Source organism: Streptomyces sp. NPDC029466, assembly GCF_055574515.1.
Genome location: NZ_JBVHZH010000036.1, coordinates 1 through 56018 on the forward strand (window position 1 = coordinate 1; position 56018 = coordinate 56018).

At 69.2% G+C, this 56018-nt stretch carries 54 protein-coding genes and 4 pseudogenes (1 of these 58 running past the window's edge); 36 read left to right on the plus strand and 22 right to left on the minus strand.

Annotated features, from left to right (window positions below):
• Window positions 1-90 precede the first annotated feature (90 nt).
• A pseudogene (locus ACZ4XD_RS25255) lies at window positions 91-249 on the plus strand (cytochrome P450); the annotation flags it as partial.
• 100 nt (window positions 250-349) lie between these two features.
• Here the strand turns inward: ACZ4XD_RS25255 and ACZ4XD_RS25260 are convergent.
• Window positions 350-1111: a chitinase gene (locus tag ACZ4XD_RS25260; RefSeq protein WP_468045614.1), complete on the minus strand. Its 762-nt coding sequence runs from the start codon at window positions 1109-1111 to the stop codon at window positions 350-352.
• Window positions 1112-1525: 414 nt separating this feature from the next.
• Here ACZ4XD_RS25260 and ACZ4XD_RS25265 point away from each other — a divergent pair, with 414 nt between their 5' ends.
• The gene (locus ACZ4XD_RS25265; protein ID WP_468045616.1) at window positions 1526-2224 is read left to right on the plus strand and encodes an aspartate/glutamate racemase family protein; all 699 of its coding nucleotides are present in this window, start codon (window positions 1526-1528) and stop codon (window positions 2222-2224) included.
• A gap of 129 nt (window positions 2225-2353) precedes the next feature.
• Window positions 2354-2701, plus strand: a complete 348-nt coding sequence (locus ACZ4XD_RS25270) for a hypothetical protein (RefSeq protein ID WP_468045618.1) — start codon at window positions 2354-2356, stop codon at window positions 2699-2701.
• A gap of 258 nt (window positions 2702-2959) precedes the next feature.
• On the opposite strand, the gene ACZ4XD_RS25275 is transcribed toward ACZ4XD_RS25270, so the two are convergent.
• The gene (locus ACZ4XD_RS25275) at window positions 2960-3190 is read right to left on the minus strand and encodes a DUF6296 family protein (RefSeq protein ID WP_168476555.1); all 231 of its coding nucleotides are present in this window, start codon (window positions 3188-3190) and stop codon (window positions 2960-2962) included.
• A gap of 365 nt (window positions 3191-3555) precedes the next feature.
• On the opposite strand from ACZ4XD_RS25275, the gene ACZ4XD_RS25280 reads away from it, so the two are divergent.
• The 8 genes from ACZ4XD_RS25280 to ACZ4XD_RS25315 all read left to right on the plus strand — a co-directional run bounded on the left by ACZ4XD_RS25280 (window position 3556) and on the right by ACZ4XD_RS25315 (window position 9991).
• The gene (locus ACZ4XD_RS25280) at window positions 3556-4869 is read left to right on the plus strand and encodes a serine hydrolase domain-containing protein (protein ID WP_468045620.1); all 1314 of its coding nucleotides are present in this window, start codon (window positions 3556-3558) and stop codon (window positions 4867-4869) included.
• Between the two features lie 415 nt (window positions 4870-5284).
• On the plus strand, window positions 5285-5662 hold the full coding sequence (locus ACZ4XD_RS25285; protein WP_468045622.1) for a VOC family protein: 378 nt from the start codon (window positions 5285-5287) through the stop codon (window positions 5660-5662).
• 611 nt (window positions 5663-6273) lie between these two features.
• Window positions 6274-6438, plus strand: coding sequence for a hypothetical protein (locus ACZ4XD_RS25290; protein ID WP_468045624.1), 165 nt, complete (start codon window positions 6274-6276; stop codon window positions 6436-6438).
• 219 nt (window positions 6439-6657) lie between these two features.
• Window positions 6658-7485, plus strand: a complete 828-nt coding sequence (locus tag ACZ4XD_RS25295) for an IS5 family transposase (protein WP_468045791.1) — start codon at window positions 6658-6660, stop codon at window positions 7483-7485.
• A 256-nt stretch (window positions 7486-7741) separates the two neighbouring features.
• The gene (locus ACZ4XD_RS25300; protein WP_468045626.1) at window positions 7742-8278 is read left to right on the plus strand and encodes a methylated-DNA--[protein]-cysteine S-methyltransferase; all 537 of its coding nucleotides are present in this window, start codon (window positions 7742-7744) and stop codon (window positions 8276-8278) included.
• Window positions 8279-8313: 35 nt separating this feature from the next.
• Entirely contained in the window at window positions 8314-8874 is a 561-nt protein-coding gene (locus tag ACZ4XD_RS25305) for a hypothetical protein (protein ID WP_468045628.1), read from the plus strand.
• Window positions 8875-8899: 25 nt separating this feature from the next.
• Window positions 8900-9730 (plus strand): alpha-ketoglutarate-dependent dioxygenase AlkB family protein, encoded by an 831-nt coding sequence (locus ACZ4XD_RS25310; protein ID WP_468045630.1) that lies wholly within the window; start codon window positions 8900-8902, stop codon window positions 9728-9730.
• A 27-nt stretch (window positions 9731-9757) separates the two neighbouring features.
• Window positions 9758-9991, plus strand: a complete 234-nt coding sequence (locus ACZ4XD_RS25315; protein ID WP_468045632.1) for a DUF2277 domain-containing protein — start codon at window positions 9758-9760, stop codon at window positions 9989-9991.
• 55 nt (window positions 9992-10046) lie between these two features.
• On the opposite strand, the gene ACZ4XD_RS25320 is transcribed toward ACZ4XD_RS25315, so the two are convergent.
• The 3 genes from ACZ4XD_RS25320 to ACZ4XD_RS25330 form a co-directional block, all read right to left on the minus strand.
• Window positions 10047-10934 carry an endonuclease/exonuclease/phosphatase family protein gene (locus ACZ4XD_RS25320; protein ID WP_468045634.1) on the minus strand — a complete coding sequence of 296 codons (888 nt, stop codon included), beginning with the start codon at window positions 10932-10934 and terminating at the stop codon, window positions 10047-10049.
• Window positions 10935-11375: 441 nt separating this feature from the next.
• Window positions 11376-11993, minus strand: coding sequence for a flavin reductase family protein (locus tag ACZ4XD_RS25325; protein WP_468045636.1), 618 nt, complete (start codon window positions 11991-11993; stop codon window positions 11376-11378).
• Between the two features lie 354 nt (window positions 11994-12347).
• A complete protein-coding gene (locus ACZ4XD_RS25330) occupies window positions 12348-13973 on the minus strand; it encodes a class I adenylate-forming enzyme family protein (protein WP_468045638.1) in 1626 nt (541 codons plus the stop codon).
• A gap of 310 nt (window positions 13974-14283) precedes the next feature.
• On the opposite strand from ACZ4XD_RS25330, the gene ACZ4XD_RS25335 reads away from it, so the two are divergent.
• Window positions 14284-14589, plus strand: a complete 306-nt coding sequence (locus ACZ4XD_RS25335) for a hypothetical protein (RefSeq protein WP_468045640.1) — start codon at window positions 14284-14286, stop codon at window positions 14587-14589.
• 81 nt (window positions 14590-14670) lie between these two features.
• Here the strand turns inward: ACZ4XD_RS25335 and ACZ4XD_RS25340 are convergent, their stop codons facing one another.
• From ACZ4XD_RS25340 to ACZ4XD_RS25350, 3 genes and pseudogenes are all read right to left on the minus strand, one after another.
• Complete coding sequence (locus tag ACZ4XD_RS25340) at window positions 14671-15378, minus strand: peptidylprolyl isomerase (protein ID WP_468045642.1); 708 nt, start codon at window positions 15376-15378, stop codon at window positions 14671-14673.
• Window positions 15379-15439: 61 nt separating this feature from the next.
• Complete coding sequence (locus tag ACZ4XD_RS25345; protein WP_468045644.1) at window positions 15440-15745, minus strand: hypothetical protein; 306 nt, start codon at window positions 15743-15745, stop codon at window positions 15440-15442.
• A 263-nt stretch (window positions 15746-16008) separates the two neighbouring features.
• Window positions 16009-16149, minus strand: a pseudogene (locus ACZ4XD_RS25350) (flavin reductase family protein); the annotation flags it as partial.
• A gap of 173 nt (window positions 16150-16322) precedes the next feature.
• Here ACZ4XD_RS25350 and ACZ4XD_RS25355 point away from each other — a divergent pair.
• Together ACZ4XD_RS25355 and ACZ4XD_RS25360 are read left to right on the plus strand one after the other, a co-directional pair.
• Window positions 16323-17111, plus strand: a complete 789-nt coding sequence (locus tag ACZ4XD_RS25355; RefSeq protein ID WP_468045646.1) for an SDR family oxidoreductase — start codon at window positions 16323-16325, stop codon at window positions 17109-17111.
• A gap of 262 nt (window positions 17112-17373) precedes the next feature.
• Window positions 17374-18039, plus strand: a complete 666-nt coding sequence (locus ACZ4XD_RS25360; RefSeq protein WP_468045648.1) for a restriction endonuclease — start codon at window positions 17374-17376, stop codon at window positions 18037-18039.
• Between the two features lie 93 nt (window positions 18040-18132).
• On the opposite strand, the gene ACZ4XD_RS25365 is transcribed toward ACZ4XD_RS25360, so the two are convergent.
• A complete protein-coding gene (locus ACZ4XD_RS25365) occupies window positions 18133-18825 on the minus strand; it encodes a haloacid dehalogenase type II (protein WP_468045650.1) in 693 nt (230 codons plus the stop codon).
• Window positions 18826-18905: 80 nt separating this feature from the next.
• Between ACZ4XD_RS25365 and ACZ4XD_RS25370 the strand changes: the two genes are divergently transcribed.
• Window positions 18906-19478 carry a CGNR zinc finger domain-containing protein gene (locus ACZ4XD_RS25370; RefSeq protein ID WP_468045652.1) on the plus strand — a complete coding sequence of 191 codons (573 nt, stop codon included), beginning with the start codon at window positions 18906-18908 and terminating at the stop codon, window positions 19476-19478.
• A gap of 199 nt (window positions 19479-19677) precedes the next feature.
• On the opposite strand, the pseudogene ACZ4XD_RS25375 reads toward ACZ4XD_RS25370, so the two are convergent.
• From ACZ4XD_RS25375 to ACZ4XD_RS25385, 3 genes and pseudogenes are all read right to left on the minus strand, one after another.
• A pseudogene (locus ACZ4XD_RS25375) lies at window positions 19678-21017 on the minus strand (catalase); the annotation flags it as partial.
• Between the two features lies 1 nt (window position 21018).
• Entirely contained in the window at window positions 21019-21567 is a 549-nt protein-coding gene (locus tag ACZ4XD_RS25380; RefSeq protein ID WP_468045654.1) for a type 1 glutamine amidotransferase domain-containing protein, read from the minus strand.
• Window positions 21568-21816: 249 nt separating this feature from the next.
• A complete protein-coding gene (locus ACZ4XD_RS25385; RefSeq protein WP_468045656.1) occupies window positions 21817-22167 on the minus strand; it encodes a PRC-barrel domain-containing protein in 351 nt (116 codons plus the stop codon).
• Between the two features lie 254 nt (window positions 22168-22421).
• Here ACZ4XD_RS25385 and ACZ4XD_RS25390 point away from each other — a divergent pair, with 254 nt between their 5' ends.
• The 4 genes from ACZ4XD_RS25390 to ACZ4XD_RS25405 all read left to right on the plus strand — a co-directional run bounded on the left by ACZ4XD_RS25390 (window position 22422) and on the right by ACZ4XD_RS25405 (window position 26818).
• Complete coding sequence (locus ACZ4XD_RS25390) at window positions 22422-22874, plus strand: hypothetical protein (protein WP_468045658.1); 453 nt, start codon at window positions 22422-22424, stop codon at window positions 22872-22874.
• A gap of 584 nt (window positions 22875-23458) precedes the next feature.
• Window positions 23459-24016 carry a hemerythrin domain-containing protein gene (locus ACZ4XD_RS25395; RefSeq protein WP_468045660.1) on the plus strand — a complete coding sequence of 186 codons (558 nt, stop codon included), beginning with the start codon at window positions 23459-23461 and terminating at the stop codon, window positions 24014-24016.
• A gap of 386 nt (window positions 24017-24402) precedes the next feature.
• Window positions 24403-25836: a DEAD/DEAH box helicase gene (locus tag ACZ4XD_RS25400; protein WP_468045662.1), complete on the plus strand. Its 1434-nt coding sequence runs from the start codon at window positions 24403-24405 to the stop codon at window positions 25834-25836.
• Between the two features lie 199 nt (window positions 25837-26035).
• Window positions 26036-26818 carry a hypothetical protein gene (locus tag ACZ4XD_RS25405; RefSeq protein ID WP_468045664.1) on the plus strand — a complete coding sequence of 261 codons (783 nt, stop codon included), beginning with the start codon at window positions 26036-26038 and terminating at the stop codon, window positions 26816-26818.
• Between the two features lie 63 nt (window positions 26819-26881).
• On the opposite strand, the gene ACZ4XD_RS25410 is transcribed toward ACZ4XD_RS25405, so the two are convergent.
• A complete protein-coding gene (locus tag ACZ4XD_RS25410) occupies window positions 26882-28585 on the minus strand; it encodes a M4 family metallopeptidase (RefSeq protein ID WP_468045666.1) in 1704 nt (567 codons plus the stop codon).
• A 335-nt stretch (window positions 28586-28920) separates the two neighbouring features.
• On the opposite strand from ACZ4XD_RS25410, the gene ACZ4XD_RS25415 reads away from it, so the two are divergent.
• From ACZ4XD_RS25415 to ACZ4XD_RS25455, 9 genes are all read left to right on the plus strand, one after another.
• Window positions 28921-29667, plus strand: a complete 747-nt coding sequence (locus ACZ4XD_RS25415; RefSeq protein ID WP_468045668.1) for a right-handed parallel beta-helix repeat-containing protein — start codon at window positions 28921-28923, stop codon at window positions 29665-29667.
• Between the two features lie 50 nt (window positions 29668-29717).
• Window positions 29718-30497, plus strand: a complete 780-nt coding sequence (locus ACZ4XD_RS25420) for an SDR family NAD(P)-dependent oxidoreductase (protein ID WP_468045670.1) — start codon at window positions 29718-29720, stop codon at window positions 30495-30497.
• 645 nt (window positions 30498-31142) lie between these two features.
• Window positions 31143-32429: an ATP-grasp domain-containing protein gene (locus tag ACZ4XD_RS25425; RefSeq protein WP_468045672.1), complete on the plus strand. Its 1287-nt coding sequence runs from the start codon at window positions 31143-31145 to the stop codon at window positions 32427-32429.
• Between the two features lie 145 nt (window positions 32430-32574).
• Window positions 32575-33843, plus strand: coding sequence for a radical SAM protein (locus ACZ4XD_RS25430; protein ID WP_468045674.1), 1269 nt, complete (start codon window positions 32575-32577; stop codon window positions 33841-33843).
• A 14-nt stretch (window positions 33844-33857) separates the two neighbouring features.
• Window positions 33858-35069, plus strand: coding sequence for an ATP-grasp domain-containing protein (locus ACZ4XD_RS25435; protein ID WP_468045677.1), 1212 nt, complete (start codon window positions 33858-33860; stop codon window positions 35067-35069).
• Window positions 35066-35935 carry a sulfurtransferase gene (locus tag ACZ4XD_RS25440; protein WP_468045680.1) on the plus strand — a complete coding sequence of 290 codons (870 nt, stop codon included), beginning with the start codon at window positions 35066-35068 and terminating at the stop codon, window positions 35933-35935. Before ACZ4XD_RS25435 ends, ACZ4XD_RS25440 begins: the two co-directional genes overlap by 4 nt.
• Window positions 35935-37188 (plus strand): MFS transporter, encoded by a 1254-nt coding sequence (locus ACZ4XD_RS25445; RefSeq protein ID WP_468045793.1) that lies wholly within the window; start codon window positions 35935-35937, stop codon window positions 37186-37188. The genes ACZ4XD_RS25440 and ACZ4XD_RS25445 overlap by 1 nt, the downstream gene beginning before the upstream one ends.
• Window positions 37185-38375 carry a cystathionine beta-lyase gene (metC, locus tag ACZ4XD_RS25450; protein WP_468045682.1) on the plus strand — a complete coding sequence of 397 codons (1191 nt, stop codon included), beginning with the start codon at window positions 37185-37187 and terminating at the stop codon, window positions 38373-38375. The genes ACZ4XD_RS25445 and metC overlap by 4 nt, the downstream gene beginning before the upstream one ends.
• A 455-nt stretch (window positions 38376-38830) precedes the next feature.
• Window positions 38831-39955 carry a PP2C family protein-serine/threonine phosphatase gene (locus ACZ4XD_RS25455; RefSeq protein WP_468045684.1) on the plus strand — a complete coding sequence of 375 codons (1125 nt, stop codon included), beginning with the start codon at window positions 38831-38833 and terminating at the stop codon, window positions 39953-39955.
• On the opposite strand, the gene ACZ4XD_RS25460 is transcribed toward ACZ4XD_RS25455, so the two are convergent.
• The 4 genes and pseudogenes from ACZ4XD_RS25460 to ACZ4XD_RS25475 all read right to left on the minus strand — a co-directional run.
• Window positions 39925-40182, minus strand: a complete 258-nt coding sequence (locus ACZ4XD_RS25460) for a hypothetical protein (protein WP_327228292.1) — start codon at window positions 40180-40182, stop codon at window positions 39925-39927. The genes ACZ4XD_RS25455 and ACZ4XD_RS25460 overlap by 31 nt on opposite strands.
• Before the next feature lie 208 nt (window positions 40183-40390).
• Window positions 40391-41116, minus strand: coding sequence for a hypothetical protein (locus tag ACZ4XD_RS25465; RefSeq protein ID WP_468045686.1), 726 nt, complete (start codon window positions 41114-41116; stop codon window positions 40391-40393).
• 98 nt (window positions 41117-41214) lie between these two features.
• On the minus strand, window positions 41215-41700 hold the full coding sequence (locus ACZ4XD_RS25470; RefSeq protein WP_468045688.1) for an anthrone oxygenase family protein: 486 nt from the start codon (window positions 41698-41700) through the stop codon (window positions 41215-41217).
• 182 nt (window positions 41701-41882) lie between these two features.
• Window positions 41883-42083, minus strand: a pseudogene (locus ACZ4XD_RS25475) (pyridoxamine 5'-phosphate oxidase family protein); the annotation flags it as partial.
• Window positions 42084-42100: 17 nt separating this feature from the next.
• Here ACZ4XD_RS25475 and ACZ4XD_RS25480 point away from each other — a divergent pair.
• The 7 genes from ACZ4XD_RS25480 (at window position 42101) to ACZ4XD_RS25510 (ending at window position 52466) form a co-directional block, all read left to right on the plus strand.
• A complete protein-coding gene (locus ACZ4XD_RS25480) occupies window positions 42101-42250 on the plus strand; it encodes a protein kinase domain-containing protein (RefSeq protein ID WP_468045795.1) in 150 nt (49 codons plus the stop codon).
• A gap of 150 nt (window positions 42251-42400) precedes the next feature.
• The gene (locus tag ACZ4XD_RS25485) at window positions 42401-43195 is read left to right on the plus strand and encodes a class I SAM-dependent methyltransferase (protein WP_468045690.1); all 795 of its coding nucleotides are present in this window, start codon (window positions 42401-42403) and stop codon (window positions 43193-43195) included.
• Window positions 43196-43542: 347 nt separating this feature from the next.
• On the plus strand, window positions 43543-46179 hold the full coding sequence (locus ACZ4XD_RS25490; protein WP_468045692.1) for a SpoIIE family protein phosphatase: 2637 nt from the start codon (window positions 43543-43545) through the stop codon (window positions 46177-46179).
• A 181-nt stretch (window positions 46180-46360) separates the two neighbouring features.
• Window positions 46361-47503, plus strand: a complete 1143-nt coding sequence (locus ACZ4XD_RS25495) for an ABC transporter substrate-binding protein (RefSeq protein ID WP_468045694.1) — start codon at window positions 46361-46363, stop codon at window positions 47501-47503.
• Between the two features lie 91 nt (window positions 47504-47594).
• A complete protein-coding gene (locus ACZ4XD_RS25500) occupies window positions 47595-48773 on the plus strand; it encodes a macrolide family glycosyltransferase (RefSeq protein WP_468045696.1) in 1179 nt (392 codons plus the stop codon).
• A gap of 169 nt (window positions 48774-48942) precedes the next feature.
• On the plus strand, window positions 48943-49689 hold the full coding sequence (locus ACZ4XD_RS25505; RefSeq protein WP_468045698.1) for an SOS response-associated peptidase: 747 nt from the start codon (window positions 48943-48945) through the stop codon (window positions 49687-49689).
• A gap of 95 nt (window positions 49690-49784) precedes the next feature.
• Window positions 49785-52466 carry an SCO7613 C-terminal domain-containing membrane protein gene (locus tag ACZ4XD_RS25510; RefSeq protein WP_468045700.1) on the plus strand — a complete coding sequence of 894 codons (2682 nt, stop codon included), beginning with the start codon at window positions 49785-49787 and terminating at the stop codon, window positions 52464-52466.
• A gap of 52 nt (window positions 52467-52518) precedes the next feature.
• On the opposite strand, the gene ACZ4XD_RS25515 is transcribed toward ACZ4XD_RS25510, so the two are convergent.
• The 3 genes from ACZ4XD_RS25515 to ACZ4XD_RS25525 form a co-directional block, all read right to left on the minus strand.
• Window positions 52519-52785: a DUF4190 domain-containing protein gene (locus ACZ4XD_RS25515; protein ID WP_468045702.1), complete on the minus strand. Its 267-nt coding sequence runs from the start codon at window positions 52783-52785 to the stop codon at window positions 52519-52521.
• Window positions 52782-52955, minus strand: coding sequence for a hypothetical protein (locus tag ACZ4XD_RS25520; RefSeq protein ID WP_468045704.1), 174 nt, complete (start codon window positions 52953-52955; stop codon window positions 52782-52784). The genes ACZ4XD_RS25515 and ACZ4XD_RS25520 overlap by 4 nt, the downstream gene beginning before the upstream one ends.
• A 130-nt stretch (window positions 52956-53085) precedes the next feature.
• The gene (locus ACZ4XD_RS25525) at window positions 53086-54234 is read right to left on the minus strand and encodes a PP2C family protein-serine/threonine phosphatase (protein ID WP_468045706.1); all 1149 of its coding nucleotides are present in this window, start codon (window positions 54232-54234) and stop codon (window positions 53086-53088) included.
• 685 nt (window positions 54235-54919) lie between these two features.
• Here ACZ4XD_RS25525 and ACZ4XD_RS25530 point away from each other — a divergent pair.
• Window positions 54920-55273, plus strand: coding sequence for an STAS domain-containing protein (locus tag ACZ4XD_RS25530; protein WP_468045708.1), 354 nt, complete (start codon window positions 54920-54922; stop codon window positions 55271-55273).
• Between the two features lie 117 nt (window positions 55274-55390).
• On the opposite strand, the gene ACZ4XD_RS25535 is transcribed toward ACZ4XD_RS25530, so the two are convergent.
• Together ACZ4XD_RS25535 and ACZ4XD_RS25540 are read right to left on the minus strand one after the other, a co-directional pair.
• Window positions 55391-55801: an ATP-binding protein gene (locus tag ACZ4XD_RS25535; protein WP_468045710.1), complete on the minus strand. Its 411-nt coding sequence runs from the start codon at window positions 55799-55801 to the stop codon at window positions 55391-55393.
• Between the two features lie 111 nt (window positions 55802-55912).
• A protein-coding gene (locus tag ACZ4XD_RS25540) for a PP2C family protein-serine/threonine phosphatase (protein WP_468045712.1) crosses the window boundary here: on the minus strand, window positions 55913-56018 show its final stretch. The gene runs 1214 nt beyond the window's last position; only the last 106 of its 1320 coding nucleotides appear in the window; its start codon lies off the right edge, out of view; its stop codon occupies window positions 55913-55915.

Consider the following 56018-nt stretch of genomic DNA (forward strand, 5'->3'; position numbering starts at 1 on the left):
CCACCCGCTACGACAAGACCGTCGAGTCCTACCAAGCCGCCGTCACCCTCGCATCGCTCCTGATGTGGGCGTGACATTTGAAGACAACTCCTAGGCGCCCCACTGGCCCGACTGGAGGCCCGTATAGCCCTCCGCTCCCTGTTGGAACGCTGTCCCGACCTCGCCATGGACGCCGATTTCGACGACCTCACCTGGCGCGTCGGAATGCTCCGCGGACCGGCGCAACTGCCGGTGCGCTGGAAGGACTAGAACGTCTCAAGGCCGGCGTCAGGGCGCCTGACCGAACAGCCCGACCACCCGACCAAGAGGGAGGCGGGCCGCGCCGACGGGGGCGCCGCCGCGCACCGCGTCAGCAGCTCAAATTGTCGCCGGGTGTGGTTCCCAGGATCTGCACAAAGCTCTTGTAGTTGTTGATCCGGCTCTGCACCTGTCCGGGGTTGCCGCCGTTGCACTCGAGGGAGCCGTTGATGCTGCGGATCGTCTCGCCGAAACCGGCGCCGCTGACCATCGCGTGATGCGGGGTCATGGTGCCCGGCCCGGTCTGTGTGTTCCAGTACCAGAGGGCGGTCTTCCATGCGACGGCGGCATCCTGCTCCACCAGATAGGGGTTGTTCAGCAGGTCGATGCCGAGCGCATCACCCGCCGCCTTGTAGTTGAAGTTCCAGCTGAGCTGGATCGGCCCGCGGCCGTAGTAGGCCGCCTGTCCTGCCGGGCACCCATACGGCTGGGTGGCGTCGCAGTAGTGGGGATAGTTCTCGGTGTTCTGCTCGACCACATGGACGAGGCCACCGGTCTCGTGACCGACGTTCGCGAGGAAGGCCGCTGCCTCCTGACGCTTCACGGTGTCACTTCCGGTGTTCGCGAACTCCGGGTAGGCGCTGAGGGCCGCGGTCAGCCCGCTGTAGGTATAGAAGGCATTCCGGTTCGGGAACATCTGGTTGAACTGCGCCTCGCTGACGACGAACCCCTCGGCTCGGACGTCGGCACCGGCCGGGGCCGCGGCGCAGTGGGAACAGCCCGTAGTGGCGGCCGCCGGCACCGTCGGCACGACGAGTGCTACGCCCACGGCTACTGTCGCGGCGCTCAGCAGCGCGGCAATACGTGACCTCATTGCGTGACTCCTTCTCGCGGCCGGCCTCCAGGCATGGAGGGGCCGCCATGTGGGGGGATCGCCCTATCAGGAACGCCGTTTGAAGCAGCCGCCCGGATCGAGCACAACTGGCTTACTGAGCACGGACGTTGGAGCACGGGTGAATCAGGCGGCGCCGGCCAGTAACAAGCGTGGCGGGACGGCGGCGACTATGGCTACGACCGCGGGGAACGCTGCGGTCTAGACCAACTGCAGGTTATGGGCGTCACGTTGACCATGTCCATACCAAGGCAGCTACCAATGCAGCGATTCGCCCACGGGTCGCCACCGAGACCCGCGCGCGGCTCCCTCCTCTCAGCCCCGGGCATTGTCAGACCCCCGCGAGAGGCCGGGGGCGGTGACACAACGGCCCTCCCCCTGTGCAAAAGTGGCCCGATGAAGACAATCGGGCTGCTCGGAGGCATGAGCTGGGAGTCCACAGCGGAGTACTACCGGCTGCTGAACGAGTTGACGCGCGAGCGTCTGGGCGGCCTGCACTCCGCGCGGTGCGTGCTCTACTCCGTGGATTTCGCAGAGATCGAACGGCTACAGGTCGAAGGGCGCTGGGAGGAGGCGGGCGAGGTTCTCGCGCACGCCGCCAGGGCGCTGGAGTCGGCCGGCGCGGACATGCTGCTGATCTGCACCAACACCATGCACAAGGTCGCCGACCAAGTGGCCGCCGCGGTCACCGTCCCGCTGCTGCACCTCGCCGACACCACAGCCGACGCCGTCCGTGCGCGCGGCCTGCGTCGTATCGGGCTGCTCGGCACCGCATTCACCATGGAGCAGGACTTCTACCGAGGCCGCCTGGAAAGCCACGGGCTGGATGTGCTCGTTCCGGATGCCGCCGGGCGCAGTACCGTCCACCGCGTGATCTACGAGGAGCTGTGCCTCGGCATCGTTCGAGAGGGATCCCGGCAGGCATTCGTGGCCGTCATCAGGGACCTCGTCGCCGCCGGAGCCGAGGGCATCGTGCTGGGCTGCACCGAGATCGAGCTGCTCATAGGGCCGGATCACAGCCCCGTCCCGGTCTTCCCGACCACTCGACTGCACGCCGAAGCAGCCGTCACCCGCGCCCTCACCGACGCCCCGTAGTAGCACAGCCGGTAAATCCCGTAGTTCTCCGATACCTCGGGTTGGAGAAATGGCCACACCCAACTCGCCGCTCTTCAAAGATTCTTGTGCCATACCGAGGTTTGAACTGACGGCAGGTACTCTGACGTGGTGTCGCGTACCGAGTTAGAACGACTGGCCAGGATCCGGATGCAGGTCACCGGTGAGACGCTCGAACGCGCCATGGCGGTACTCGCAGGCCATACCACCGCCACCACCTCGCAATCCGAAACCGAGGCCCAGCCTGACGCCGCCGGGCACAGCGATCTCGACGACGGCGAGGGCGAGATCGGCAAGGTCGAGAACGACGGGACCGAGAACAGCGGGATCGAGAACGCTCGGGCCGACGAATCCGGCACGGCCGGTGCGGCCAACGAAAGCGACGCGGACACCGGGGGAGCGTCCAAGCCCGAAGCCCGGCGAACGCCTCCGAAGCGCGGCCATCTACGCGGCCTCTGAAATCCGCTCTCCGCTCGGCGAAGGACATTCGCCGAGCGGAGACCGTATGGCCGCCCTGCACAGAGGCAACCCGCCACTCAGCCCGTACTCCACACGCACCGCAACAGATGAAGCGCGGAAGGTTACCGTGGGCGAGATCGGAATACCGACGCGGACGCAAGGCGCTTCGAATGCCGCGACCTCAACGCATCGCAAGCAAATCTTTACAGAGTGTGTGCGCGTGTACGCATACCCCGGTGCCAGGCGGGCTCCTGAAGCTCACGGGGTGAGGGGGCGTGCCAGCAGCGGCGTACGGAGCATCTGGTGCCCCCCGCTGGCCAGCATCCGGACCTCGCCCCGGTCGCTGATCTCCGCGCGTACGATCCCCGACTCATCCTCGTAGACCGGATACCCGCCCGCTCCCGATCGCTCGGTGCGGTGGACGATCACCACGTCGTCCTCCACTGCGGGAGCTTGAAATACCAGCTCATAGCATTCCGGGTAATCCATCAGGGCCTCCCGATAAAACTGGGCAGGTGCTCCGGCGGCGCTCCCCACCGCCGCTCTCAGCGCGCCGCTGCACCTCGGCCATTCCATCGTCACCCACTGCCGCCCCCGGCGCCTGAGGAGGACATCCGGGCACGACTCCCGGGCCGGAGGCGGGATTGCCGGCCGGGCCTCACCGAGGCGCCCGAGAGCGGCCCCCGCGCCCCCTCGACAGCAACGCGAAGCCCAGCCTCGGTAAACCTGACATTTGTCATGCGGGCTTGTGATCAAGGTCGTTCCAAGGGTTGACGCCTGGCCGCTGTCCCACCGCGAGAATCGGGACCGCGAAGGTCGAATGCCGACTCAGACGTTGAACTCCCGGAGAATCCATGCCCGTTACCACCCAGCGCCGCCGCATGCGGCTGGCCGGCACCACCACCGCCGCCTTACTCGCGCTGACGATTCCCACCACCGCCTCAGCCACCACGGCGCCGACCACGGGCTCAAGCAACGCCACCACCGCCGCCGAGAACGCCCACCGGTCCGGCATCGACCGGGCAGCCCTGAAGGCGACGCTCAACACCTTCCATCACGCAGGGATGTACGGCGCTTACTCTGCGGTGCGGGACGGCGCCGCCGAATGGCAGGGCGCTTCGGGGGTCGCCGACGTCGACACCGGGCGCGCCACCACTCCACAGATGCGGCACCGGATCGGCAGCATCACCAAGACCTTCACCGCGGTCGCCGTCCTCCAGGAAGTCAGCAAGGGACACATCGAGCTGGACGCTCCGATAGGCCGCTATCTGCCCGGCCTGGTTCCCGGTGAGCGCGGGCGGGCCATCACTGTCCGGATGCTGCTGAACCACACCAGCGGCATCGGCGACTACGCCGGGGCGATCTTCCCCTCGGCGGACAGCATCGAAGGCAACCGCTTCCGCCAGTTCGATCCCCGGGAATTGGCCCGGCTGGGGCTGAAGGCAGAGCCGTTGGGCAAGCCGGGCCAGGCCCATCACTACTCCAACACCAATTTCGTGCTCGCGGGGCTCCTGCTCCAGAAGGTCACCGGCAAGTCGCCGGAGGCGTACATCACCGAGCACGTCATCCGGAAGGCAGGACTGCGGCACACATACTTTCCGCGATCGGCCTACCTCACCGGGCCGCACGCCAAGATGTACGAGGCCGCGTACGGCGGGTTCAACCCACCACGGGACTTCAGCGTCTACAACGCGTCCTGGGCCGGTACGGCGGGGTCACTCGTCTCGACCATGGCCGATCTGAACCGCTTCTACCGTGCGCTGCTGGGTGGCGAACTGCTCGCCCCGGCCCAGCTGCGGCAGATGAAGACCACGGTGCCCATCGAGGGCAGCCCGTTCCGCTACGGCCTGGGCCTGTTCACCAGGCACCTGCCGTGCGGAGAGTTCTGGGGACACAACGGCCTGGTGCTGGGGGCCATGACCTGGTCCATGTCCAGTGCGGACGGCAAACGACAAATGTCCCTCGGTTTCAATTTGACGCGCTACCAGAAGCTGGATGGGAACGGCGTTCCCCAGACCGGCCCGATAGACGCCGCCATGAACGCGCACGTGGCACAGGCGTTGTGCGGGACCGGTACCGGCCGGCCCCCGGGCGCGACCGAAACGAACCCCTTCAACTCACTCCTGGTGGCTCCGCAGGAGCCCCACTTCCCGATACCCCGCCAATGAGCCCGATCGGCCACTCGGGTGTGTGCTCCGCTCCCGTGCGCTGTCACGGGAGCGGAGCGGGTCCGAGGAGCGCCAGCAGCTCGGATAGTTACGGAAACCACGGTACGGGGCACCACTGACAACGCGGATCGGGAGACGACGACGGTGCGCTTACGGGCCGGGCTCCGGGAGCGTCCGCCGCCCGAGTGCGATGAGGGGGTGGCGGCTCTCCCAGAGGGCCTTCGTTGAGGTGACGCCGGGGGTGAGGCCCCTCCGCCCCGCTGCCGACGAAGGACTCGGTACATCACCCGATCGGGATCTCGTCCTGGGCAGCGGCAGCCCGGTATTCGCCCGTTTCCTCGGGCCCGCGGGCCCGCGGGCAGGAATGGTGGATGCGGCGAGAGTGGTGGAAGTGGCAGGAGGCGTGGAACCAATGATGACTGGGCGACCTCGGATTTCGCTGGCGACGGTGGTCTTGGACTGTCCGGATGCTCATACCCTGGCGGACTTCTACCGGCAACTGCTCGGCTGGGAAGTGAAGTGCAGCGAACCGGACTGGGTGCTGCTCCGCTGCCCGGACGGCGGGACCGGGCTCTCGTTCCAGTCCGAGCCCGGGTATCAGACCCCTGTGTGGCCCGAACGGCCCGAGGAGCAGCAGAAGATGCTCCATCTCGATCTCCGGGTTGATGATCTCGACGAGGCCGAGGCGTATGCGGTCGCGGCCGGGGCGCGGCGCGCCACGGTCCAACCGCAGGACGATGTCCGGGTGTTCCTTGATCCGGCGGGCCACCCGTTCTGCCTCTTCCTCCACTGAGGCGGCTCAGTGTCGCGGACTTTCGTTCGTGCCCCCGGGTGATCGCGGAGCGTGTGGGAATGGACACATGCAGGCAGCGGAAATGGATCGGAGGGCCGACCGTCTGTGCTGGTCAGGAAGTTGAGTGCCCGTCGGGGCAGCCGCACGGGCAGCAGCTACGAGCCATGGCCCAATGCGCGCGGGGCCGCGTTGTCAGTGTCTGCCCCTAGCATTGCTCATATGTCCCCAACTCCTTCTGCCCCTGCAGGTGTACCCGTCCCTTCTTCCGAGGCCAACGAATCGATCCGGCGTTTTGTGCGCGCCCGGCGCGGTCTCGCGTGGTCGGCTCAGGACATGGCGGAGTATGCGGTGCTGCTGGAGATATGGACGTTGGCGGTGCGCTCTGAGGTAGCAGAGGTCGTCGAGGCTGCGTAGCCCGCCGCGGTCAGAGCCAGGGCCTCCCCGGATCGCCGCCGCTTCGCTGGTGGTCGTCGCCTCGCTGGCGTTGACCGCCTAAGGCGAAGGCCAGGACGACAACACGAAGGCGAGCACCAAGGTCTCGTCGAGCCCCCTGCCTGCCGAGCCCTCGGACGACGCGGCGTCCGACGGCAACACCGCCGACAAGCCGGGCGATGTGTGCGTCGAACGGCAATGTCACCATCGACAGCAGCAGTTACGGCACCTCCCCGTGCACCGAGGTCCAGCTGGAGAAGGCGGCCAAGATGAGATCCATCGAGGTCCAGGTCACCATCAAGGGCGGTGTCGTGACGAAGATCGTCGAGCGCTGCCGGTCCTGAGCGGGGGCGGGAACGTTCAAGCGGCCTGGTCCTCGCGAGCCTCGTGGTGAGCGGGTCCCCACCCCTGACAGCGCGCCGTCGTATCCGGTCCGCGGCGCTTGGCCCGGGAGGCAGGCCCCACCACTGGGCGGACGGGATCGGGCGGACCGCAGTCGGCAAGGTCAGCGCACCGGTGCTAGGTCGTGTCCGCAAAGTCGTTAAGTCGTTGGTCTGTTCGTGGTGCGTCGTCATGAGCTGACTGATGAGTCGTGGGCGGTGATCGAGCCGTTGTTTGCGCCGTCGCGGATGGGGCGGCCGGTGCGGGACCGTCGCCAGGTGGTCAACGGGGTCCTGTGGAAGCTGTCCACCGGGGCCGCCTGGCGGGACCTGCCCGAACGCTACGGACCGTGGAAGACGGTCTACGAACGCTTCCGCCGCTGGTCGGCCGACGGCACCTGGGACCGCGTGCTGGCCCACGTCCAGCAGCATCCCGACGCCGTCGGCACAGTCGACTGGTCCCTGATGTGCATCGACTCCACGACCGTGCGGGCTCATCAGCACGCGGCCGGGGCCCGAAAAAGGGGCAGGACTGGCCAGGCGAGGCCATCGGTAGATCCCGGCGGACTGACCACCAAGATCCACCTCGCCCGCGACGGACACGGCCGGCCTCTGGCCTTCACCCTCACCGCCGGAAACGTCAACGACTGCACCCAGTTCGAGGCAGTGATGGCAGCCGTCCGCATCCAGCGATGCGGGCCCGGCCGCCCACGGACAAGACCTGACCGAGTGGCCGCGGACAAGGGCTACTCCACCAAGATCCGCGCCTACCTGCGCAAACGCGGGATCAAGGCCGCGATTCCGGAACGGATCGACCAGATCAACGGCCGCATCCGCAGAGGCGAGAGCCTCTGCCGCCTCGACCGGACCGCCTACCGCCGCCGCAACGTCGTCGAACGCTGCTTCAACAAGCTCAAGCACCACAAAGCCCTCGCCACCCGCTATGACAAACGCGCCCGCCACTTCAAAGCCATGGTCACCCTCGCCTGCCTACAACTCTGGCTTCCCTGACTTTGCGGACACGACCTAGCCGGTAGTGGTAGTGACGGCCGGTCCATCACGGCGGACGCGTACCCGCTCGTCACCTGTGACCAGCAGCCGCCGCACCACAGATCACCGGTCGCCACCCACGCACCAAGCGACCCGGCAAGCCAGCCCGCCACAGCAAGCAAGCCAGCAACCGTGACGTCCGATTTTCGCCAGCCGACGCGCCCCCGACCCCGCAGACTCGGAGAGTGAAAGCAGCGGACACGAACGAGGACGCGTCATGATCTCCCCCGAGACGACCACGGTCACCACCAGCTACACCACCTTCGACAGCCCCCTCGGTGAGCTGTTGCTCGTCGGAGAGGAGTCGGCCACCGCACCCGGCGGCACCGCCCTGACCGCCCTCTCCCTGCCGCAGCAGCGGGGCGTCACCGTACAGCCGCACTGGCAGTGCGATCCCGCCCCCTTCGCTGAGGTCGACCGCCGGCTCCGGGCATATTTCGCCGGTGAGCTCACCCGCTTCGAGCTGGAGTTCCGCACTACCGGTACGGACTTCCAGGAGCGCGTCTGGCAGGCTCTGGAGGCGATCCCGTACGGCACCACGACGTCCTACGGGCGCCTCGCCGACGCTCTAGGAGTGCCGCGGAGCGAGGTACGCGCCCTGGGCGCCGCGATCGGCGCCAACCCTCTGCTGATCGTGCGTCCGTGCCACCGCGTGATCGGCGCGGACGGCACGATGCGCGGCTACGCGGCGGGCGTCGAAGCCAAAATTGCGCTGCTCACCCATGAGGGCGCTCTCCAGCCCACCCTCATCTGAGGGCCGGCGAGCCCGGGACCCCTCGCGATGACCTCATGACCTCACCACTCATTCCCCCCGCCGAGATGGCCGCCTATGGCAGGCTCCCCTCCCCCGCCCCGCACACCGAGGCAGAACTCGCCGCGCTGCTCGCGCTGTTGACCGCGCCACGCATGCGCATCGCCACCGTGGTCATCGGGCACAGCAGGGACACGGCATCGCGCTCGTCCGCGGCGGCTTTCGCCGAGGCATGGTGCGCAACCGGCCGGGAACCGGTCCTCGCCATGGTCGACTGGCCGGAATCCGCCGCGTCCTGGCTACGTGCGGCCCGCCGCTTCAGCGCGGAAGAACCGGACGCCTGGGTGGTGGCCGCCGCGCCCGTCGGCTGGGCCCAGATGAGCCGCCGGCTGCGGCACAGCACCGACTGGGCCCCCGCCCGCACCTTCGGCTTTGCGGCACTCGGCGACTCCCGCGTCCCCGCCCTGGCCGGCCCGGCGACGCTGGACGGCATGCGCGGTGCCACGGCGGACGGCGGCACCTGGGCCATCGACCGTGGTTGGGTCATCCAGCAGCTACCGGCCCGTAAGCCGCCGGTTCATCCCCGTGGCACGCTGTAAGCAGGTAGCGATGAGGCAGGAGCAGATGAGCACGCCACTTCCCGGCTTCGAGCAGTTCGAGCAGTTCGAGGAGCCCGCGGGCGCCGCAGGACCTGGTCGACCGGGTATCTCCGGAGGACATGGAGGATCGGACGGCCGCCCTGGCGGAGCGGTCGGTTCCGGCGAATCCGGAGGCCGCCACTCCGACCTGCCCGGCAAGAGCCCTGCCCTTAGCGACAGCCGGCGAGAAATCGCCCCCGGCGCCGTCCATGTCCCCGGCTGGCTGACTATGGCCCAGCAGCGCGAGCTGGTCACCGCATGCCGTGGCTGGGCGCGCGGCCCGGCCCCGATCCGGCACACCAAGCTTCCGCGCGGCGGCGTGATGTCCGTCCAGACGGTGTGCATCGGCTGGCACTGGCAGCCGTACGCCTACACCCGCACCGCCGACGATGTAAACGGGGCCCGGGTGGCCGAATTCCCCCCTTGGATGGTCGATTTGGGCCGCCGCGCGCTGGTCGAGGCGTACCAGGACTCCACTGCGGGCGACGGCTACACACCGGACACCGCACTGATCAACTTCTACGACGATCAGGCGAAACTCGGCATGCATCAGGACAAGGAGGAGCGCTCCGGCGCGCCGGTCGTCTCGCTCAGCATCGGCGACACCTGTGTCTTCCGGTTCGGCAACACCGAGACGCGGACCAAGCCGTACACCGATGTCGAGCTGGCCTCCGGTGACCTCTTCGTCTTCGGCGGACCGTCCCGCTTCGCCTACCACGGCGTTCCCAAGGTCCGGCCGGGCACCGGCGACCCGGCGTCCGGTCTGGCCGGCGGCCGCCTCAACATCACGATGCGGGTGACCGGACTCGACGGCTGACGCCGGCCCGCGAGGCACACTGGACTCATGTGCCGCAGCATCAAGACCCTCCGTCCGCCCACCACCCCCGAGGTCACCGACGAGGACATCCGGGCCGCGGCCTTGCAGTACGTCCGCAAGGTCTCCGGATTCCGCGCCCCGGCCGCACACAACCGCGAGGTGTTCGACCAGGCCGTGGACACCGTGGCCGCCGCGACCCAGGAACTTCTCGACGGCCTCCAGATCCGCGGCTCCGTCGCCCGCCCGCACACCCACTCCTGAGCAGCGACCGCGACTCCGCACCCTCACCGCTGCTCGCCCTCACCACTGCTCGCGCTCACCAATCGAGCAGCGCCTGCACCGGTAGGTGATCGCTCGGAAACTGCCCGTGTGCGGAGTACGTATTGATCGTGGCGCGGCGCGTACGCACCCCCGGTGACGTGAGGATCCAATCGACGCGGTCCCCATCCGGTACCAGTGGCCGGTAGCCATGAAAGGTGGCGTACTGCCGGCTGCGCTCGTCGGCCGTGTCCCAGCTGTCGACGAGCGAGCCGCCGTCGAGCAGCGCCTCGTACACGGAATTCTTGTGCGCGGCGACATTGAAGTCGCCCGTGACGATCCGGGGCAGCGAAGGGTCCAGCCCACCCAGCCGTTCATTGATCAGACCGGCGGAACGCTCACGCGAGTACTGATTCGCATGATCGAGATGCGTATTGAGGAGAAAGAACTCGCCGCCGGCTCGCAGATCCCGGAACCGGACCCAGGTCACCATCCGGATTACGGTGTTTCCCCAGGTCGCCGACCCAATCACATACGGCGTATCGGACAGCCAGAAATGGTCGTACTCGACCGGCGTGAGCCGCCGGGCATCATAGAAAACGGCCGCGAACTCATCCTTGCTCCCGCCGCCCCGCCCGGTCCCCACCCAGTCGTAATGCGGTCCGAGATCCTCGGCGATATCGCGCAGCTGCCCGTACAGCCCTTCCTGCGTCCCGAGCAGATGCGGGGCCTCGTCCCGCGTCAAGGTCCGCATCACGGGCCGGCGCTCGACCCAGGAGTGCGGCCGGGCATCCGAGGCGTACCGCAGGTTGAAGGTCATCACCCGCAGCCCCCGCCGGCCGTCGGCGGCGTATGCGGTCCCCGGCCCGTACGCCGCCGCCACCGGACCGGCGACCGCCGCCGCGGCCACCGCCCGAAGGGAAAACCGCCGGCTGACCGACGCCATCGCGCCACCGGAACCCGATCCCGGGGAACCGGTCCCTGGGGAACTGGTCCCTGGGGAACCGGCCCCCTGGGAACGAGAGAAATCAGCGGAAGTCAGGGACGCCGGGGAAGCAGCGGTATCAGTGGAGTCAGAGGAAAGGGCGGAAGCAGCGGGACCAGAGACATCAAGGGGAACGGCTAAAGCTTTCCACCCAGGAACGAGAGCAGTCACAGCAACTCCAGTCATCCGCCGCAGAGGCCGACGCCGGCCCGCAAACCGGCATGGGTGCCGGCACCGGAGCCGGCACCACCGGCGCAACAACAACCATCATGCGAACGTCTCGAACCCCGCCACAGGCCATAAGTGGCCTACGGATAAATCGACGTGGAACGCTCACGAAACCCGGGGGTTGATCCCTTCCCCCGGCCCCCGTAAACCGCTCCCGCCCCGTCGCCCACTCCCCTACCGATCGCCCGCCGGCCCCCGCCAGTCCGTGTGACGGATACGGGAGATTTCCCGGACATCGCCGACCGTCCCCCATTCGTCCTTCCCGAGCCGTGACAAGGGCTTCATCCTGGAGATTTCCGGGTGCCCGTCGACCAGCGCCTCCTGCGACACGACCGCATGCACCACGCGCCCGAACACCACGGTCGCGTCCCCAATTCCCAGCGTGGTGTGCACCTCGCACTCCAAAGCCACCGGCGAACCCGCCACCCGCAACGGCTTGACCCGCAGACTCGGCTCGGATTCGACCCCGGCCGCCTCGAACTCACTCACCCCGTGCGGGAAATCCGTACCCGTGTCATTGATCTGCTCGAAGAGCCCCTCCGGCGCGAGGTTCACCACGAACTGTCCGGTCGCCTCGACGTTCCGCAGGGTGTCCTTGCGCCCGACGGAGCTGAACTGCACCACGGGCGGCGCGACGCTGGCGATCGTGAAGAAGGAGTGCGGCGCGAGATTGTGCGTTCCGTCCGCCGAGGTGGTGGACACCCAGGCGATGGGCCGCGGCACCACGGTGGCGGTGAGCAGCCGATAGAACTCGTTGCGGGACATGGCAGCGGGATCGAAGTCAATGCGCATGAGGATCAGTATCCAGGAGGGCGGCCGCGGACCCCCAGCGGATCCACGGCACCACCAAACCCCTGAGTTCGGCGGAAAGAGAAGCCGGGCTGCTCCCTCGCTACCTGGACCATCTGGGCCGGTCCAAGTGTTGACCAGCCCAGGCGACGTGTCCCTCGGTGAAAGGATCGAGACCGGGAGGCTCCAGCACGAACACAGCCTCTGCGACCTCCCGACAGGGCACCCAGAGGACAGCTGCGCCGCACTTCCGCTCTTTCACAGGAGAGGCACAACCGGTCGAGGCGCGCCACAACAACCCTGTGTTCACAGCGCACTTGACCCCGAACCGGCCGGGTGCCTCCATAACAACAGAGCCTATGGCGTGGCCAAGGCGCCGCTCGTCCACGCGGCGCGCAGCGCCTTCTTGTCCACCTTGCCGACCTTGGTCGTCGGCAGCTGGTCAAGCAGCACCGTCTTCCGGGGCGTGTACAGCTCTCCCAGCTCGGCGGTCACCGCCGCGCCGACCGCCTCCGGGTCGATCTCCACACCCTCGGCCGTGGCAAGGAAGATCTGTACGGCCTCCCCGTACTCCTCGTCCGGCACACCCAGCGCCGCCGCGTTGCGCACACCGGGCAGCGTGAGCAGGAAGTCCTCCAGGACTCTGGAGTAGACGTTGTCGCTGGTGCTGCCGGTGACGATGATGTCCTTGGCCCGGTCGACGAGATAGAGGTAACCCTCGGCGTCGAGGTAGCCCAGGTCGCCGGTGCGCAGCCAGCCGTCCTGCAGTGCCGCCGCGGTGCGCTCCGGGTCCTCGTAGTAGCCGAGCATCACCGCGTTGCCCCGGACACACACCTCGCCGACCTGCCGGACGGGCAACGCCGCAGTGCTGTCCTCGGCACGGATCTCGATCTCGGTGTCGGATATCGCGCGACCGCAGCTGCGCCAGAGCTCGGGGCGCAGGGCACACTCCGAAGCGAGCTCCTCCGCGCCGAACGCGGCGATGCCGAGCGCCTCCGACTGCCCGTAGCCCTGGCCGAGCACCGGCCCGAAGACCTCGACCGCCTGCTGCAGCCGGCTGGGCGACGTGGCCGCGCCGCCCACGACGATCCGCCGCAGCGCGGGCAGGACGCCCGGCTTGCACTCCGGATGGTCGAGCACCGCGTACATCATGGGCGGCACGAACATGGTGGCGGTGATCCGCTCCTCGCGCAGCACCGTCAGCGCCGCGCCCGCTTCGAACTCGGGCAGCACGACCAGGGCGGACCCCGTCACCAGGGCCTGGATCGAGGTGAGATGGCCGCTGCCGTGCGTGAGCAGCGTGGCGGCGAGCACCCTGTCCGTGCTCGGGTCCATGGTCGGGAAGAACGCGGGGCCGGAGTCCTCCGCGGCGTCCGTCACCAGGTCGACCAGCGTGTCGTAGAGCCGGTGGGTGTGCGCGGCAAGCTTGGGGCGGCCCAGGGTTCCGCCGGTGTAGAGGACGGTGACGGCCTCGTCCGCTCCCGGGGCGGGCACACCGTCGGGGCGCACGTCCGGGCACTCGGCCGCCAGGGCCAGCAGGTCCGCGCACCGCTGCTCACATGGGCCGAGGCTGAGTAGTGCCGGGGCGTGGACGCTGCGGCCGGCCGCATCGGCGGCCCGTTCCGCGAAGAGCGGGTCGGTGACCACGGCGCGCGCCCGGGACTGCTCGACGAGCGCGGCGAGCTCGCCGGGCCCCGGCTCGGGCGGCAAGAAGACGACGCGGCAGCCGATGAGATGGACAGCGAGCTGAACGAGGACCGAGTCGACACGGTTGGCCAGAAAAAGCCCCACCCCGTCGCCGGGCGCGAGCCCCTGCCCCCGCAGCGCATGCCCCAGCCTGAACAGCTGTCGCCGGGCTTCCCCTCTGGTCAGCCGCTGCGTCCCCTGGACGAGCGCTTCGGCGTCCTCGTCCTTGTTCCAGTGCTCCAGAATGCGGTCCACGTACGTCCGCGGCTCGGATATTTCCTGTGCGTTAACGATCACCAGCACATGCAAACATGCCGCTCAGCGGCCTTGACCTCACGGGGGCCACCTTCGGCCACCGCCCGGCGGAGTATCATCCCCGCGATGCAAAATCGGTATTCGCAGGTCAGTTGAGCGTCTGAGAGAGCGCACCAGACGCCCGTCATCATGGCGGGGTATCGCTCACCGTGGTGTGGTCCCAGTAGGCCCTTGCACGGAGAGCCCCGGACCGACAGCAAGGTTGGCCCGACGCACCGCGTGAACCACAGGCCGCTGCCCTGCGGGGGTGTGAAGCTCGCCCCCATGACCAGCATTGCGCAACCTCGCCGAGATGACCGAGGCCGGCCAAGGGACCCCGCGGATCTTCTACCTGCTGCCCTACCTCGCCGCCATCAACGCCATGGTCCAACGCCTCGAAGAAGACCTCCAAGCGGAAGGCCAGATCGGCGTCTCCCACTCACGCGCCGCCTCCTACCCCGCCCGCGCCCTCGCCGACGAGTGCACCACCAGCGCCGGAGCCCTCACCGCAGCCCGCAAGTCCCTCGCTCAGGAGAACGCCACCCGCCTCTTCCGAGAGCTGATCCGCGTCGGCACCCCCTACCAGCCACTGCATCGACGAAGCAATGATCACGACTGACGTCTGTGCACCGGGCGTGACGCCCGGGTTCCTCAGCCCCTTTATCGCGTAGCTGAACCGCGCTGAACGCGCCACAATTCGTCAGGGCAGGCAAGACGGCCGGACGCTGAGCAGCTCGGTCCGCAGCACGGGTGTGCCGTCGACAGGCGCCGGGTCCTGCGCAGTTGGTTCGATACCGCCAGCGGCGATCTTGTCGAGAGTCTTCAGGTCGGCGGCACCGACCGTGCCGAACACCGTGTAGTTCGGTCGCAGCGCGGAGTCGCCGTAGACGACGAAGAATTGCGAACCGTTCGTGTCCGGACCGGCGTTGGCCATCGCCAGCAAGCCGCGCCCGTAAAGGCGACGGACGCCGGTCGGATCGCTCGGTGCCGGCGGCAGGTCCACCGGCAGCTCGTCCTTGTACTTGTACCCCGGCCCGCCCTCGCCAGTACTGGTCGGGTCGCCACACTGCAGGACCTTCAGCGTCGGATACGCCGTCAGCCGATGGCACACCGTACGGTCGTAGAACCGGTGCCGCGCCAGGTGTACGAAGCTCTGGACCGTGCACGGCGCCTTCGCCCGGTCCAGACGCAGCGGGAGCGGGCCCTGGCTGGTCCGGACAGCGATACCGACCGTGCCGTGACTGGGGGTGTGCCGCGGATCGGGCGGCAGGGGAACCCGCCGCGCCGCCGGCTCGTCCGGGGTCTGGGTGTACTGGCAAGGACCGTGCGTGTTTCGCGGCGGGGCGTCGGAAGCAGAGGCAATACTGCCCCAGGACACGACCAGCGCCGCCGCAGCCAATGCGGTCATGAGAGTTCGCCTCATCCTGCACAGCCTCCAGAAGATCGCCAGATTTCGGAGCGGTCGCAGTCTAAAGCGCGGCCCGGCGGGCGATAAGCCGCCCGCCAGCCACATCCGCCTCCCAGCCGTCAGCCTGCGGCCGCAGGCCACTTCGGATGTAGCTCAGCGCCGACTGACATAAGCTCCGCCACGTGTGATCGCGCTTGGCAAGGGCCCAGAATTGTGACGACGGGTAGCTGGCGCCTCCGTCGAAGCACGGCTCGCAGTTGTCCTCGCACAGGTGCTGATAGACACCCAGCGGGATTTCCTGGAAGTCCGCGGGGATGCTGATCGGCTTGACGGTCAGCGCCTCCCCCTCGTTGTTCGCCTCGATCACCACGTAGCACGGTGCTCGTGGTGGAACGCGGAGCCAGGCTTCAACGACTGCGCCGGACGCGAACCCAGTCCCGCTCTCACGCCAACAACTGCAGGCTGTCATTGTGCACGAGGGCGCCCGGCGCCGATAAACCGTCCCCACCTGTCGGACAACGACGCCCCCTGTCCCGGCCCACGGTGGCCACTTCGAGGAACCAGTCGTCGAGCATTGCCGAGGCAAGCCGACCTGCGTTAACCACCCAACCCCCGATACTGCTTTCCTAAGAACTTCGCAGGCGCGAGATTGTGCGTTCCGTCCGCCGAGGTGGTGGACACCCAGGCGATGGGCCGCGGCACCACGGTGGCGGTCAGCAGCCGGTGGAACTCGTTGCGGGACATGGCAGCGGGATCGAAGCCAATGCGCATGGTGATCAGTATCCCGGAGCGTGCCCGCGGACCCACAGCGGATCCACGGCACCTCCAAACCCCCTCTGCGTTGGAGCGGATCTGAGCTGCTCTCCTGAGTGCGATTTCGACACCTGTCACCCTTTCCGCGATTGAGGAAGGATCTGTGCCGCAATCGGTGTCATCGTGCCGTCATGACTTCTTCGACGGTCTCCTCTGATGCTTCCTCTCGGCCTCTGGCAGGATGCGGTGCTCTGGTCACCGGCGGATCGCGCGGTACCGGCCGCGCCATCGCCCGCCGGCTGGCTGCGGACGGCGCCACTGTGGTGTTCACCTACCGCACCCAGCCCGAGGCTGCCGAAAGTCTGGTCGCCGAAATCGCTGAGCTGAACGGCAGGGCGTACGCAGTACGTCTCGATCTTGCCGCGCCCGACGAGGTCGCCGAGGCGTTTGCCGCGGCGGACGGAGCCTTCCGCGAGGCCGGGGCCGGCGGGCTGGACATTCTGGTGGTCAACGCCGGGGTGTTCACCAGTGCACCCATCGCGGAGGCCACTGTCGACGACTGGGAGCGCGTCATGGCCGTGAATGCAAGGGGCACGTTCCTGGCTGTGCAACAGGCCGCAGCCCGCATGCGCGACGGTGGACGGATCATCACCATCTCCACGGTCGGCACGCATTGGCCCAGCCCGGGCGAGGCCATCTACGCTGCCAGCAAGGCTGCCGTCGAACAGATCACCCGCGTCGCATCCCGCGAACTCGGTTGCCGGGGCATCACGGCCAACACACTCTCCCTCGGCCCGACCGACACGGACCTCCTCCGGGACAGCGCCCAACCAGGCGCGCTGGAGGGAGCCGCCGCCATGACCGCGCTCGGCCGGATCGGCCGGCCCAGTGACGTAGCCGACCTCGTCGCCCTGCTCGTCCGCGCCGACAACCGTTGGGTCACCGGCCAGAACATTCGCGCCGACGGCGGACTCACCTGATGTGACCGTACTGGTGGCCCACCCAGGGGGCATAGAGGCGCGACGGCTCCGCTACGTCGTTGAGCAGAGGCGGACGGGCGGCTTGTAGCGAGCTCGATGCCCACCTGGAGAAGGGGTGCTTGGCGGGAATGATCTTCAGTCAATGAACCGGAAGCCGTGGGGCAGGAGGTCTAAACGATCATCGACTCAAGGCTGGGAGACAATCGCCATGGTGTCACCGATGCCCCGGGAGCATGCCACAACTCGCCGACCCCGTTTCCGCATGCGGCAGTTGACCATTGCATTCGGTCTCGTTGCCAGCGGTGTTCTCGGCGTAGGACTCGTCCTCAAGGCGCTCTTGCAGGGCGCGACAGTCCGCCCTGGGGCAGTCGCACTTCTCATCCTGGTGCTCGCCGCCACGGCCCTGGGCATCATCCGGCGCCGATATCGCAACCGATCCATACGGCGGGGAGCCGAGATCACCTGTGCCCCAGCGTCTCCGGCCGCCCCCGAACTCAGCGTCCAGAGCGAAGAGCTAGCAGACGAAGACGTCTACCTGGCCGATGATGCCGACGTGACCCCGGATGAATTCGAGCAATTGGTGGCGCTCCTGTGTGAACGTGATGGCTGCCTGGACGTCCGTGTCGTCGGCGGGGCCAATGACCTGGGGGCCGATGTTCTCGCTGTGACGCCCGAGGGGCGCCGTCTCGTCATCCAGTGCAAGCAATACCGCGAAGCCAACCGGGTCGGGTCCCAGGACCTCCAACGCTTCGGCGGGACCTGCTTCACCGTCCATGACGCCGACATAGCGGCGGTCATCACCACCAGCACCTTCACCGAACCCGCGGTCGCATACGCGGAGCAGAGCGGCATCCGGTGCCTCGACCACGACATGCTCTTCGCCTGGGAAGCAGGCATCGGCCCAGCCCCGTGGCAGGCCGACGGCTGATCAAGGAGTATCGCTGCGGTGCCGGACACGTGGACCGCGGGCCGTGGGCGTGGGCCGCGGGCCGCGGTCCGTGAACCGCAAGCCGCCGACCGGCTACCTCGCTGTCAGCGCAGTGACCAGTTCGTCCAGTCCGTTGAACCGCCCGTCGAAGACATCGGAGTTCGTCGGCGGATCCCCGACCGGTCGCTGGACGTAGGCGGTCCGCATGCCCTTCGTCTGGGCTCCGCGCAGGTCCCAGGCATGGGCGGCCACCATGAGCACGCGTTCTGGTGGGCATCCGGCGGTGTCGATGGCGAGTTGGTAGACCTCAGGCGCCGGCTTGTAGGCGAGGACGGCTTCGGCGGACAAGGCTTGGTGCCAGCGCAGGCCGGCATGTGCGTTGAGCCGCAGCAGAGCGGTGCGGCTGGCGTTGGAGAGCCCCAGCACGGGGAATCGCTGCGCGAGCCGCGCGAGACCGGCGACGGAGTCGCCCCAGGGAGGCAAGCGCTGCCCCGCCGTGGCCAGCCGGGCGATGGTCGCCGGATCGGTGAGCCCGGCATGGTCGGCCACCCGTTGAGCAGCCTCGCTGTCGATGATCTCAGTGTTGACGTACGTGCGGTGCCCTTCGGTGATGCGTTGCTGCTCGACCTCGACATGCTGCTGCCACAAGGTGCACAGCTCATCGGCAGACGCATACGGGGACGCGGACACCGCCTCGCGAATTTCCGCTCGAAGCCCGCTGCGTTCGTCGACCAGTGTTCCGAGGACGTCGAAGACGACGACCTTGATGTCGCAGATCTCGGCCATGCGTTCTCCTGCGCGCTCGCGTCACCAGCTCAACAGGTGACGATCTTGTCGTCAGCCTCGTCACCAGTCAAGATGGTGACGTGAATTTTGCGTTCGTGAGCGGCAACCCAGCCCTCGATCTGGCCGGCACCGTGGTGTCTCGCCGAGACGAGCCCGTCGATCTCTTGGCCGCGCCCGCAGATCTAGAGCGGTGGGTGGCCGAATGCGACGAGCTCCCGGACCGCGTCACGGCCGACTTCTCCGCCTTCGAGTCCGCGCTGTCGTTGCGAGAAGCGATCTATCGACTAGCTCTGGATCGCGTGCTCGATCGGCCCTTCGATCCCGACAGCCTCAAGATCGTCAACGACACGGCTGCCGGGGCAGTCCTCTCCATCAAACTCAGCGACGCGGGGCTGCATATCGCGGGAGACCTTCTCGCGGTACTCACTCACACAGTCAGAAGCGGCATCGCTGTGCTCGCCGATCCCCACGCCTGCCTCAAGGAGTGCGGTCGCACTGACTGCACCCGCATCTATCTCGACCGCTCGCGCGGCGCCCGGCGCACCTGGTGCGGGATGGACGAGTGCGGCAACCGCGTCAAGGCTGCGGCCTACCGAGCTCGCAGACGAGCTTCGACCACGGCCGAGGATCGCGGGCCCGGCGGAACCACTTGACGCGGTCGCGGGAGCAGTGGCCCGCACTAACCGTGTTCGTGCTTGCCCCTTCACTCGCATCACGACGCTCTCGGCCGACGGCTGTTCTCGGCGTCGTAGGCTCCCGGTCCCGGCGGTGGCTCGCAGCCACATCACGGTGCGGAACAGCCTTGGAAATTGGGCGAGTTGATACGGCAGGCGAGGGCTCGGAGCAGCGCGCCTCGCCCTTGTTGTTCTCCATGCTCAGGGCGGGCGACGGGGCGGGCCGCGGCAGATCCGCGGAGACGTTCGGCGTGGGGACGCCGATGCCTTCTGCGACCTGGGTGGCCAGGTTGTAGTCAATCTGGGCCAGCTGACCAACGGTCCGTTCGCGGACCTCGATTGTGTTGACCTTGCCCAGTTCGAAGCGGAAGGCGTCCACGATGTGCTGCTGCTCCCAGTCGGTCATGCTGTGCCAGAACAGCGCCGCCTGGGAGTAGTGGTCAATGAAACTGGGGCTCCGCTTACGGATCTTGTGGCCGTCGACCCGCTCCGTCAGATGCCGGAAGGCGGGATCATGGGGGTCGGCGAGTGCCGGACAGCCGCCACCGAGGGAATTGGGGAAGTAGCCGGCGCCCTGGTGGATTTGGGTCTGGTGGTAGCCGTCGCGCTGATTGTTGCGCACCGGGGCGACCGGCCGGTTGACCGGGAGGAGTGCTCGTCCTCCTCGGGTACGAGCTGTACGCCGAGCTCGTACTCCGGATATTCACCTGCCTCAATGCACTCCCAGAGGTCGCGACGGTTGTAGTCCGGATCGCGGCCCATCGTTTCCTGGGCCTCGTCCCATACGAGGGAGTGCACCCCGAGCTTCGGCTTCCAGTGGAACTTCTCAAAGGTGCCCTTGCCGTCCGCGTTGACGAAGCGGAAGGTGTGCATACCGAATCCCTGCGTCATCCGGTAGCTGCGCGGGATGGCCCGGTCCGACATCAACCACATGATGGTGTGCAACGTTTCCGGCTGTAGCGAGACGAAGTCCCAGAGGGTGTCATGCGCGGACGCCCCGGTGGGAATTTCGTTGTGCGGCTCCATCTTCACCGCGTGTACGAAGTCGGGGAACTTGATGCCGTCCTGGATGAAGAAGACCGGGAAGTTGTTGCCGACCAGGTCGTAATTGCCTTCCGGGGTGTAGAACTTCGCGGCAAACCCACGGACGTCCCGCACGGTGTCCGCGGAACCGCGCGGGCCCTGAACCGTGGAGAACCGTACGAACACCGGCGTCTTCACGGACGGGGTCTGGAGAAAGGCAGCGCGGGTGAACTCGGCGCAGGATTCGTAGGGTTCGAAGTATCCATAGGCGCCTGCTCCCCGCGCGTGCACCACGCGTTCCGGGATCCGCTCGTGGTCGAACCTGGTGATCTTCTCCCGGAAGTGGAAGTCCTCCATCAGCGTCGGGCCACGTTCCCCGGCTTGGAGGGAGTCGTCAGTGTGGTCGACCGGTACGCCCTGATCGGTGGTGAGCGGACCGGCGGCCGGGTCGTCCGCGAAGTGCGCGCGCCGCTGTTCCTGCTTCTTGTCCGTTATCTCAGGCCGTCCTTCCGGCCCGGGCGAACTCGGAGACGAACGAGGCGCAGAAAGCCTTCAGATCGGCCGGCTTCCGGCTGGTGATCAGCGTGTTGTCGCCCGCGCTACAGACCTGGACCTGCTCATCCACCCACGTGCCTCCGGCGTTGCGGACATCGGTCTGAAGACTCGGCCACGAGGTGAGTGTGCGCCCGCGGACGACGTCAGCCTCGATCAGCGTCCACGGTGCGTGGCAGATGGCAGCCACCGGCCTGCCCCGGTCGAAGAAGCGCCTGACGAACGCGACCGCGCCCTTGTCCATCCGCAGCGCATCGGGGTTGGCGACTCCGCCGGGGAGGACGAGGCCGCCGTATTCCGCCACGTCGACCGTGTCCACGGTGTGGTCCACCGGGAAAGTGTCGGCCTTGTCCAGATGGTGGAAGGCCTGGATCCGGCCAGCGCGCGTGGAGATCAGATGGGGAATGTCCCCGGAGTCGATAACCGCCTGCCAGGGGTCGGTCAGTTCGGCCTGCTCCACACCCTCGGGCGCTACCAGGAAAGCAATCTGCATGAGGTGTCGTTCCCTTCTCTGCGGTGCTGAGCATGCATTCGTCACTGGTCGTCAGCGGCTGCGCGGCGCGGCCACTGTGATTGCGGTCGCGGGTGCGGTCATTTCCCGGCCGTGCCGTAGAGAAAAGTGGCCCTCAATCTGCGCCGGAATAACATGCGCTTCATGCGCGCAAGCCGTCAGACAGAACTGACGGCTTGCGTGAAAACAGGAAGACTATTGGCGAAGCTCCCTGCCCACCGCGCGACTTGATCAGGCGCGGTGCCAGCCCCCGTAGTACATGCCTACCTGCTCGTGATAGCCGGCATCGCCGAGGTGCTTGTCCTTGTCGAACTCCGGCGCATCCTTGATCTCTGCCTTGGTGCGCTCGACATAGATCGTCTTTCCCGCGTCATCGATGCGGCTCACCGTACCGGCAGGCAGCAGAACGTGCTTACCGAAGATCCACACTCCGGTATCCACCACCAGATACGAAGCGCCAACTTCGTCCGAGTGTTTGTCCACCTTGCCGATGCTTCCGTCGGTGGCCTCGACCTTGTACCCGATAAGGCTCGCACCCGCGGTGTAACCGGTGGCCGACTGATAGCCCCAGATGTCGCTCATAGGATCGGCTCCTTTGTGACGACGTGCGATGAGAAGAACAGTGCTCTCGTCCGAGAACGGTTCCTCGCTGTTCCGCGTGCCCAGCCTTTTGGACTTAACCCGGCACTCATTGGATTTTCTTCGGGCGTCCGGTGGCCAGGGCGCCCGCTGTGAGCCCGCCGCCAGGCGGCGACTGGAGCGCCTGGGTGCGGCTGAGGACGTGCCCCTGGCCGAAGGGGGTGATTGTCCAGTTTCGCCGGGGGTAGACGGCGTGCATGGTTGCCACACGTAACTTTGTGCCGGGAGCCCTACGACAGAACCTCCACCGCCGCCGGCCACGGCACACCCGCCCGGGCCGCCGGCGTGGCAAGCTCCACCGGCGGGTGTTCGCCTACCGTGATGTGGAGATCTTCCACTCCCCGGCTCCGACGAGTGAGTGGGCCCAAAGCCTGCTGCTGGTGTACATCCGCCGCGTCGTCGGCGAGGTCACCTACGAAGTGTGCGAACTCTGCGCGAACGGCGTGATCACCCAGGTCCAGGTCGCTACGCCTTTGCAGGACAGCGGCCTGGGCACACGCGCCGTTGCACACCTGCGTGCCTGCTACCCCGATGTCACCTGGCGCAGCTGTCTCACCCAACGCATGACGCGTGACCTGGCACATCGCATGCGTCTGCCCAACGACCGTGCCGGCCTGTCGTGTCCACACCTTCCACGCGCTGCCTCCTAGGGCCGCGGGACACCGGGCCGCGCAGGGCGCTGATATTTCAGGCGCCGGCTGGCCCTGGGGTGTGGCGTGGTGTGGACCTTGTGTCGACGGCTTCAGTCCGCGTCGGGCTCGACGGTCATGCTGCGCTGCTGGGAGCCCAACAGCTGTCGTCGCCCCTGTGCCCGCCGGACGCCCTTGGAACGGGAGGCGGGCACAGGGGCGCCGGCCGGTGAGGGTGGCCGGGACGATGGGCACAGCACGCACCGCACCCGCCGGTGATCATCCCGGCTGCTGGGCCGGGCGCGTGGGTGCCACGCCAGACCCAGGCCAGGTTGACCACTGCGTCCGCGCCCCGGAAGTGGCCTTCAAGATCGTCCTCCGGGGCCCCGACGCCCACGCACGCCCACCGGGTCTTGGCGACCGGCAGGTCGCAGGGCTCTCGCGCTCTGTGCTGTATCCGCGTGATTCCAGGCTGACGGCTCGGCCCCTCGGCCGAGCGTCCGGCGTAATTCGCCCGTATCGCGTTATCTGCGGCCTGCCTCGGGAACCCGTGCACTCACACACCCGGTACGGGCCGAGGTGCGCAGCGAGCGGAGGCGAAGTTCGTGGGTCACGGCGGAGATGTCATCCAGGAATTGACCACCGACCACCGAGAGGTCGACGAGCTGTTCGGGCAGTTCGAGGACGCCTTGCCCGGCACTCCGGACCGCAAGCGGCTGGTCGATGCGATCACCATCGAGCTGGTGCGGCATTCGGTCGCCGAGGAGATGCACCTCTACCCGGCCGTGCGCGAGCACCTGGAGGAGGGCGACGCACTGGCGGACAAGGAGATCGCCGACCACGCGCGCGTCGAACAACTCCTCAAGGACCTCGAAGAGCGCGCGCCGGACGACACCGACTTCGACCGCCTCGTGGTCAAGCTCAAGACAGAGGTCACCTCGCACGTCGATGACGAGGAGAACCACCTCTTCCCCCAGCTACGCAACCATGTGCACTCCTACATCCTCGAAAGTCTGGGAGAAAAGGTGCGCGAGGCGAAGAAGACCGCCCCCACCCGCCCGCACCCGGCCGCACCGAGTACGCCCCCGGCCAACCGGCTCCTCGCCCCCGGCCTCGGCCTGGTCGACCGGGCCCGCGACTACGTCACCGGCCGCGGCCAGTAACCGCACCGACCTTCGCCCGGGCACCTGAGCAGGCGGCCTGCCCGGGTCACACGGGCGCTGATTCGGGCGTGGAGTAGAGAGGCGGACTTGGCGGCCGGCGAAGGGCCAGTGGCTCACGCCGCCAGGCGCGCCGAACCACACCGGGAACGGCAGCTCTTCCTGTCAGGTTCCGGGCGTCTGCTGGGGCCCTATCAGTGCCGCGGTGCCGGGCCGAGCAGTCACTTCGTGTAGCCTCAAATTTTCGGGCGGCCGGGACGGTGGGCGAGCCGGGACGGTCGGCGATTCCGTCCATGCGGTTCCCCTTGTTTCGTCGGCTGCTCATTCCTGTCATTCCTGTCATTCCTGCCGGGCCTTCCTCGGTACGTTCCCCTTGCGGAAGGCTCTTCATGAACCACCCTGACCGCCTCGGCGCCTCGCACGGCAACGGCACCTCGCACGGCACCCCCGCCCGGCCGGTGCCCCTCACCCCGGCGGTTTCCCCGGTCACCTCCTTCGCCGACCTGGAACTGCCGGCCGAGGTGCTGCGAACGCTCACCGGGCTCGGGGTACACAAGCCCTTCCCGATCCAGGCGGCCACACTGCCCAACGCCCTCGCGGGACGCGACGTCCTGGGGCGCGGGCGCACGGGTTCGGGCAAGACGCTCGCCTTCGGCCTGCCGCTGCTCGCACGGACGGCCGGGCGGCGCGCGGAGGCGAAGCAGCCGCTCGCTCTGATCCTGGCGCCTACCCGGGAGCTGGCCCAACAGGTAACGGAGGCGCTCGCGCCGTATGCCGACGCGCTCCGGCTGCGGATGGCCACGGTCGTCGGTGGCATGTCGATCGGCCGGCAGGCCGCCGCGCTGCGCGACGGGGCCGAGGTCGTCGTCGCCACCCCTGGCCGCCTGCACGACCTCATCGAGCGCAAGGCCTGCCGCCTGGAACGGGTGCGGATCACCGTCCTCGACGAGGCCGACCAGATGTGCGACATGGGCTTCCTGCCGCAAGTCACCGCGGTGCTCGACCAGGTGCACCGCGACGGCCAGCGGATGCTCTTCTCGGCCACTCTGGACCACGACGTCGATCACCTGGTCCGCCGCTACCTACATGACCCCGTCGTGCACTCGGTCGACCCGTCCGCGGGTGCGGTCACGACGCTGGACCACCATGTGCTGGTCGTCCACGGCCCCGACCGGTACGCCGTCACGACGGAGATCGCCGCCCGCGACGGCCGCGTACTGCTGTTCCTGGACACCAAGCACGCGGTCGACCAGCTCACCCGGCATCTGCGGGCCAGCGGAGTGCACGCCGCGGCCCTGCACAGCGGAAAGTCCCAGCCGCAGCGCACACGGACCCTCGCGCAGTTCAAGAACGGCCAGATCACCGCCCTGGTGGCGACCAATGTCGCGGCCCGTGGTCTGCATGTCGACGACCTCGATCTCGTGGTCAATGTCGACCCGCCCAGCGACCCCAAGGACTATCTGCACCGCGCGGGCCGCACTGCCCGGGCCGGTGAGTCCGGCAGCGTCGTCACGCTGGTGCTGTCGGGGCAGCGTCGCGAGACGAGCCGGCTGATAGCCGCGGCCGGTATCGAGCCGACGATCACGAAGGTGCGCTCGGGTGAGGCGGAGCTCAGCCGGATCACCGGGGCCAAGGCCCCCTCCGGCACCCGGCTCGACGGTGGGCCCGCCGTGCCCCGGACCAAGAACACCAACGCCCCCTTCCGCGGCCTGGGCACCAGCAAGGACGCCTCCCGCGGCACCGGCGGCAAGTCCCGCAAGGCCGGCGAGGCCCGTAAGCTCGCCGAAGCGCGCAAGGCGGCCCGGGTGCGCCGCGGCAACTGAGCCACCCGATTCGTGCAGGCGGTCGCTGTCCGTGGCCCAGGGTTCGCATTCGGGCCCGGCCGCAGTCGGCGCTGTGAGCCGCTCCTGCCTGCTCCGGCCTGCTCCTGCCTGCTCCGGAAAGGGGAATGGCCGGCGCCCCCGTCGGCCGGGCCGGTGAGGCGGAACGCCAGGTGCGGTACGTCGTGGAATAACAGCTTCCATGACACAGACTCCAACGGCCACGGCCGCGGAAATCAAGATCAGCTTTTCCGGGGACGAGGCCCAGCAGGCGGCCCGTGCGCTCGAACTCAAGACTGGTGAGGGCCGCAGTCGCACCATCCACTTCTGGGACAGTCCCGAGAAGGGTGGCGACGGCATCGCGCTGCCCTTCCTCGACCGCGGGGTCATCATCCGCCTGCGTATGGACAACGAGGATCACGGGTCCAAGCGCGAAACAGACATGACCGTCAAGCTGCGACCGTGCCCCCCGCTGCCACGCGACTGGCAGAAGAACGTCAAGAACGAGGACGAGGACTGGGAGTTCACGATCGAGGAGGACCGGACCGGGCCCGCCTTCACGCCCGTGCTGTCCGCCTCACTCCAGGCCGACCGGGAGGTCAAGGCAAAGGTCATCGAGTCGGCGCTCAGCCCCGGGCACGGGGCGCTGGACCACCTCCTCGCCAAGCCGCACCGCGACCTCCTGGAAGACGCCGTCGGGCTGAAGAAGAATGACCTCACGGATCTGCGGGCGCTCGGTCCGGTGCACGCCGTCAAGTGGAAGCAGGAGTGGGACATGCTGCCCCGTCCCGTGGCCATCGAGGAGTGGACCACCAGGGGCCTGCGCTTCCTTGAGGTCTCGGTCCGTATGAGCACGGCCGAAGCGGCTGAGGCCGAGCGGCTGCTCGAACGCGCGCTGCGAAAGCGCAACGTCGAATCCCCGCGATTCGGCGAGACCAAGACCCGGGCCGTGCTGACCGCCCTCGCCCGCAACCTTGAGCTCTGACGCGGCCGCGCCGGAAAACCCAGCAAGCTCCGCCGAGAGCGGCCGTTCCCTGCCGGGCGGTTCTTAGGTGATGCCCACACTCTGATAGGCGTTGTCGACGGCCGCCAGCGTGCCGGTCCGCGCGGCGGCGTTGCCGGCGAGATACGTCTTCGTGACGTCCCGCAGCGCCCGGCGCATATCCGCGAAACCCGACTGACTCAGCAGGCGCACAAACGCGAGATAGATCAGCAGCGCCCACTCCTCGACCGTGAGGACCGGCTTGCCCGCGGCGTCCACCGAAGTGAGCAGGTGGTGCATCGCCTTGTTGTGGATATTGCTGTTGGTGTGGACGCCGCCGTTGTCGTGTGTGGTGTGCAGGTAGTCGTGCATATGGTCGGGATCGCCGGTACGGGTGGGGTCGCTCATATCACGCAGCGGCAGCCCGTTGTCGCCCAGTCCGACGCCGAGTTCCCAGGTCCAGGTGCGCACATCGTCGCGGTTGGGCGCCTGGTACCAGTTGGCGATGATCGTGCCCATCGTGTCGGCCAGCGACTCGTTCAAGGCACCGGACTGGTCCTGGTAGACGAGGTTGCTGGAGGTCTCGATGACTCCGTGGGTCAGCTCGTGCCCGATGATGTCGAGATTGCGGGCCAGACTGACCAGCCGGGTTCCCACGGAGATCTGGCCGTACCACATCCGCCCCTGCCACCAGACGGCGTTGACCCACTCAGGCCCCGGCCCGTCTTCGCTGTAGATGCAGTTGACCGCCGAGGCCAGGTCCATTTCGGCGTCGTCGATGCCGTCGCGGTACAGCTGGTCACGGTAGAACTTCGCTACCCGCTCAGCGTTGACATGGGCCGAGATCCCGGCCCGGTGGTCGGTGCCGAAGTCGGCCTGAGGAGAACGTATCGCCGAGGCCGGGAGCTCGTCGACCTGCGCGAGGTCGGCGAAATCGAAGTCGTAGGTGGCGATCTGCCGCCGCAGGTCGTCCAGAAGGTACGAGCCGTCCTGCCGGCTGCCGTGGAACCGGTGGTGGACGCTGACCTCGTCGTCGCCCTCCAGCCGAGTGGGCACCGTCACCGTGGGCGTCATCCCGTAGGACTGGAGGATCTCGCCGGAATAAGCGTCGACGAGGTAACCGGTGAGCGGGAAGTCCTCGCGCGGGGACCGGCCGAGACCATGGCCGCGGTCGCCCTCCTCACGGCGCATGGCGGGCAGCTGGGCCGGCACCTCGCGCAGATGCCAGGCCAGGTGCCAGTCGTCGCCCTGGTTGACGTAGGCCAGCTTGGCCGGCGGCAGCTCTTCAGCAGCGACCGGGCTCCCGGTCTCCTGTTTGACGCGCTCCAGCGCATCCGTCCCTGACAGCCCGGGCACGGACCCGACACCGGTCACCTCGCCGAGCCGGCAGTCCATCGAAACCAGTCGCTGGTCTTCGTCTATCTCGACCAAGGCTTCGGTGCCGAAGATGGGGATCTCCTGCTGCGTCTGCTCGAAGCGGACCAGGGTGGTGCCCATGCCTACCTGACGGCGCGGCGCCTCGCGCAGGGCCAGATCGGGTACGCGCTCAGGCCGGTCGTCCCGGACCGCACGGCGCAGCCCCGGTGCTTCTTCCTGGGCGAGCTTCTCCGCCAGATAGAACCGCGCGGCAGACTCGGCCGAGTTGAACTCCTGCCGGCTCTCTTCGCCCTCGGGCGCGCTCACTCCGCGCACCATCTCGGGGCCCAGGTGCGCGCCGCGCACCTCCGGGTCGTCGGCAACGTGATAGCGAAACCGTTCCAGGTGTGACATGGCCTAACCCCTCATAGCACCCCCGTGGCATTGCCCCCCTTCGATCGTCACGCACCGTAACGGGCGCGGCAACCGGAAGGCCGACGTACTCGGCGGCCTTCCGGTCGCGGGTGGGCGCCAGGGTGCCCCGCCCGGCCGCGCCGGATGCCCGTCCTGAACTTCCGGACAAGCCGCTGACCAGCCCGGACAGCCGAACGGCTGTCCCGGACAGCGAAAGCCGTTGCCGGAATGGATCCGGTCGCCCAGGCTCGGTTGCTGTCGCGGCGGCCGGCCACACGGGGGGCCCGCCGCCGCGCCCCACCATCCACCCGACACACCACCGGCAGGAGTCGTCCATGCCCACACACGGCCCGCGTGCCCGCCATCTCGTACCGACCGCCGCCCTCACCACCGCCCTCGGCACCGCGCTGCTGCTCGGCGGTATGGCCGAGCCGAGCTGGGGTGCCACCGCCGCCAGATACCCGGGGCAGGTCAAGTGCCCCAGGGGCGGCTACCAGTTGTGCATCGACGGCGGTCCCGGCGGCTTCACCATCAGCGGCAGGAAGTTCTCCGGCCACGCCAACGCGATCCTGCTGAGGAACGTCTCGAACGTCACGGTCAGCGGCAACACGTTCAAGAACCTCAGCGGCTCCACCGGCTACGCCGGCGTCCATGTGAAGCACTCCTCCGGCATCGTGATCCGGAAGAACACCTTCTCCGGGCTGCGCAACGGCGGGAAGATGCACGGCGTCTACCTGGTGCAGACCTCGGGCAGCAGCATCAGCGGCAACAAATTCTCGTCGGTCTCCGGCGATCCCGTACGGATCAGGGACGGCAGCCGGAACAACACGGTGAGCGGGAACAGCTTCCGCAGGTCCGGCCAGTACGCCATGTTCAGCGAGTGGGGCCGGCTGGAGAAGGGCGAGACCTGCGGTCGCGGCAATGTGTTCAAGAACAACAAGTACGGAAGCGGCTACTCCGGCAGGCGGCTCCCGCTGATCAAGTGGGGAGGCAAGGGCGGTGGCAGCACCGGCCTGAGGCTCACTTGGAGCAATTGCAGGAAGGCGAGCATCGTCAACAAGGGCGGCAACAGGGCGCTGTAGCCGTCGTCGTGCGCCCGCCAGGGATGACGGGACGGCCTTAGAGTGCGGGCATGATCTCGCAGAGCTATCTCGCCGAACTGTTCTCGCTGGACGGCCGGGTCGCCGTGGTGACGGGCGGCAGTTCCGGCATCGGCCGAGCCATCGCCGGGGCTCTCGCGCGAGCGGGAGCCAGTGTGGTGATCGTGGCTCGCAAGGAGCCGGAACTGGCCGCCACGGTCGACGAGTTGACGGCGGACGGCTGTCGGGCGGCCTGGGTGAGCGCCGACCTGAGCAGTCGCGATGGGGTGCGCGCGGCGGCGGAGCAGGCAGCTGAGGTGTTCGGCGAGCCCGACATCCTCGTCAACAGCGCCGGGATCAATCTGCGGCCGCCGATGGGCGAACTGGGCGAGGAGGTGTGGGACGCCACCATGGCGGTGAATCTGGAGGCGCCCTACTTGCTGGGCCAGCGGTTCGGGCCGGGCATGGCCGAGCGGGGCTTCGGGCGGATCATCCACGTCACCTCCCAGCAGGCGCACCGGGCGTTCGTCCAGAGCGGCGCCTACGGGGTCTCCAAGGGGGCGCTGGAATCGCTGGCCCGCTCCCAGGCTGAGGCGTGGTCACCACACGGCGTCACCTGCAACACGCTGGTTCCTGGCTTCGTCATGACGCCGCTCAATGCGCGGTTGTCCTCCGACCCGGAGAAGGTGGCGGCGCTGGCTGAGCGCACGATGGTCGGTCGCAACGGCCTGGCCGAGGACTTCGCCGGAGCAGCGGTGTTCCTGGCCGGCCGGGCCTCCGGCTACGTCACCGGGCAGGCGATCTTCGTCGACGGCGGGCTCTCCGTGCACTGAGCCCGGCACCGCAGTCCCCCGGCTCGCGAAGCTCCACGCAGCCGCGCTGCTCGCCGGGGGCGCCGCCCCTCGTTCGCCGTACGGAAACTGCGTCTTCTCCCGAACCGGAGTCATGTGCTTTTGCGTAGCTTCTCCGGTTCCTGGGGACGTGTCCGTCCAAGAGGGGAGACGGAGGGCTACCGTCAAGGATGACTGCCGCGCCCTGTCCAAAAGTAGCCCCCGGAGGAGGCATCGGGTGCCCCTCGCACCCCACGCGCTGACCTGGCACAGCGGGCCTTCGCGCCAGGTGCTGCCGCTTGGTTCCGGGCGGTTCCGGGTGAGGGTGGAATCGACTGGAAAACGTCGGGGGCGGATATGGGACGGGCCTCGCACAGTTTCGGTCAATTCTGTGGCCCTGGAACTTGATGCAGGTCAGAGCCGACTTCCCGGCAAGTCAAGCTTTGCGCAAGACTGTTGACAGGGGTGGAGTACCGCTGCGACCTTGTCATCGCCTCGCCACTCGAACGGTCGGTCGTCGCGTTGCGGCTCCCGTTTGGCGTTGGCTCAGTTATGTGGTCCCGGTGCCGTCGGCGGACGTGTTCCCGGACCTGAAGAAAGCGGGGGGCCAGACGTGTATCGCAGCATGCAATCCAGAAAGACCTTGTCGTGACCCTGGTGGTCATCGGTGCCAATCCGACGGTCGCGCGAGCGGCCGAGGCTCTCCCCGGTGATCTCCTTCATGTACAGCTGCCCGGGGCCCCGGCCCTGGAGCGGAGCAATGGGTCGCCGGGCACACGGCAGGTGCACACCGTCGACTTCCACGACGGCCCGGCCTTCCTCGCGTTCGTCGACGAGGTGCTCAAGCCGTTATCGCCGACCGCCGTCGTGTCGCTCACCGAGCTCGGTCTGGAGCCGGCGGCCGTGGCGGCGGAGCGGCTCGGCGTGCGGGGGGTCGCCCCCTCAGTCGTCCGGCACACCCGCGACAAGCTGGAGATGCGGCGGACCCTCGAACGGAAGGCGCCCCATCTGAACCCGGCCTTCGCCTCCGGCGGCGACCCGGACGCGGTGGCCCGGCTGTTCGCCGGGCACGCCCCCGTGGTGGCCAAGCCCGTCAGCGGCGTCGGCAGCAATGCCGTGGTTCTGCTGGACCGTGCGGCGGACCTGCCGGCGGACCGCCGGACCGCCGGCACCCTGCTGGAAGCCTTCGTCGGCGGGCTGGAGTTCAGCGTGGAGACGCTGTCCGCCGGCGGCCGGCACACCGTCGTCGGCATCGCCCAGAAGGGGACGACGGGCAGCTTCGTCGAGGTCAGCCACATGATGCCGGCTCCGGCCCTGGACGCCCGCGGGCGGGCACGGGTCGAGGAGGCGGTCGGACAGCTGCTGGACGCCCTCGGGCTGACGGACGGGCCGAGCCACACCGAGGTCAAGGTGGACGGCGACCGCGTCATCGTGATCGAGACGCACAACCGCCTCGGTGGCGACGGCATCGCCGACCTGGTGCGGCTCACCACGGGCATCGACTGGCGGGTCGCCGCCCTGGGATGGGCGGTCGGCGCGGGAATGCCGCGCGGGCAGGCCGTGGCCGCCGCGGCCGCGACCGTCTTCTTCACCGCACCGCCCGGCACGGTCACCGCCGTCGCCCCACCACCGTCACTGGCCCACGGAACGATCGTGGAGTGGGAGGTCAGCGTGGAGCCCGGCGACCCGGTCCGCCCGCTCAGGTCCTCCACCGACCGCCTGGGCACCGCCGTCGTCACCGCCGCGGACGCGGCGGCATGCGTGGCGGCGGTGGCCGAGCTGACGGCGTTGCCCATCGTCACCACGCAACCCGACGTCCCCGTGCCCTCGGCGCGCACCGTCGCGGATGCGCCCTCCACCACACAGCCCGCTGCCGCTCCGCCCGGCAGCCCGGCCCCGCCGAGCACCGTCGCACAGCCCGCGCCCGTCGCGTAACACGCACCACCACATACGCACTTCGGTCCGGGGCCGCCCTGCCACAGGGCGCCCCTGAGCCGATCACAGCCGTACCTCTCTCATCGCTACAGCCGCACCTCTCTCATCGCTCATCACACGACTCGACCACGCCCTGGGGGGAAACATGTCTGTCGACAACGCGCCGATTTCCTATGATTTCCACGGAGACGCGCCGTTCACCACGCCGTTCCACGAGATCAAGCCCGAGGACATCCACATCTACCTCGACCTGGACACCAAGGTCGGAAAGAACACCTGCGGACAGAAATGTACGCATTGTTGGTTCGTCAACTACGAGAAGGTGTACGACAAGTCGTTCGCCATGGAGGAAGGCCCGCGGATCCTCTCCGGCCTCCAGTCGCACGGCTACCACGTCTACCCGCGGTACGTGGACAGCTTCGCGTACGACGGTGAGTTCATGCGCATCTACGGCCCCGCCAACAACCGTGAGTTCAGACAGGAATCCGACCACAAGCCCACCGAGACCATGGAGAAGGGCGACGCCTGGACCAGCGGCCGCCCGCTGCTCGCCGACAACTACCTGGAGCTTCTCGACCTCGCCCGGGTCAACGGCTATGGCACCATCTCCATCACCTACCACGGCGTCATCGACGAGAACCTGGCCGTCATCGACGACGGCAGCTACCCGATCAAGGGCGTCTTCAGCGGGGCGAACACCGAGGAGGTGCTGCGCCGGATCGACCACTACAACGACCACTACCGCAGCACGCTTCCCGCCGACGCCGACCGCTCGGATGCCTTCCGGGTCAACATCGGCGTCACCATCGGCAAGCACAACCACGGCCGCCGATCCCTGGAGCGCTACGCCCACTACTTCAACAAGCTGGGCGTCGACACGGTCCGCTTCAACAACTTCTCCGACCACGGCGGCCGGCACCCCGAACTCCAGCTCAGCTACGAGGAGATCGAGCAGGCCTACCGCGACTTCAAGTGGCTGCACGAGAACGTCGAGCTGGGCTTCCAGCTCGGCGTGAGTGAGGACTTCGGGACCTTCGGCATCAAGGCGATGGGGTTCCCCGGACATGTCGGATGGTGCCGGGCCGGCCGCCAGCTGTTCGCCGCCATCCCCACCGAGGAGAGCGTGCTGTCGGAGTCCGCGGACGGGCGCCGCGAGAAGATCGGTGACATCGTCGGCTGCGTCAACACCTTCGAGCCGCACCTGGGCATCCTCGTCCGCACGGTCGCCGGCGGGGGCGAAGACGTCCGCTACGACCTGGAGTTCGACCACGCGGCCATCGAGGCATTCACCCACAAGCGCCTCTCCGGCGCCTACAAGGACGGCTGCTTCGCCCGCGAACTCGCCCAGGAGCAGCAGCTGGTCTCCCGGGTTCCCGCACGCCGCCGGCTTCCTCTCGTCGAGACGACGGGCTGAAGGAGTACACGCACATGCCGCACGTCCTCGTCTTCGCCAAGACACCCTATGCCAAGACCCCGTACGACCGCTGGCTGGCCGGCTCCGGCATCGAGCCGGTCATCCTCACCACCACCGAGTTCGCCGCCGGATACGGCCACTTGCCCCATGTGCACGCCTTCGACGACTACGACACCAATCAGCTCGTCGAGAAGACGGCACTGCGCCTGGCCCGGGAGCACGCGGTCACGGCCGTCTTCGCCCGGGCCGAGGCGGACGTGGTACGCGCGGCACAGCTGCGTGACCTGCTGGACCTGCCGGGACAGCGGACCGCGAGCGCCCTGGCCTTCCGCGACAAGGTGGTCATGAAGGACCACCTCGTCGGCGGCCCGGTGGAGATTCCCGCCTACCGGGCCCTGGATTCGGCCTACACCGCCCTGGAGTTCATCGCCGAGCACGGTTATCCCGTGGTCATCAAACCGCTCTCGGAGTCCGGCTCCCTGGGCGCGGCCATCATCCGTGACGAGGCGGAGCTGGACGCCTACCTCGCCCGCCCGTGGCGCGGCGCGAGCGAGATCGAGGTGTTCGTACCCGGGCAGATGTACCACGTGGACGGGCTGGTCGTGAACGGCGAGGTGGTGTTCGCGCACCCTTTCCGCTACCTCAACGACTGTCTGTCCTTCCGGGCGAACGACTGGGTGGCCAACCTCCCGCTGACACCCCAGGACCCGGTCCACGACCGGCTGCTCAAGGCGGCCCGGGCGGTGCTGGCGGAGCTGCCCACACCACCGCACACCGCCTTTCACGCCGAGCTGTGGATCACCCCGGACGACCGGACGGTGTTCTGCGAGATCGCCAGCCGGACCGGCGGCGGGATGATCAGCTCGATGGTCCGGCACGCCTTCGGCATCGACCTCGACAAGGAATGGCTGTATGCCGAATGCGGCCTGCCCAGCACCCTGGGCACCCCGGCCTACCGGCCCACCGGCGCCCTGTGCATCCCACCGGCGAACGGCGTACTGAACCGTCTGCCCTCCGGTGACGAGCCGGCGTGCGTCAAAGAGGTCGCGCTCACCGGCACGGTCGGCCAGGAGTTCCACGGCGGGGTCAAGTCCGGTCTCTTCCTTGCCGGTTACGTCGTCGGCGGCGACACCGAGGAGGACGTGGCGGCCCATCTGGAAGACGTGGCGGCCTGGTTCGCCGACGGCGCCGAGTGGTCCCCCGCTCCCAAGGGAGGCACACGATGAACGGGCCGGCGCCCGGCGCCCTGCCGGGCCCGCTGGTCGGTACGGACTGGGTGGCACCGCGGCTGGGCGCCCCCGGTCTGGTGGTGCTCGACGCCTCGATCGGCGGACACCGCGACGCCGGCGAACGGATCCCGGGGGCGCGGCCCTTCGACATCGACGGCGCGCTCTCGGACCACTCCGGTCCGCTGCCGCACACGATGCCCGGTGCCGACCACTTCACACGGGAGCTGCGGGCGCTCGGCGTGGACGACGGCGACACCGTCGTGGTCTACGACGGGGCGGGCCTCTACTCCAGCGCCCGCGCCTGGTGGATGCTGCGGGCCATGGGCCACGACCGGGTGGCCGTGCTCGACGGCGGCCTGCCCGTCTGGCGCGCCGCCGGACTGCCGCTGGAGACCGGCACACCCGCGCCCGCCACGCGCCCCGGCGACTTCACCGCACGACCGCGTCCCGGCCTGATCGTCGGCAGCGACGAGATCGCCGCGGCCCTGACCGATCCGGCCTCGGCCGTCTTCGACGCCCGCACCCGCGACCGCTTCGCCGGCGCGGCCGCCGAGCCCCGCCCTGGGCTGCGTTCCGGCCATATGCCCGGAGCGCTCAACCTGCCGTTCGGTGAGCTCCAACGGGACGGCCGGATGCGTCCTGCCGTGCAGCTGCGCGACGCGTTCGCCCCGCTCGCCGGGGAGCGTCAACGCCTGCTCTTCAGCTGCGGTTCCGGTGTCACCGCCTGCATCCTGGCGCTGGGGGCCGAGCTGGCCGGATATGACGACCTGGCCGTGTACGACGGGTCCTGGAGCGAATGGGGTCTGCCGCGCGCGGACCGGCCGGTCGTCACCGGCCCGCAGAGCGGAGGGCCGCAGGCGTGATGTCCGCGCTCTCGGCGAAGTGGCGCACGTTCAGGGGGCTGTCGTCGAGCCTCAAGTCGCTGATCGTGCTGTCCTTCGTGGTCGCACTCGGCAGTTACATGGTCACCCCGTTCATCGGCGTCCTGATGGTCCAGGCGGTGGGCCTGGACGTCCGCCTGGCCGGTGTCCTGGTGGCCGTCGCCACCTTCATCCAGTTCGGCGGCAGCATCCTGGGGGGCCTGGTCGTGGACCGGCTCGGCCTCAAGCGGACGATGGTCGGCTCCCTCGCCATGCGGACCACGGGTCTGCTCCTGCTGGGGCTGGCCGTGAAGGTCCCCTGGGTCGCCTACCCGGCGGTGGTTCTCGTCGCCGCCGGGCCCGCGCTCTACCTCCCGGCGAACAAGGCGTACATCGTCACCTGCGTCTCGGACGAGCTGCGGCCGCTGTTCCTCGGGGTCAGCAGCGCGGCCCTCAACGCCGGGATGGGGCTCGGGCCGCTGCTGGCCGCCGTCCTGATCGACGCCGATCCGGTGGTGCTGCTGCTCGGCGCCGCGGCGCTGTTCGGCCTGATCACCCTGGCCCACCAACTCACCATGCGGCCCCTCGCCCGCCGCCAGGACGCCGCGCGGGGCGTCGGCATCGCCGACGGGCCCGCCCCCGCCGGTAAGCTCCAGACCCTGCGCGGCGCCCTGCGACCGGTGCTCTTCACCGCGCTCGCTTTCTACCTCTATTTCTTCTTCCAGAGCTTCCTGGGTCTGTACGCCGCGGGCGTGCACAACATCCAGATGCTCGGCTGGGCCATGCTCGTCAACTGCGCCATGATGGTGGCGCTCCAGCCGCCGCTGTCGGGCTGGATCGCGCGGGCCGACTACCGCCGTCTGGTGGCCGGATCATTCGCCCTGATGGCTGCCGGGACGGCCGTGATGTCGCTGGGGCACACCGCTGCCCTGCTGGGCGGCACCGTGCTCTTCAGCCTCGGCGAGGTCTTCCTCTTCCTGCGCTGTGACCTGGAAATGGTCGACCGCATACCGAGCAATCCGGCCTTCGCCTTCGGCGTCCAACGACTGACGGCAGGGGTCGGCGGCCTCCTCGCCGGCGTCGTGGGCGGCTTTCTCTTCGCCCACTACGAAAGGGCACACGACCTGGGCATGTTCTGGACCGCCGTCGCCGTGCAGTGCGCCGTCGCGGCCGCCATCGCCCTGGTACTCGGCGGCCGCCGGACCGCGGTGGCCGCACCACAAGGCGAGACCGCGGATCTGGAAGTGGTGTCATGACCGGCGAACCCTCGATGGACACCCGGTTCGTGCACGCCGGCTCCGACCCGCGGCAACAACACGGCTACGTCAATCCGCCGGTCCACCGGGCCTCGACGGTGCTCTACGAGGACGTGGCCGCGATGGACGCCTCGCAGGCCGACCCCCTCAAACGCAGGATGCCGGTCTACGGCCGCTTCGGCACACCCACCGGCCGCGCCTTCGAGACGGCACTGACCGATCTGGAGGGCGGGCACGCCGCCGTCGCCACCTGCTCGGGTCTCGCGGCGATCACCACGGCGATCCTGTCGTTCGTCCGGGCCGGCGACCACATCCTCGTGAGCGACTCCGTCTATCTGCCCACCCGCAAGTTCTGCAACTCGCTGGCCGATCTGGGCGTGGAGACGGAGTACTACGATCCGCGCGCGGACAAGTCCATTGAGGAGCTGTTCCGCCCCAGCACGCGCCTCGTCTGCCTGGAGTCACCCGGCTCCACGACCTTCGAGGTGCAGGACGTCCCTGCCGTCACGAGCGTGTGCCGTACCCATGACGTGGTCACCCTCATCGACAACACCTGGGCCACCCCCGTCTTTCACCGCCCCCTGGAGCTGGGCGCCGATGTCGTCGTGCACTCGGCGACGAAGTACCTCACCGGTCACGCCGACAGCATCCTCGGGGCCATCGTGTGCTCCGAGGAGACCTACCCCGCGGTGCGCGCCACCGCGATCCGGCTCGGCCAGTGCGCCGGCGCGGACGATGTCTATCTGGGCCTGCGCGGAATCCGCACGCTGGGCGTCCGGATGCGAGAGCACCATCACCAAGCCGTCGGCCTCGCCTCCTGGTTGCGCGAACAGGAGGGGGTGCGCGCCGTGCTGCACCCGGCGCTGCCGGGCGACCCGGGGCACGAGCTGTGGTGCCGTGACTTCACCGGCGCCGCGGGCCTGTTCGGCCTCGAACTCGAACCCGGACCGGGCAAGCCCGCCGTGGACGCGCTGCTCGGAGAGCTGCGACTGTTCGGCCTCGGTCACTCTTACGGCGGCTACGAGAGCCTGATCGTGCCGGCCGATCCGGTCACCCACCGCCTCCCGGGCACCTGGACGGGCCGCGGCCCCCTGCTGCGCGTGCACGCCGGCTTCGAAGCCCTGAATGACCTCAAGGAGGACCTGGCCCGGGGCCTGGCCACGCTGTCCGCCCACGCCCGGTCCTGACGTTCCTTCCCGGGCCCCCGCCCACCAGTCACACGGACGGGGGCCCGGGGCAGACCGGGGCCCGCGCCCACGGGATGCCACGCAAACGGGTGGAGCCTCTGCTGCCCGGCGTGGCCCAGCGCCGACCGACTAGCCGACCGACCACTGGGCCATTCGCGTCCCGTGCAGCTCACTGTTTTATGCCGCCCACCGCCAGGACCAGCACCTCGTCCGTGCACCGCCAGCTGAACACTCAGCGTGACGTACGGCGACCGAACGTGAATCCGCCGACATCCTCTGCGGCTTCCAGCGCCAGCCGTCGGCAGGCAGGCCGCCAGGGCCTGGAGGTGGCCAGGACAAGGACGTAATTCGCTCTCGCATTCGATTCCGGGTGCTGTGCGGGCCGGGCCCCGACAGACGGCCGACGCCGATCCGTCAGAGCGCTATGTTCCCTTTGCCTAGATATTCTGTGCAGTGTGATCGAGTCTGGACGGCCGCGGCTCCGTCGTCGCCACGGCCGATGGCTTGTGCGGCTGTCGCCGGTGATCCTGACCGTCGTCATCGCCGCCCTGGCCTACGCCACTCCCCCTGAAGTGGCCTTCAGCCGTCTCCTGCCCGCGGCGCCGGCGCTCGCCGCCGCTATGTGGCCGGTGCTCCCGACCGTCCTGCTGGGGACGGTCTGCCTGTTTCTGATGATCGGCCTCAGCATCGTGTTCCCCGGTCTGGGGACATGGTGGACGGCCGCGGGGATCATCGCGGTCACCGTGGCGGCCGCATACGGAAGTCATGTCCGGCTCCAGCGGGAGCGGACCCTCTTTCAGTTGCGGCTCGTCGCCGACGCGGCGCAGCAAGTGGTGCTGAGCCCGATGCCGCGCCGCTTCGGAAGCGTCGAGATCGAGTCGCTGTATCTCGCGGCCGCGGCGGAGGCCCGTATCGGCGGGGACTTCTACGAGGTGGTCGACACGCCCTACGGGGTCAGGCTGCTCATCGGTGATGTGCGGGGCAAGGGCCTGCCGGCCGTGGGGGCGGCCGCGGCGATCGTCAACTCCTTCCGGGAGGCGGCCTACGACGAGGCCGACATGGTCAGCGTCGCGCGCCGGCTGGACGCCAGCAGCACCCGTTACAACGCCGCCTTTCCCCCCGAAGGGCCGATGGAGCGCTTCGCCACCGCCCTTCTCGTCGAGATCCCGCACGGGGACAGACGTATCGAGATCCTCAACTGCGGACACCCCCCACCGCTGCTCCTGAACCGCGGGAAACTCCGTGCCCTCGCGCCCACCACCCCCTCGCCGCTGCTCAACCTCGCGGAGCTGATCGGCGATCACTACACCATCGACACCTTCGACTTCGCCCCCGGCGACCTGCTGCTTCTCTATACCGACGGGATCGCCGAGGCCCGCGCCCGCGACGGCGGGTTCTTCCCACTGGCGGCCTGGATGCGCCAACAGCCCCCGTTGCCGCCCCACGAGCTGCTCGCAGCTCTTCACCGCGACCTCCTCCACTACAGCAGAGGACGCCTGGACGACGACATCGCCGCCCTCGCCGTGCGGCTGTGTGAACCCACGGAGGATCAGGAAGTGACCTTGGCGGTCAGCCCGTAGTCCAGCTCTGAACCATCGACGAGGAGCGCCTCGACCGTCCGCGTGCTGGGGTCGATGTCGGCCACGATCCCGTGTCCGGCGTAGCGGGGGTAGCCAGAGGCGCCCGTCTCGCCGGTGGCCTCGACGACCGCCGATCGGACGGCTGAGTCCTCCTCGGAGGCACCGCCTCTGTCCTCAACATGTTCGGGGACCAACAAGATCGTGAAGCGCTGCGGCTTTGTAGTCACGCTCCGATATTTAAGTCTCTGTGCCGCCAGCCGTGGGACAGGCGCGCGGCATCGGATGTGCACATGTGTGCTGCCCGAAGATCCGCATGGGTGGTTGCCGGGCCGGCTTCACGCGGCGTCAGGAGGGCTCCTGGACCACTCGAAACGCTTCCGTCACCGCCACGGTGGCGCCGCCCGAGGCAGCTCCACCGTGGCGCCGGGCAGGCATTTACTCATGCGCGCTGATCACGCCGCCGCTGCTGAGCACGATGTATACGCCGTTGGCGTCCAGCCCGGCATCGTGCTGGTTCGCCTCCAGCGTGGCGGCTACGCCGTCATGGCCGATGATCTGCGCGCGGTACCGCAGCTCGCCGACCTTCGTGACCTTGGCCGTCCAGCCGCCCGTGAGCTTGAAGGTTCCCGGCCCCTGGTGTCCGCCGCCCATCCAGGAATGGACCTGGCCGTCCAGCGTGAGCGTGACGAACATGTCGTTGGCGTCGAGCCCCTCGTCGTGCCCCTTCGTCTCCAGCGTGGCCAGGACCGCACCGTGGGCGACGATCTTGGCGCGGTAGTGCTGGTCGCCGAGCTGGGAGATCTCGGCCTTGCTGATGCCGTCCGCCAGGCGCTGGATGCGGACCGGGGATGCCGCCCTGCCACCGTCGGCGTGTGCGCCGCCCGACTGCTTGCCCGCGGCGCCCGCCTTGGCGTCGGCCTCGGTGTCGGCCTTGGCCCCGGGGCTCGGCGAGGCATCGGAGCCCTGCGCCTTGGCGGAGGAGTTCGTGCCGCTGGACTCGGCGACGGCCATGTCCTTGTCCGATTGGCCCGCGGGCTTCGTGCCGGTGGCGTCCGAGCCGGAGCAGGCGGTCAGGGCAAGGGCGGCAGCCGCGGTCAGAGCCGCGGCGGCCACGCGCAGGGTGCGGCGGCGAGCGGTGCGAACGGCAGGGCTGGAGCTCACTTCGGGTCCCCCCGGACAGTCGGTGACGTGGTCTCTCGGTACGTCACCCACTCTGAGGCGGGCCACTAGCGCAAGGCTGCCGCTCCGCTAACGTCCGGCTAACAGGGGTGGGAGGAGGGGGCGGACGCTCGCGGTCCGCCGAAGGCGAGGACGATCAGCAGAACGAAGGCGGCGAAGGCGGCGAGCGTGCGCAGATCGTTGAACACTTCCCAGCGCCGGAGGATCTCCGCGTGATCGACCGGGGCGGAGGTGAGCGCCCACTGCTTGATCCGTCCGTTGATCGGGACGTTGCCGAACCGGGTTATCAGGAAGGAGGCCAGGGCCAGGAGACCTGCCGCACCCGCGAGCAGTCGGGCGCGGCCCGCTGCCAGGACGGCGAGCGTGAGGGAACTCAGGATCGACGCACCCATCGCCGCCTGCATGGTGATGCCGTTCATCTTCATCAGTTCGGCGTGAAAGGACAGCCGCATCTCCAGCGGTACGGCGTTGAAGGTGGGGACGAGATTGGCCGCGCCGTAGCCGAACGCGCCGGCGAGGAGGCCGGTGCAAAGCAGGGCGAATCCATGGACAAGTTTGCTGCGCATTTTCGTCGGCTCCGGTGCGTCGGCTCGGGGCGATGAGTCGCCCGTGGGGTCGGCCCCGATGGCGATGAGCCGGGAGCCGAGGCTGACGTCAAGGGTGGCCGGGTCTACGCCAGGAGTCCAAGATCCTTTACTTCTGGCATCCAGAACCATCTGTTCTTCAACCGCAGACGGCCGCGTGCCCCCTACCTGCGGTGGTCTGCGGTCCGCGGAAGCGGTGGCAGCGGCAGGGGAAGACCCGGCAGGCCGTCGATGCCGGTCGCGATGTGGTCCTTCTTGTGGATGTACGCGTCGAGTGACGCATCGGTCTCGCGCGCGAAGCACGACGCGTGCAGCGGGCGGTCTTCGTCATAGGTCATGAACGGGACGCCATAGCGCACGGAGTCGGGATGCCCACCGGGAGATCAAACCGCCGAACGTCATGATCACGGACAGCGGCGACGTTCTCGTGACTGATTTCGGCATCGCCGGACACCACGCCGACACCAAGATCTCCATGACCGGGGCAGTCTTCGGCACGGCCGCCTACGTCGCCCCCGAGCGTCTAAATTAAGGCAGGGGCGGGGCGGCCTCCAAGGGCCGTACGCCATGCCCTACATCCTCCGTCGTGCACACATTCGCCCTAGCCTGAAGCGTCCGGCCCACCACGCCGGACCCACACGATCAGCAAGCCCCCCAGCACACACACCAGTTAGGCGCACCCGTGACACAGCAGCCCGCCACCACCCCCTACAACAGCGGCATGTTGAGCAATGACGCCCATCGTGAGAGTGACCGCTTAGCGTCCATCCAACGCAACGTCGACGCATTCACCACCGGGATCCTTGATGGTCTTCCCCTCAAGCCCTCGTGGAATTGCCTGGAACTGGGTGCAGGCGCCGGCTCCATCGCCTATTGGCTCGCCGAACGCTGCCCGGACGGACGCGTCGTCGCCGTTGATCTCGATACTCGCCACCTCGAAGCGGGTCGGGCCGCGAATCTGGAGATCGAGGAAGCTGACATCACGCGCGAGGACTACGCGCCCGGCAGCTTCGACCTCATCCACGCCCGCTATGTGTTCTGCCACCTCCCGGAACGCGACCAGATGGTCGCGCGGGTCACCCGCTGGCTCTCCCCCGGCGGCTGGCTCCTCATCGAAGAGCCCTTTCATCTGCCGGCCGATTCTTCCCCCTTCCCCGTGATCCAGCGCATTCTGGACGCCTATCAGCGCATGTACCACAAGCACGGCGCCGACTTGACCTGGGTTCGCGGTCTGCCGGCCCTGCTGGCTCGCCATTCCTTGACCGAGGTGGCCTTCGCCGGAAACCCAGGCTGCATGGGCGGACTCGACAAGGACCGCTGGCTCCCACTCATCACCCAAGCGGCCCCCGCTCTTCTCGCCGACGGCCTGATCACGGAAGCCGACCTGACGGAGTTCGCCACCCTCCTGAAGGACCCCGCTTTCATCGACATCCCCCAGATCACCATTTCGGCATGGGGCCGTCGTCCTGCGGAATGAACCAGATCGCCTCGCCCCGCCCGCCGCGCCTTCGGGCGCCGGGGGGGACCACAGCCCCAGCCCTGCGCGCCCCCGCCGTCCCATCGGGCACCTGCCGTAGCACGCCTTGCCACCGTCCAGGCGAAGCAGGATAAATGTGAATCATGAGCGGATTCTCGGGTCGTTTGCGGCGTTGGCTGCGCCGTGTGCCCGGGCGTTCCGCTTTTTCGGGTGGGGGGTCCGGCGGGAGCGGTGGCGGCGGCCGTCAGGACGGGCGTCCGGCGGGGGGCGGAGATCAGCAGCACGTTCGGGCGTCCTGGTCGACGCGCAGCGTTGCGCGGGAGGTCTTTCTGCTTCAGCTGCTGCTCGTGGTGCTGCTCGTCGCGGCGGCAGTGGTGGCTTTCGTCGTGCAGACCCGGCGGGACACCATGACCGACGCCCGGCACCGGACGCTCGCCGCCGCGGAGTCCTTCGCGCACTCCCCGGGACTCCAGGAGGCTCTGAACAGCCCTGATCCGACCGCGAAGCTCCAGCCGCTGGCCGAGGCGGCCCGGAAGGCATCCGGTGTCGACGCCCTCATCGTGTACAAGCTCGACGGGATCACCCTCACCCACAGCGACCCGCGGCAGATCGGCAAGCACGTCATCGGCCCGTATGCGGAGGCCGCCCGCGGTAAGCCCTTCACCCGGACCTTCGAGGGTGCCCTCGGTCTCTCCGTGATCTCCGCGGCCCCGGTCAAGGACTCGTCGGGCAGGGTCATCGCCATCGTCGCCGCCCCGGTGACGGTGGAAAAGGTCCAGAAGTCGGTCAACCAGCAGCTGCCCCTCTTTCTGGGTACCGCGGTCGTGGCGCTGGCACTCGCCGGCGGAGGCGCGGGGCTGGTGAGCCGGCGGCTGAGCCGGCAGACCCACGGTCTGGGCCCGGTCGAGATGACCCGGATGTACGAGCATCACGATGCGGTTCTGCACGCGGTGCGGGAGGGTGTCCTCATCGTCGGCCGCGACGGGCGCCTGTTGCTGGCCAACGACGAGGCGCGGCGGCTGCTGGACCTGCCGGCGGACGCGGAGGGCCGCCGGGTAGACGATCTGGGGCTGGACCACCGCACCGCCGAACTCCTGGCGTCGGACCGGATCGCCACCGACGAGGTGCACCTGGCCCAGGACAGACTGCTGGCCGTCAACAAGCGGTCCACCACCCCCTACGGCGCCCACCAGGCGAGCGTGGTGACCCTGCGCGACACCACCGAACTGAGGTGGCTGTCAGGCCGCGCCGAGGTGGCGCGGGAGCGGTTGCGACTCCTCTACGACGCCGGGGTACGGATCGGCTCCACGCTGAATGTCGTGCGCACGGCCGAGGAGCTGGCACAGGTGGCGGTCCCCCGGTTCGCCGACATCGTCACCGTCGAGCTCCAGGAACCGGTGCTGAAGGGCGAGGAACCGAGCGTGGCGGGTAGCACGCTGCGCCGCGCGGCCCTCGCCGGTCTGACGCCGGACCATCCGCTCTATCCCGTCGGCGAGCTGATCACGGCCGCCCCGGGCACCCCGGCGGCGACGAGTGCGGACCAGGTCAGGGCCATGGTGGAGCCGGACCTGGCCGGCTCTTCCGCCTGGCGGTCCCAGGACCCGGAACGCGCCCGGCGCGTCCTGGACCACGGGGTGCACTCCCTGGCGGTCGTGCCGCTGCGCGCCCGGGGGGTGGTGCTGGGAATGGTGTACTTCTGGCGGTCGGGGAGCTCTCCTCCGTTCGACGAGGAGGATCTGTCCTTCGCCGAGGAACTGGCGGGGCGGGCCGCGGTGGGGATCGACAACGCCCGGCGCTATACCCGTGAGCGCACGATGGCGATGACGCTCCAGCGCAGTCTGATGCCCCGCGGCCTGCCGGACCAGGACGCCCTGGAGGTGGCGCACCGCTATCTTGCGGCCCGGGCGGGGGTCGGCGGGGACTGGTTCGATGTCATCCCGCTGCCCGGCGCCCGGGTGGCGCTGGTCGTCGGCGACGTGGTCGGGCACGGTCTGCATGCGGCGGCCACCATGGGCCGGCTGCGGATCGCCGTGCACAACTTCTCGGCCCTGGACCTCTCCCCCGACGAACTGCTGGGCCATGTGGACGAGCTGGTGACCCATATCGACGTCCAGGACGAGGATGGCGAGGAGGTGCCGGCCATCACCGGCGCCACCTGTCTCTACGTCATTTATGACTCCGTCTCCGGGCGGGTCAGCGTGGCCACGGCCGGACATCTGCCGCCGGCCGTGGCCTACCCCGACGGGAGGGTGGAGTTCCTGCACTCGCCGGTCTCCCCGCCGCTGGGGCTGGGCGCCGGTCTGCCCTTCCAGACGGCTGAACTGTCGCTGCCGGAGGGCTCCCGCCTGGTGCTCTACACGGACGGGCTGGTCGAGAACCGCAGCCGCGACCTGGACGCGGGGCTGGAGGCACTGCGGGCGGCCCTCGCCGGTCCCGACCGTACGCCGGAGGACACCTGCGTCGGCGTCATGCAGTCGCTGCTGCCCGCCAGGTCCACCGACGATGTCGCGCTGCTGGTGGCCCGGACCCGGCGGCTGGACCCGGCACATGTCGCCGAGTGGGACGTGCCCCGCGACCCGGCGGCGGTGGGCCCGGTCCGCAACGCGTGTGTCCGCCAGTTGGTGGACTGGGGTCTGGAGACCATCGCCTTCGGTACGGAGCTCATCCTCAGCGAACTGATCACCAACGCGATCCGGCACGGCGCCGAGCCCATCCATGTGCGGCTCCTGCACACCCGCACCCTGATCTGCGAGGTGTCCGACGGCAGCAGCACCTCCCCGCACATCCGCCAGGCGAAGGACACCGACGAAGAAGGCCGGGGACTCTTCCTGGTGGCGCAGTTCGCCGAACACTGGGGCACCCGCTACTCCCCCAGGGGCAAGACGATCTGGGCCGCTCAGGTGATCGGCCCCGACGCCCCGCCTTCGGAGGAGGAGCCGTCGGAGCACCTCCTCAACCAGTGGGAGCAGCGCGGGCAGTGGTGAGGCCGTGGCTGCCATGCCCGTCCGGGGACACGCGTGGGCGCCGTACGGGTGGGGCGGCTGCCGGCCGCCATGACCGGGCCGGGTAGACGTCCTGGCGGAAGCCTGCGAGGGGGCGGAGTACGCTGGTCCGGACCATTGCTGTAGCGGACCACTCCCCCACCTGGCCCCTGCTGGAGGCGTTGTGGCTACACATCATCGGGTCCGCGCAGGCGCCCTCTTGTGCGGTCTCGGTCTTGCGGTGCTCGGTCTCGGTGCCTGCCAGGAAGAGGGAACCGAGCGGCCGGTCGCGCCCTCCCGGGCCGAGTCCGCTGAGGACGTGGGCGGGGAAGCGGCGCTGGTCAAGGCGGCGAAGCGGGAGGGCAGGCTCAATGCGATCGCGCTGCCGCGCCAGTGGGCCGGCTACGGCAGGCTGATCGACGGCTTCGAGAAGAAGTACGGCATCAAGGTCGTCGTCGACAACCCGTCCGGTCACAGCCAGCAGGAGATCGAGGCCGTCACACGCTACCGGGGTCAGGAGCGCGCCCCGGACGTGCTCGACGTCGCAGATCCCTTCGCCCAGTCCGCGGCGCGGCAGAATCTGCTGGCTCCCTACCGGGTCGCCCAGTTCGACCAGATCCCACCGGAGCAGAAGGACGCCGAGGCCCGCTGGTACAACAACTACGGCGGCTATGTCTCCATCGGCTGTGACGCCACCCGCGTCAAGACCTGCCCCGACTCCTTCGCGAATCTGCTCCGGCCGGAGTACCAGGGCCTGGTCTCGATGTACGGCCAACCCACGGACGCGGGCTCGGCCTTCGCCGCCGTGTACGCGGCAGCGCTCGCCAACGGAGGGTCATTCGACAACATCCAGCCGGGTATCGACTTCTTCGCCCGGCTCGACAAAGTCGGCAACTACAACCGGGCCGACCCCGACCCGGCCTCGATCGCCAAGGGCAAGACACCGATCAGCATCGAATGGGACTACCTCAACCTGGCGCTCATCGACCAACTCCGCGGTACGGACGTGGGCTGGAAGGTCTCCATTCCCTTCGACGGCAGCTTCTCGCAGTACTACGCGCAGGCGATCAACAAGGACGCCCCGCACCCGGCCGCGGCACGCCTCTGGGAGGAGTACCTGTTCAGCCCGGAAGGCCAGAACCTCCGCCTCGTGGACTATGCCCGCCCGGTGCTGATGGCCGCCATGGCGAAGAACGGCACCCTCAACAAGGCCCTGGCCGCACGGCTGCCGACGGTCGAGGGCACCCCGCAGTTCCCGGATGAGGCCCAGTTGGCCAAGGCTCTGCGCACCGTCCGGGATAACTGGGCCAAGGCCGTCGGCCGCTGATCCGTCAGCAGGGCGGCGGGCCTCAGGCCCCTTTGACCGGAAGAGCACAGGAACCCGGGAAACCGAATCCCGGCTCGGTACGATCGACGGCATGGCAAAGCATCTGTTATTCGTGGCCCTTTTCGGACACGGACATGTCAACCCCACGCTGCCGCTGGTCGAGGAGCTCGTCCGCCGGGGGCACCGAGTGGACTACGCGACGACTGCGGAGCACTCCGAGGCGGTCACCAAAGCCGGGGCCCGCTGGGTGGAGCTGAAGCTCCAGTCGCCTGAAATCCTGGTTCCGCCCCGCCAGTTCGGCCTCGAAGAGATCGTCATCTGGATGCGCGAAATGTTCGCGGAGATGTGTGCGCAGTACCCCGTGCTGCGCGACTACTGCGCCGCGGAGTCGCCGGACGCGATCTGTTATGACGGCATGAACTGGCCTGGCAAGGTCGTCGCGGAAAAGCTCGGGCTGCCCGCCGTGCGGTTCATTCCCAACTTCGCCTCCAACGAGGCGTTCTCGCTGTTCGACGATGTCATGACGGGTGATGCCGGCGACGGAAATCCCCTGCAGGGTCTGCTCAGTGACTGCGCGGACTTCTCCGCCGAACACGGTGTCACGCTCACCCCGGAGAGCACCCTGAACGACATCGAGAATCTGAACCTTGTGTTCATACCCAGGCAATTCCAGCCCGCCGGTGACACCTTCGACGAACGTTTCCACTTCATCGGCCCCTCCTTGGGCAGCCGGGAGCACGCCGAGCCCTGGTCGCCGGCCGATCCCGAGTCCCCCGTACTGTTCATTTCGCTGGGCACGGTCTTCAACGACCGGCCCGAGTTCTACCGCACCTGCATCGAAGCCTTCCGCGACGGGCCCTACCAAGTGGCCATGGCCATCGGCGATCTGGACCGGGCCGCGCTGGGAGACATTCCGCCCTCCTTCGACGTCCGGCCGTACTTCCCGCAGCCGGCGGTGCTGCGGCACGCCGCCGCTTTCGTCTCGCACGCCGGGATGAACTCCACCATGGAGGCGCTGTATTACGGGGTGGGCCTGATCACCATTCCGCAGATGCCGGAGCAGGCCGCCAATGCCGGGCGCGCGCAGGAGCTGGGGCTCGGCGTGCAGCTGGACCCCGCGACGGTCACCGCCGAGTCGTTGCGTACCGCGGTCAGCCGAGTCGTCTCCGACCCCGCCGTGCGCAGCAATCTCGACCGGATGCGCCCAGTGGTCAAGGACAGCGGAGGAGCCGTCCGCGGCGCGGAGGTGATCGAGGAATATCTCCACTGAGGTCCGCGGCATGACGCCGGGGTGCGAGAGCTGCGCTCCGCACCCCGGCGTCCTGGACCACCGGCACCTCAGCCGCACCGAGACCGCCCGCCGCCGCTTCTGCTCCTGACGACGACGCTCGGGGGGCCAATGAGGGCGTATCCGGCGGAGCGCCTGGCAAGGTAGAGGTATGTGCGGTCGATTCGTCTCCACTCGTAGCCCGCAAGACCTGGCGAGCGTCTTCGATGTCCCCCGCTGGGACCGTGACCGGGCTCTGGAGCCGAGCTGGAATGTGGCGCCGACGGACGATGTGTGGTCGGTGCTGGAGCGGGTCGAGCGGGAGACCGGGGAGATCACGCGGCAGCTGCGGCCGCTGCGCTGGGGCCTGGTGCCGTCCTGGGCGAAGAGCCTGAAGACCGGCGCGAAGATGATCAATGCCAGGGTGGAGACCGTCGCGGAGAAGCCGGCCTACCGCCGGGCGTTCGCCAAGCGGCGCTGTCTGCTGCCCGCGGACGGCTTCTACGAGTGGCAGAACGTCGCCGCCACCAAGACCGCCAAGGCCCACAAGCAGCCGTACTTCATCAGCCCGGAAGACCGCCAGGTGATGGCTCTGGCCGGCCTGTACGAGTTCTGGCGCGACCCGGCCGTCGAGGACGGCGCTCCGGGGGCCTGGTGGACCACCTGCACGATCATCACCACCGAAGCCACCGACGCCGCCGGCCGCGTCCACCCCCGTATGCCGCTCGCCATCGCCCCCGCCGACTGGGGCGCCTGGCTCGACCCCGCCCACGAGGACCCCGGCGAGCTACGCGCCCTGCTGACCGCCCCCGCCGCCGGACATCTGGCCGCCCGCGCGGTTTCGACCGCGGTCAACGACGTGCGCAACAACGGCCCGCATCTCCTGGACGAGCCGGGCGACGACACCGGCGGCGCCTGAGCGCCGGGCGCGGCAGCAGTAGGCCCCGGATACCAGGCCGACACTGAGTACGGGTACTCAAGCCCGTGGCCGACAGGCCCGCGCATACTCACGCCATGCACATGCAATCGCCGGGGTGCCCGGACTGCGGAATACCGCTGGGGTCGCCTCCGCCCGCTCGGTGCACCCGTTGCCGACTGCCCCTGACCGGGCCGGATGCCTTCGCGTTGTGGCAGGTCACCGGAGAGCTGAGCGCACTGGACGCACGACGGCAGTGGCTGGCTCAGCGGCACGCCGAGTTGCTGGGCGCGCTGCGGGCACGCCGGGAATCGCCCGCGGAGATCCCGGTGGCCGCCTCCGCGGGAGCGCCGGCGATCGCTCCCGTGGGCGGCCTCGCGGCGCGGGAGCTCTCCGTGCCGTCCGCCCGGACCGCGCTGCTGATCGTCGGCGGACTGCTGGTGGTGGTGGCCGCGGTGGTGTTCACGGTGGTGAGCTGGGGCCGGCTGGGGATCGGCGGGCGGGCCGCCGTACTGCTCGCGCTGACCGTGTGCGCGCTCGCACTGCCCCGTCCGCTGCGGCGGCGGCAGCTCACGGCCACCGCCGAGGCGTCGGCCGCGGTGGGGCTCGCCCTGGTGCTCCTGGACGGCTATGCCGCCCGGGAGGCCGGGCTCGGCGGTCTGGACCGCGTCGGGACGGCCGGCTACTGGGCGGTGTTCACCGCGCTGACGGCGGTGGGTGCGGCGGGCTACGGCTGGTGGCAGCGGCTCCGGCTCCCGCTGCCCCTGGGTTTCCTGATGGCACGACTGCCCGGCCTCCTGGGCGCCGCCGCCCTGGGCGGAACGACCGAGGACTACGCGACCGCGGTGATCGCCACGGCCGCGGTGGACTTCGCGGTCCTGTACGCGCTCACGGCACGCGACGCCGCCGGGCAGGCCGGGTTCCGCGAGCGGGTGGGTGGCGAACGGGCGGCTACCACCCTGGTCACGGTGGCCCGGACGGTCGCCGGCGGATGGGCGTTGCTGGGCGGGGTGCTGGCGGTGGGAGACGCGGTGCTCGCTCCGTCGCCGGCCGCGGTGGTGCGGGCCTGGGTGCCGCTGGGGCTGCTGGTGCTGCTGGGTATGGCGCTGTGCCGCGGCTTCCGCACTCTGCCGTTCGCCCTGCGCGCCGGTGCGGAGGGCGTGGCCGCCGTGGCCTTGATCGTGGCCGTCGGAGCGGGCTTGCGGTGCGTCACGCCCCCGGGGTGGACCGTGGTCGGATACGCGGCACCGGCGGCGCTCATCGCCGCGTGGGCGGCGATGTCCTGCGCGCGCAGTGGCCGGTGGGCGAAGCCTGCGACGGGTGGGCCGGCGGGCGCGCCGACGGGTGGGCCGTTCGCACCGCCGTCCCGCGCCGCGGCCGCGGTGGGAGAGCTGGTCGCCGCCTCAACCTCCCTGCTGCTGACCGGTGTTGTGGTGCTGCCGGAACTCGCGCACGCCCTCCTCCGGCCCGTCGCTCACGGCGTGGTGCTCTGGGGTGGCGGTCACCCGCCGCGGTGGAGCTGGCAGCTCGCGACCCCGCCCCTGGCCGTGCTCTGGCTGTCCGCCGCCGCCCTGGCTGCCATGGCCGGGCTGCGGACCCGTGCCGTCGGTGACGGTGACCGGCAGCCGGACCGACTGGCGAACGCGCTCCGCAACGCACGGGCGCTGACCGCCGTTCCCGCGGTGCTCCTGCTGCCGGTGGCGCTGGGGCTGCCGTACGCATGGGTGCTGGCGGCCGCCGTTGTCGCGTCCGTCGCCGTAGCGGTGGACGTCGTGCGCCGGCCGGACGCCGCACTCATACCGCGGCTCCTGGTACTGGCCGCCGCCGGCGCGCTCGCCCTGCTGTGGTCGTCGGCCGATCGGGTCGCCGTGCTCGCGGTGTGGGGGACCTTCGCCGCGTCGGCCTCCGTACTCGCCCACGTCCTTTCGGCCACGACCTCCCCGCCCGCTCTGCGCACGACGGCGCGGGTCGCGGGTGCCTTCGCCGTCCTCGCCCTGGGGGTCGAGGCGGTCGCGTCCGGGGCCACAGCCGACCTGCCCCGGCACGTCACCGCGTTCGCGGTACTCGCGGTCGCGGTCACCGCCGCCGGTGCCGCGGCGGCCTGGCACCGGATCCCGGGGCGCGGTCAGGTCTCCACGGCTGTCGAAGGCGCCGGCTACGCCCTGGCGGCAATCGCCATCGCCCTGACGGCACTTCACCCCGATGCGCTGAGCCTCGCCCTCGCCGTGACCGGGGTCGCGGGCCTGGCCGTCGCGCTGCGGCCGGACCGCCGCCGCGCCGCACTCGTCGGGACCGGCCTGCTCATCGCCTCCTCCTGGGTGCGTCTGGCCCTGGCGGGCGTCTCCTCCCCCGAGGCGTACACCCTCCCGATCACGGCAGCCGCACTGGTCATCGGCCACCGTCGCCGTACCGGCACATCGGGCACCGGCTCCTGGCCCGCGTACGGGGCCGGGCTGGGTGCGACCGTGCTCCCCGGACTCGCCGCCATGTGGAGCGATGAGAACTGGGTGCGTCCGCTGCTGCTGGGTGCGGCGGCCCTGGTCACCACCGTCGTCGGGGTGCGCACGCGTCTCCAGGCACCGCTGGTCGTCGGCGGCGGCGCACTCGTGCTGGTCGGACTGCATGAACTCGCCCCGACCGTGGTCCAGGTCTTCGGCCTGCTGCCCCGCTGGGTGCCGGTGGCCGCGGCCGGCCTGCTCCTGCTGCTGCTCGGGGCCAGCTACGAGAAGCGGATCGCTGAGGTCCGGCGGCTGCGTGACACGGTGCGCAGCATGACCTGACGGGCTGCCCGGCCGGGAGGCGGCGCGCTGCCGCCGACCCGTCGGCCGGCTCTCAGAGGTGCCAGCTGATGGTCCCGCTGTGGACGGACAGCACTACCAGCAGCACGAGGTCCACGGTGCCGAACAGCAGGCCCAGGTAGGCGCGCAGGCGCCGGATGGTCCCGCGGTACAGTGCCGCGGCGCCGAAGAAGAGGGCGCACGGGCCGAAGAAGACATTGAACACCAGGATGCCCAGCAGGCCGCAGACGAACGCGGCGACAGCCATGCGGTCGGCCTGCGGACGCGGTCCGGTCCTCAGGGGGATCCGGGCGGAGGTCATCGGCCGGCTCCCTTCGTGGTGCGGCCGGCCTTCCGGCGCTCCTTGGTGAAGAAGAACATCAGCCAGGCCGCGATGGCGATGCCGGCGGCGACCGTGACCGGCACCGGGACATGCGCCGCGGTCCCCAGCAGGACTCCGAACAGGAACAGGGCTACGACCAAGAAAAGCATGCTCCGCCTTTCCGTATCGGGACGGCAGGGAGCCGGTGCGCCGGGTTGCCGACGCGTTCGAGGCTCCGGTGACGGCACCAACTGCGCCCTTGAAGCGGTGCCTTGGCCCTCGTACCCGGATCCCCGGCTTCTAACGGGGACCGCCCCCGGCGCCGACCGGCCCGGGCGACCGGTCCGCGGGTCTCCCGAACCAGTCGACACAGAGCACCAGCAAGTCGTCCAGCGGTTCCGCGGCACGGAAGTCGGCCAGGTCGCGCAGTACGGCGCGGGGCACGGCGGCTGCCGGGAGCAGTCTGCCGGCGTGGATGGACCGGGCCAGGGCACGTTCCGCGTACGCCTCCCCCTGCGGCGACCGTGCCCCGTACACACCGTCGCTGACGACGACCAGCCGGTCCCCGGACAGCACCTCGAATTCCTGCGCCTTGTAGTGCGTCTCCTCGAACATGCCGAGCGGCATCTGGGGATCGAGTTCTATGCGCTCGATCGCTCTGCCCCGCATCCGCCACAGCTGGGGCGACCCGGCGTCCACGGCCTGGACCCGGCCCGTCGCGAAGTCGAATCGCAGCAGCAGGGTGGATACGTAGGCGGCTCCCCGGTATTGGGCGTAGAGGGCCTGGTCGGCCAGTGCCGCCTGGTCCTCGATGCTGATACCGGCCCGGCGGGCGTTGCGCAGCGCGTTGACGGCGAGGTGGGTGAGCATCGCGGCATGGACGCCGGTTCCCATGCCGTCGGTGACGGCGAGGGTCAGCTCGTCGGCGTCCGAGGCCCAGTCGTAGTTGTCGCCGTGGGTGTCGTGGGCGGATTCGAGCTGGGCGCCGATGGCGTACTCGTCGGCGGAACAGGCCCGGGCCGGGAGGAGGTGCCACTGCATCTCGGCGGCCAGGGTGAACCGGCCGGTGCGTCGTGCCCGCTGGTAGACGTCGGTGTCGCGCTCGGCCACCAGGAGTTCGTGGCCGAGCAGACCGGCCGCGTGGACCAGGTCGTGGACGGCGTCCGGAACGGACCGCTCGGCGGGCAGCCGTACCGTGAGCAGGCCGGTGCGCTCCCCTCGGACGGTCACCGGGAGATGGTGCTCGACGATGTCTCCGTGCCGGGTCTGCTGGTGGGGCTGGCGGCCGTCGAACGCTCTGCCCTCGGCGCTGTTGGCGACCGGGACCGGCGCGGCTGCCGCCCCCACCGCACCGAAGGGGGTGAGCACCGTGGCCCCGTGGTCCGCGAGCAGCAACTCCACGGAGAGCGCTCCGTAGCGTTCGGCGAGCACGTCACGAAGCGTGTCCACCAGAGCGTGCGGGGCCGATGCCCGCACCGCTCGTTCTACCTCACGACGCTGAGTCACGGTCTCTCAAACATTCTTCGTCCGTGGACGAGGGCAAAGGCGGGGGCTGACGGGGAGGACCGCGCCGCAGGACGGAACCGAGTGGCCGGGTGTGTCCCGTTACCGTGGCCGGCCGGGCCGCCGCGAGCGCGGGAGGGTGGGGGCCCCTTGCGCCGTTGAACCGGTGGCGGCGCCCAGGGGTACGTAAGGAGTCCTCCCGCCAGGAGGGGGCCTTGTCGTCACAGCCGCGTTCCCTTCCGGTGCGCGGCGGGCCCGGCGGCGGAGGGCTCCGCGGCGTGGAGGCGGGGCTCGATGCGTTTCACGCGGCGGCCTCCTCCCCCTCACATATGAGGGTGACCGCCCACGCATCGTCGGCGGCCACGCTCATGTTCTGACAGCGTGCAGCGGATCTCAGGCCGCTTTCGTCCCAAGCCACGCCAGGCGCAGCCGCCTTGTTCTGTGACGAGAACAGATTGTTGCCTTATGGCGAATGTTGTCAAACGGCAACTATCGCTTCTATCCTGGTCCGAGCTGGTCGTCTGGTCGTGTGCACGCCCGGGCCACTGCATTGCTCCAACCGTCAGCCCCTACAGCGAGGTTCACCGTGCCCCAGCCCAGTGGAGGCCGACCGATAGAGGGAGAGGTGACCGTGCGGCAGGAGCGTGACGCTCTTGTCGTCGCCGTCACGGGCCCCCTCGATCTCGACAGCGTCGCGCCGCTGGAAGAGATCCTGCGAAAGGCGGACGAGGACGGCGTGGCCCGGGTCGTCGTCGACCTGTCAGCAGCCCCGTTCGCCGACTCCACCACGGTCAACGTCCTGCTCCAGGCGCACAGCGCACTGGGCCCCGCGCTGCGCCTCGCGGCCCCCTCCGCCGCTCTGGAGCGACTCTTCACCCTCACCGGGCTCGACACCGTCCTGCCGCTGTACGACTCCGTGACGAAGGCCCTCGACGCCGAGCCGGCCGCCCCCCTCGGGACCGACGGCGGCGATCACGAAGGCTAGAGCGTGCCTCCTGCCCTTCAGCGCTGAGCTCAGCGCGCAGCGCTCCTGCGGCCGGCAGCTGTGCGCGCCGCGCTCAGCAGCTCAACGCACCTCTCCCCTGCGACAGCCAGTTGGCGCCTAGCGCGCCAGGGCCGCCCGTACCGCCTTGCCGCCGCCGGAGCCCGGCAGGACCGCGACGTCAAGGGCCAGCGCGTGCACCATGGGCCAACCGAAGCCGCCATGGCTGCCGGAGAGATCGGGGTCGCGCTTCCGGGGACGCGTGGGGCTGGGGTCCTCGACACACACCTCGATCCGCTCACGGTCCGCGCGAAGACGCAGGGCCGTGACGGCACCGGCGTGCCGTAGCGCGTTGGCGACCAGCTCGGACACCAGGAGCAGCAGGTTCTCGGTGGTCAGTGCGGGTGGCGCGGGGCAGAGCAGGGCAGCGAAGCTCCGGGCGAAATCGCGGGCGTCCGCCGCCGAGCCCGGACGGCAGACCCGCTGCGTCAGCTGTATCGGTTGGTCCTCAATCACTAGCCTGCGTTGCATGGCGTTCTCCCCCCGCTCGTAGGGTCCCGTTCGCGGCGGCTGTCCGGGACGCGTCTACCCCGACAGCCGACCGGGAAAAGGACGTCTTCGGCCCGCCGCGGGGCGCGTTGCTCACGGCCGCCCTGCCACGGGCTGCCTGACCTGCGGGTTCTCCATCCGGCGGACGGCCAGGGCGAGTGTGTCGTCCGGATGCAGGATGACGGTGTGCATGTCCTCC

Excerpts from the sequence above, each read along its gene's own strand:
- ACZ4XD_RS25510 (WP_468045700.1), top strand. The coding sequence starts at position 49,785 with ATGCACATGCAATCGCCGGGGTGCCCGGACTGCGGAATACCGCTGGGG.
- metC (WP_468045682.1), top strand. The coding sequence starts at position 37,185 with ATGACCGGCGAACCCTCGATGGACACCCGGTTCGTGCACGCCGGCTCC.
- ACZ4XD_RS25535 (WP_468045710.1), bottom strand. The coding sequence starts at position 55,801 with ATGCAACGCAGGCTAGTGATTGAGGACCAACCGATACAGCTGACGCAG.
- ACZ4XD_RS25435 (WP_468045677.1), top strand. The coding sequence starts at position 33,858 with ATGCCGCACGTCCTCGTCTTCGCCAAGACACCCTATGCCAAGACCCCG.
- ACZ4XD_RS25320 (WP_468045634.1), bottom strand. The coding sequence starts at position 10,934 with ATGGCGTCGGTCAGCCGGCGGTTTTCCCTTCGGGCGGTGGCCGCGGCG.
- ACZ4XD_RS25500 (WP_468045696.1), top strand. The coding sequence starts at position 47,595 with ATGGCAAAGCATCTGTTATTCGTGGCCCTTTTCGGACACGGACATGTC.
- ACZ4XD_RS25520 (WP_468045704.1), bottom strand. The coding sequence starts at position 52,955 with ATGCTTTTCTTGGTCGTAGCCCTGTTCCTGTTCGGAGTCCTGCTGGGG.
- ACZ4XD_RS25275 (WP_168476555.1), bottom strand. The coding sequence starts at position 3,190 with ATGGATTACCCGGAATGCTATGAGCTGGTATTTCAAGCTCCCGCAGTG.
- ACZ4XD_RS25310 (WP_468045630.1), top strand. The coding sequence starts at position 8,900 with ATGAGCACGCCACTTCCCGGCTTCGAGCAGTTCGAGCAGTTCGAGGAG.
- ACZ4XD_RS25325 (WP_468045636.1), bottom strand. The coding sequence starts at position 11,993 with ATGCGCATTGACTTCGATCCCGCTGCCATGTCCCGCAACGAGTTCTAT.
- ACZ4XD_RS25340 (WP_468045642.1), bottom strand. The coding sequence starts at position 15,378 with ATGACCGCATTGGCTGCGGCGGCGCTGGTCGTGTCCTGGGGCAGTATT.
- ACZ4XD_RS25390 (WP_468045658.1), top strand. The coding sequence starts at position 22,422 with ATGGTTGCCACACGTAACTTTGTGCCGGGAGCCCTACGACAGAACCTC.
- ACZ4XD_RS25515 (WP_468045702.1), bottom strand. The coding sequence starts at position 52,785 with ATGACCTCCGCCCGGATCCCCCTGAGGACCGGACCGCGTCCGCAGGCC.
- ACZ4XD_RS25410 (WP_468045666.1), bottom strand. The coding sequence starts at position 28,585 with ATGTCACACCTGGAACGGTTTCGCTATCACGTTGCCGACGACCCGGAG.
- ACZ4XD_RS25315 (WP_468045632.1), top strand. The coding sequence starts at position 9,758 with ATGTGCCGCAGCATCAAGACCCTCCGTCCGCCCACCACCCCCGAGGTC.
- ACZ4XD_RS25290 (WP_468045624.1), top strand. The coding sequence starts at position 6,274 with ATGTGTGCGTCGAACGGCAATGTCACCATCGACAGCAGCAGTTACGGC.
- ACZ4XD_RS25285 (WP_468045622.1), top strand. The coding sequence starts at position 5,285 with ATGACTGGGCGACCTCGGATTTCGCTGGCGACGGTGGTCTTGGACTGT.
- ACZ4XD_RS25445 (WP_468045793.1), top strand. The coding sequence starts at position 35,935 with ATGTCCGCGCTCTCGGCGAAGTGGCGCACGTTCAGGGGGCTGTCGTCG.
- ACZ4XD_RS25380 (WP_468045654.1), bottom strand. The coding sequence starts at position 21,567 with ATGCAGATTGCTTTCCTGGTAGCGCCCGAGGGTGTGGAGCAGGCCGAA.
- ACZ4XD_RS25420 (WP_468045670.1), top strand. The coding sequence starts at position 29,718 with ATGATCTCGCAGAGCTATCTCGCCGAACTGTTCTCGCTGGACGGCCGG.
- ACZ4XD_RS25405 (WP_468045664.1), top strand. The coding sequence starts at position 26,036 with ATGACACAGACTCCAACGGCCACGGCCGCGGAAATCAAGATCAGCTTT.
- ACZ4XD_RS25280 (WP_468045620.1), top strand. The coding sequence starts at position 3,556 with ATGCCCGTTACCACCCAGCGCCGCCGCATGCGGCTGGCCGGCACCACC.
- ACZ4XD_RS25365 (WP_468045650.1), bottom strand. The coding sequence starts at position 18,825 with ATGGCCGAGATCTGCGACATCAAGGTCGTCGTCTTCGACGTCCTCGGA.
- ACZ4XD_RS25440 (WP_468045680.1), top strand. The coding sequence starts at position 35,066 with ATGAACGGGCCGGCGCCCGGCGCCCTGCCGGGCCCGCTGGTCGGTACG.
- ACZ4XD_RS25300 (WP_468045626.1), top strand. The coding sequence starts at position 7,742 with ATGATCTCCCCCGAGACGACCACGGTCACCACCAGCTACACCACCTTC.
- ACZ4XD_RS25505 (WP_468045698.1), top strand. The coding sequence starts at position 48,943 with ATGTGCGGTCGATTCGTCTCCACTCGTAGCCCGCAAGACCTGGCGAGC.
- ACZ4XD_RS25355 (WP_468045646.1), top strand. The coding sequence starts at position 16,323 with ATGACTTCTTCGACGGTCTCCTCTGATGCTTCCTCTCGGCCTCTGGCA.
- ACZ4XD_RS25360 (WP_468045648.1), top strand. The coding sequence starts at position 17,374 with ATGCGGCAGTTGACCATTGCATTCGGTCTCGTTGCCAGCGGTGTTCTC.
- ACZ4XD_RS25305 (WP_468045628.1), top strand. The coding sequence starts at position 8,314 with ATGACCTCACCACTCATTCCCCCCGCCGAGATGGCCGCCTATGGCAGG.
- ACZ4XD_RS25470 (WP_468045688.1), bottom strand. The coding sequence starts at position 41,700 with ATGCGCAGCAAACTTGTCCATGGATTCGCCCTGCTTTGCACCGGCCTC.
- ACZ4XD_RS25260 (WP_468045614.1), bottom strand. The coding sequence starts at position 1,111 with ATGAGGTCACGTATTGCCGCGCTGCTGAGCGCCGCGACAGTAGCCGTG.
- ACZ4XD_RS25430 (WP_468045674.1), top strand. The coding sequence starts at position 32,575 with ATGTCTGTCGACAACGCGCCGATTTCCTATGATTTCCACGGAGACGCG.
- ACZ4XD_RS25265 (WP_468045616.1), top strand. The coding sequence starts at position 1,526 with ATGAAGACAATCGGGCTGCTCGGAGGCATGAGCTGGGAGTCCACAGCG.
- ACZ4XD_RS25400 (WP_468045662.1), top strand. The coding sequence starts at position 24,403 with ATGAACCACCCTGACCGCCTCGGCGCCTCGCACGGCAACGGCACCTCG.
- ACZ4XD_RS25385 (WP_468045656.1), bottom strand. The coding sequence starts at position 22,167 with ATGAGCGACATCTGGGGCTATCAGTCGGCCACCGGTTACACCGCGGGT.
- ACZ4XD_RS25415 (WP_468045668.1), top strand. The coding sequence starts at position 28,921 with ATGCCCACACACGGCCCGCGTGCCCGCCATCTCGTACCGACCGCCGCC.
- ACZ4XD_RS25335 (WP_468045640.1), top strand. The coding sequence starts at position 14,284 with ATGACCGAGGCCGGCCAAGGGACCCCGCGGATCTTCTACCTGCTGCCC.